We start from the raw sequence: 43,728 nt of genomic DNA, 5'->3' as shown, positions 1-43,728 counted from the left end.
CTTAACGGCTTCGATGAACCAGAAATCCTCCGTTGCTCAAACCCCAAATCTGTCCGGTAGGCGCTGACGTCAGACAGGCGAACTCCAGATGGACATCATCCAGGTCCAGAATGTCTCCGATGGCTTGGGATGTTGGCGTTTCGGTTTCTGTCGAAGGCAGCTTTGTTGATGCCTCTGTGTCTCGCTGCTTTCGATGAACACTATAAGCCGCAAATCCCAGTATTGCTGCGCCGAGGATGAATGGCAGAAAAGGGAGGCCGGGCACCAGCGCGAACAGAACCATAAGCACCGCGACGGTAGACAATGCTGCCGGGTGGCGGCCAAGTTGAGAAAAGATGGCGTTGTCTGTGGCCCCTTGCGTACCGCCCCGTGCCAGCAGCAGGGCAGAAGCAATAGAAATGATAACTGCAGGGATTTGGGACACCAACCCGTCGCCGACAGTCAGAATCGCATAGGTTTCGAACGCCGAGGCCACGGGCATTCCATGCACGACAACGCCCATGACCAGGCCCATAACGAGGTTTAGCAGTGTAATCAGAAGCCCGGCGACGGCGTCTCCCTTCACGAATTTCGACGCACCGTCGAGAGAGCCAAAGAATGTCGTCTCCTGCTGTTCCAGCTCTCGCCGTTCCTTGGCCTGCTGATGATCGATTGCCCCTGCGGACATGTCGCTGTCGATCGCAAGTTGTTTGCCCGGCATTCCGTCAAGGGCAAAGCGTGCGCCTACTTCGGCCATGCGGGCAGCGCCTTTGGTGATGACCATGAAATTCACGATCAGCAGAACGCCAAACACCACCAGGCCAAGAAAAATGCTGCCGCCCATGACGAAACTGGCAAAACCTTCGATCACGTCTCCTGCCGCATTCGGGCCGGTGTGCCCCTGCCCGATAATCAGTTTCGTCGACGATACATTCAACGACAGGCGCAACATCAGAGACGCCAACAGAATCGTCGGGAAAGACGAAAAATCCAGTGGGCGCTCAATGAACAATGTCAGGGTAAAGATCAGGATCGCCAGCGCAAAGGAGGTAGCCAGTCCCACGTCCAGAACCCAGGCTGGCATGGGCAGGATCATCATGACGATCACCGTCATCAGCGCAATCGCCAGCAGGACAGTTGGTGAAAACAGGGACCGGATGTCGATCTTGGGCACGCGAAACTCCTAATTGAAGGCGATAAACGCGGTTGCGGTGCCTGCGGTTGGCACCAGAGACCCCAGCGCCCCGGTGTGGGGCGTAGCGGTCTGCATCGGGATCAAGGGGAGACCGGCCCCGGTGAACGGATCGCGGGGCGTGGCCGCAACCCGGGTTTGGGACGTGCCTTCGAGCTGTGCCAGCACCGTTTGAAATCGCCCTTTGTAAGCTTCGGCAAGGGATGTCGTGCGGGAATGATATGCCCCCGCGGCCGCGGGCCACGATCCAAGCTCGGCATGCAGGTCATTCAGGAACCGGGCGGCGTAGGTTGCGTTCTCATCGGGATCGAACATCGCGTCTATCGAACGGAAGGCTTTCCCGTGCCAGCGATAATTGATCTGAAAACAGCCCACATCAAAGCTACGCTTGCCTGTTTTGAAGATTTTGAACACGTAGGCCTTGGCTTCGACCTCGGACTTGAACCAGTACCCCTGACCGTTGACATTGATCGTCCAGGGCCAGGGCTGCAATCGGTCGTCCAGTGCGCGCCCGGTTTCAACGCGCGAGATGGCGCGCAGCACGTCCAAGGGCACGCCTTCGGACAGAGCGGCGCGGCGCGCGGCCTGATCGCACAGGTCACCGGCTTTGGCATCTGGCATGGCAAATCCTGCCTGCGCCAAAAGCACATGCAACAACATGAGAACAAGCGGGATCTTTTGATTTGGCATTTTGCCGGTCCGGGATTCTGATCTATCCCGGCCAAGCTAGCCAACGATCGGTTTACAGAGAGTTATCGCCGTTTCAGTTTCGGTCGATCCTGCGCCCGAACACGACACTGGTATTGGTGCGCAGGACACCGGGAATCTTCGCCAGGTCGTCGACCAGAATGTCCAGATCTTCCAGCCTGGGCGCCTCTGCCGACAGCATAAGGTCGAATTCTCCGTTGATCGAAAGGCATAGTTTGACCTCCGGGTAGGCCTCGAGCCGCCTGATGATCCGGGTGGTTTCCTTCTGCTGTACCTCGAGCATGACGATGACCTGCACTTTCGGTGTGTCTTCCGTGGACCCGAGACGCACGGAATACCCTTCGATCAGGCCGCGCTGTTCCATCCGGTTGATTCGCTCGTGCACGGTTGTCCGGGCGACACCCAGCGTGGTCGCAATCTGCGTGGTCGAGGCGCGTGCATTGGCCTGCAAGGCGGCGATGATGCGACGGTCAAGCTGGTCCATTGGGGCTCCGGTTCGTGGTCATTCCGGGTTTAGATCAGATAGAAGCCCTTGCTCAAGGTTCGCGTGGGATGCGCGGGTGCAGATCGTCGATGATGATTGGATGCGCGTGTGGGCCTGACCCGGCCAGATGCGGGTGATCAGGCGGCAGGTCGGGGTGATCGTGGGTGATCGGCTCTTGATCGAGGCGCGGCCAAAGGCTGATTGCACCGACGACGCCCGCCACAGACAGCGTCGCCATGCTGCTGAGTGTCACGGTCGGACCAAACACGGTCATCAGCCACCCCGCCAGCGGGTAAAGAACCAGCCAGCAACCATGCGACAGGGTAAACTGCGCGGCGAAGACGGCAGGGCGATCCTCGGGATGGGCCGACCGGGTCAAAAGGCGGCCCGAAGGTGTAAGTGTGGTGGAGTATCCAAAACCGGTAAGTGCCCACAACACGGTCAGCAGACCGAGCGACATGGGAACAGTTGCGGCCAGCATCGCGGCGACGGCCATGGAGCCTGTGGCAAAAACGGCGCCTGCGACCATAACCCGACGGTCCTCGATCCGATCCAGAAGGCGGGGCAAGGTAAAGGCCGCCAGCATTGATCCGCCTCCGAACCCGGCCAGGGCAATGGCCACGGCGCTTTCCGAGAGGCCCAGATTGGCGCGCACGATGACCACGGTATTGACGATCACCATCGAACTCAGCGCGGCCGCGCTCCAGCTGAGAGCAAGCAGCCCGCGCAACCGGGGTGTTTTCAGATAGATACGAATGCCACGTGTGGTGCGGTCATAGATGCCGCGGGGTTTGCTTGGCTTGGGTGACGGGAGCACAACCGAGACAACCAGCATTGCCGATGCAACAAAACCCAGCGCAGTGCCCCAGAACAGGCTGTTGAAGCTGACCAACAGAAGCAATGCTGCGGCGAACACCGGGCTCAGCAGGCTTTCCATATCGTAAGCCAGACGCGACAGCGACAATGCACGGGTGTATTCTGCTTCGTCCGGCAGCACATCCGGAATCGTTGCCTGAAAGGCGGGTGTGAAGCCTGCCGAGGCCGATTGCAGCACGAAGATCAGCACATAGATCTGCCAGATTTCGGTTACGAACGGCAGGCATACTGCAACAGCTGCGCGGATCAGGTCCAGCACGACCAGCATCTTGCGCCGATCCAGACGCTCGGCAAATGCAGCAGCGAGAGGGGCAACGGTCACGTAAGCCACCATCTTGATCGTCAGTGCCGTGCCAAGGACAAGGCCCGCAGCATTCCCGGCCAGATCAAAGGCGAGCAACCCAAGGGCGACCGTGGCCAGCCCGGTTCCGGTCAGGGCGACGATCTGGGCCGCGAAAAGGTGGCGGTAGGTGCGGTTTCTCAGAATACTCAGCATGGCTCAGAGGTACTTTGTGATCGCTTTGAAATCTTCGATCCCGCTACCATCGTCGTCAGAGGACAGGCAGTGTTCGATATGATCATGAATCAAAACGCGTTTGGCATTGGTGACGGCCTTTTCAACAGCAAACAGCTGTTGTGCGACGTCCGAACAGGGAGCCTGCCCCTCTAGCATGGCAATGACCTTGGCCAGGTGCCCATGGGCCCGCTTCAGCCGGGCCGTGATCTGTGGATGTGACTGGTGGGCGTGATTTGACATGGCTTATCCATATCCCCCCGATGGGGATAAGGTCAAGGATTTGGCATTGAATGGCCCGCGACTTTTGGACGGCGTTGAGTTTGGGGACCAAACCGCCTATCTCGGAGGCGATATCGCACAAAGGAATAGTCGCGTGGCGAACCATTTGTACAAAAACGATCTGCCGGATGGGCTGGATCTGGGCCCGGTTGTGGCCATTGACTGTGAAACCATGGGGCTGAACCCGCATCGCGACCGCCTGTGCGTGATCCAGATGTCAGGTGGTGACGGAAACAGCCATATCATCCAGGTGGACAAGGGCCAGACCGAGGCCCCGAACCTGAGTGCCATGCTGGAAAACCCCGATGTCCTGAAGCTGTTCCATTTCGGGCGGTTCGACATCGCCGCGATGTATCACACCTTTGGCGCCTTGGCCGCACCGGTTTACTGCACCAAGATCGCCAGCCGGCTGGTGCGCACGTACACCGACCGGCACGGGTTGAAGAACCTGTGTCAGGAACTGATTGGCGTGGATATATCGAAACAACAGCAGATGAGCGATTGGGGCGCTGAAATCCTGACGGATGCGCAGCTGGACTATGCGGCCTCGGACGTTCTTTATCTGCACCGCCTGCGGGACGAGTTGAACAAGCGGCTGGCGCGCGAGGGCCGGACCGAGATGGCGCAGGCCTGTTTTGATTTCCTGCCGATGCGTGCGAAGCTGGACCTCGCCGGTTGGCCCGAAACGGATATCTTTGCACACTCATGACCGACACCGAAGCATTTCTGAAAACCGCCCGCCAGGTCGTCACCGATGAAGCCCGTGCGCTGGACGTTCTGGCCGACAGCCTTGACGAACATTTTGCCGAGGCCGTGCATCTGATCCTGAAAGCCACTGGGCGCATCATCATCAGTGGTATCGGAAAATCGGGCCATATCGGCCACAAGATTGCCGCCACTCTGGCCAGTACCGGAACGCCTGCCTATTTCGTGCACCCGGCCGAGGCCAGCCATGGCGATCTGGGGATGGTTTCCAAAGACGATGTGGTGCTGGCGATATCGAATTCCGGCGAAGCGCCTGAGCTGGCCAACCTGCTGGCCTTTACGCGCCGCTTTGGCATTCCGCTGATCGGGCTTTCCAGCAAGCCAGAAAGCACGTTGATGAAACAGGCGGATGTGCATTTGCTGATCCCATCAATGGGTGAGGCCTGCGGTTTTGGCATGGTACCTTCGATCTCTACGACGCTGACTCTTGCCATGGGCGATGCGCTGGCCATTGCGCTGATGAAGTATCGCGATTTCCGCCCCGAGGATTTCCGTGCCTTCCACCCCGGCGGCAAGTTGGGAGCGCGGCTGAGCACCGTGGGTGACCTGATGCATACCGGCAACGCCCTGCCTCTGGTCGCAGCGAACACCCCGATGAGCGATGCGCTGATCGAAATCAGCCAAAAGGGTTTCGGCGTGGCCGGTGTAACGGATGCGCAGGGGCAGTTGTCGGGTATCATTACTGACGGTGACTTGCGCCGGCACATGGACGGTCTTCTGGATAAAACGACCGAGCAGGTCATGACGGCCAGTCCGACCACCATAATACCGGGCGCATTGGCCGAAGAGGCGGTGGCGATCATGAATGATCGCAAAATCACATCTCTTTTCGTGGTTGACGAGGCTTCATCAGGTCAGCCCCTGGGCCTTCTGCATATCCACGACTGCCTGCGCGTCGGTCTGGGCTGAGGGAGACTGAAGTGGACAGGTATTCCCGCATGGTACAGTTCCTGAAGGTTCTGTTGCCGCTTGCGGCCATTCTGATGCTGTCCACCGTGTTCTTACTGTCCCGCAGCATCGAAACCAACGTGTCGGTGCCATTTGCTGAGAAAGACATTGACGAGCGGCTGGCGCAGCAGGTGGTCACTCAGCCGAAATATCGCGGGACAACCCGCAAAGGCGAAGATGTTCAGATCGAGGCCACCCAAGCAAAGCAGGGCAGCGAAGACGAAACCCCGACCGCATCCGAGTTTCGGGGACGTCTGGGGCTTCTCAGTGGCGGAACGATATTTCTGGACTCCAATTCAGGTTTGATCCGCCCAGATGAGGGCACGGCAACTTTCGTTGGCGATGTGGTAATTACAACCGCCGACGGTCTTAAAGTCACAACGGATCTGCTCAACACGTCGCTGGACGAAATCCGGGGCGACACTCCGGGGCGGGTAAATGGAACCGGGCCGATCGGCAACTTTTCCGCCGGACGCATGACCTTCGGGGCTGAAAAAAAGGGCGGACCGGTCCATATTGTTTTTACAGACGGTGTGAAGCTGGTATACGAGCCTGAAAAAGCAGAAAGATAACCTGTGTTCGATTTTCGATTTGTTCCTTTGTGCCTGGCTCTGGTTGCAGGTGCCGCTCCCGCAACTGCGCAAGAGGCGCAGGTGGCTTTTGGTTCTGCTAATGCCGACCCGAGCCTTCCGGTCGAGGTGACATCCGAAACATTGAACGTCAATCAGGAGGACGGGTCTGCCGAATTCCTCGGAAATGTCATCGTAGTTCAGGGCGAAATGCGGCTTACTGCCGAACGGGTTCTGGTGATTTATAACGAGGAACGCTCGGCCATTGAACGGATGGAAGCCACCGAGAATGTTGTTCTGGTCAGCCCGCCGGATGCTGCGGAGGGCGATTGGGCAGAATACACAATCGATTCCGGTGTGATCGTCATGAAGGGTAATGTCCTGCTGACGCAAGGCCCCAGCATCATCAGCGGCGACCAGATGAACGCCAATCTTACGACGGGCACAGCCACAATGACCGGACGCGTCAAAACGATCCTTCAACAGGGAAACAATTGATGGCGCGACCCAACCTGTCAGTGGCCGAAGGCAGTTCCGGGCTGCGAATTGAGAAGCTGCGGAAATCTTACCGGAAAAAAACGGTGATCCGCGACGTCTCGATGACGCTGAACCGGTCCGAAGTCGTTGCCCTGTTGGGACCCAACGGGTCGGGTAAAACCACAACATTTTATTCCGTGGCCGGGCTCGTTTTCCCTGAGGCCGGTAAAGTCACGATAGATGGCCAGAACGTTACGACTTTGCCGATGTACCGGCGCGCGCGGATGGGCATTGGTTATTTGCCGCAGGAGATGTCGATCTTTCGCGGCATGAGCGTCGAGGACAATATCGCTGCGGTACTGGACATCACTGTCCCTCATGCACACAGGCGGAAAGAACGGCTGGAAGAGCTGTTGTCGGATTTCTCGATTGAACACCTGCGCCGCGCGCCAGCCCTTGCCCTTTCCGGCGGTGAGCGTCGCCGCGTTGAGATTGCGCGGTGTTTGGCCGCAGACCCGAAATACCTTCTGCTGGATGAACCGTTTGCAGGCGTTGATCCGATCAGTGTCGGCGATATCCGGCATCTGGTTGCCGACCTGAAAAAACGAGGAATCGGTGTTCTGATCACCGACCATAACGTGCGGGAAACGCTGGAAATTGTCGACCGCGCCTACATTCTGCATGACGGGCAGGTTCTGATGTCCGGCACACCGGATGAAGTCGTCGAGAACGAAAATGTACGCCGGGTCTATCTGGGCGAAAACTTCCGTATTTCATAGGCTTGTGTTGGCCTGCGCCGGATGCATGACGGAAATCGCGTATATACACACCTGTTTTGATTGACTCTTCCGTCGTCTCTTGCCTCAATTGTCCCATGGCATTTACCCGGTTCCAGTCTGGAGATCGATGTCCCTTCGTTGAAGGGCTGGTTTTAAGGCAACCGCGGAAAGTGTCTCGACCCCCCACCCGATAAAAACAAGTTCGTCGCGTAACGTGACGTCAGAATGGGTGTGAATTGTGAAGGAGATCACATGCGTTACCAAATCAGCGGAAAACAGATCGACATCGGTGCGGCGCTGCAGACACACGTGCAGACCGAACTGGGCGAGGTTGTGGGCAAATATGCCCAGCGGCCTACGGATGCCAATGTCGTCTTTTCCCGTTCAGCGCATGAATATGTATGCGAAACAACAGTGCACCTGTCTACCGGGCTGACCGCCCAGGCCAAGGCGCACGCAACCGATATATATGCGGCTTTCGAGGCATGCTGCGACAAAATGGAAACACAACTGCGGCGCTACAAGCGTCGTTTGAAGGACCACCACAAGGATCGGTCCGAACCGGTTGAACTCTTTGGGGCGTCCTCTTATATCCTCGCCTCTGACGAATCGGACACGGCCGATGAACCCGAATCGCTGCAGCCCATGATTGTGGCTGAGATGGAAACAAAAATCCCATCTTTGAGCGTTGGTGAAGCCGTGATGCAAATGGAACTTGCCGGTGCCCCGGTGCTGGTGTTCAGAAATGAGAACAAGGATGGATTGAATGTCGTGTATCGTCGCGAAGACGGTAACATCGGCTGGATTGATCCTTGACAGGCAGGAATACGGCGCCGCACCCGCCGAGGCGGGTGCTGTGCCATGGAGCGTTATCATGGAGCTTTCGAGCATACTGAAGCCCGAAGCAGTACGTGTGTTGTCCGCCGCTTCCAGCAAGAAGCGGTTGTTTCAGGAAATCGGCGATGTCGCGGCCGCTAATCTGGGCCTCGATTCTCAGGCAGTCGTCGACTGTCTGCTTGAGCGGGAAAGCCTGGGCCCAACCGGCGTGGGGCATGGCGTGGCGCTTCCGCACGCGCGTTTGCCCGAGCTTGATTCGGTTTCGGGCGTATTCGTCATGCTGGAAAAGCCCATCGACTTCGGATCGGTGGATCGTCAACCCGTAGACATTGCCTTTGCACTGTTTGCACCGGAAGAGGCCGGGGTCGATCACCTCAAAGCGCTGGCCCTTGTGTCGCGCACGCTGAGGGACACGTCGGTGTGCACCAAGCTTCGGGCGAACCCTGATCCGGTCAAACTCTATGCGATCCTGACCGAAGCACAATCTATGCAAGCGGCATAAACTGCAAAAAAAAGACCCCCGAAAATCGGGGGCCAATTCATTGAATCCATATTCAGCATCAGCCGCCAGTACCCATTTCCAGCGTCCACCAGATTTTGCCGCCGTTTTCCTGATGCCAGGCGAACCCCATCTGAGTGGCCTTGGGGTCCATGATGACTGCACGCGGCCCGGGCTCCTGCATCCACGCGGCAAGGGTTTCCGTTTCGGTTTCATAGGTCTCGGAAATGGCTTCACCGAGGAACGTGCCGAAATAGCCGACCCGTGCAGCCCGATCAATCGGAGAGGACCCGTCCGACCCGAAGTGCCAGGGCCGGTTCTGCCGGGCCATGTCCTTGGAATGAGTCGCCGCAGCCGCGTTCAGCTGCGCGTTCAGCTGGACAGGCTGCAAACCTTGGGCCTGTCGCAGGGCATTGACCGAATCAACCATACGAAACTGCAGTTTTTCCGGGTTGCCGCGAATTTTATAAACCGTTGGCAGCGGGCGGCCGTCCGCACCAATGGTTGTGGTGCCGGTGTCTGTACATGCCGCTAGCGCGACAAAGCAAGTCAAGAGTAAAGAAACGATGCGCGTCATGATCGACCTGATTATTGTGTCAATACAGGGCATAGCGCGCCTGACAGTTCTGAGCAAACGCGCAATAGCCTAAACTTGCGTGATTCTGCCGGTTTGATTTGCGACTGAAGCATTCTGGCAATAGAATGTCATAGATTTCAGACCTCATCTAAACACAGGACCCGTTGTCATGGTCAAAAAGCGCATTCACTCGTCCACACGCAGAGGTTTTCTGGCAGGGGCTACCGCGACGCTGGCAACCCCGGCACTGGCGCAATACATCCCCGGTGATCCGCTGCGTCCCGCACCCGAGCCCGAGGCATCCGTGCGCCGGAACGTATCGGGTTTTCGGGCGCTGGATTGGCAGCCGTACTTTTCGAACACCAGAAACGGAGCCATTCTGGTCGATACGGTGTCGCGCGCGCTGCATTATTGGTCAGATGATCAATCCGTATACAAACTCTACCCGTCATCGGTTCCGCTGACCGAGGAAATGACCCGCCGCGGTCGCACCAGCGTTATTCGCAAGGTAGAAGGCCCCAGCTGGTCTCCGACGCCATCGATGAAAAAGCGAAACCCGGAATGGCCTGACCATATCCCTCCGGGTCCTGATAACCCGCTGGGAACACACGCTTTGTACCTGGGCTGGAAATACTACCGTATTCACGGAACGCACGATACGCGCAAAATCGGGCGACGGTCGTCGAATGGCTGTATTGGTCTGTTCAACGAAGACATTGCTGAGCTGTTCTCGATGACGAAGGTCGGCACGCAAGTGTTGCTAATTTGACGACATTTTCGTGTGGGAACCTGCTTACCGGTCAAGTTGCAATTGCATTCCAGCGCCAATGCTGATTAGAAAAAACCACGAGGTAAGTCTTAGATGTGCGGTTCCGGGCATTGGAACTGCGCAAATTCTGGAGGTTAATATGAAGAAACTCGTTCTCGCTGCTGCACTGACTGCTGCTGCTTCGACCGCTTATGCAGGTAACCTGGAAGAGCCGGTTGTTGAAGCACCTGTTGTTGTAGAAGAAACTCAGGGTTCGTCGCAGGGCATCCTGCTGCCGCTGATCCTGCTGGTCGTTGTTGCTGCTGCTGTTGCTGCAAGCTAATTCGACGCGGAATTCACGAAGAAGGCGGTGGAGCAATCCACCGCCTTTTTTGTTTTCCCAAGGCTGTGCCGGTCAGTCCAGCCAGCCGCGCAAATTGTCTTCGATCACCGTGCCCAATGCAGCTATGTGCGCCGGGTCGTCGTTTAGGCATGGAATATAGGTGAAGGTTTCGCCGCCCGCTTCTTCGAAGCTTTCCTTGATCTCTTCGTTGATTTCTTCCAGCGTTTCGATGCAGTCGGCCGAGAATGCCGGTGCGATGACCGCTAAGTTCTTTTTGCCCTGCTTGGCCAAATCCGCCACATGATCCACTGTATAGGGTTTCAGCCATTCCTCGGGGCCGAATCGCGACTGGAACGTTGAAACCAGTTGATCGTCTGACCATCCCAGCCGTTCCTTCAGCAGCCGTGTCGTCTTGGCGCACTGGCAATGATAGGGGTCACCCTGTTGCAGATACCGTTCCGGCATCCCGTGATACGAGCAGACCAGAATATCGGGTTTTGTCTCCGCCGCTGCATAAGCACGTTCAACTGATTGCGCCAAGGCGTCGATATAGGCGGGTTGGTCGAAATAGGCGGGTACGGTTCGCGAGGCGGGCTGCCAGGCCTCATCCATCAGTGCACGAAAGAACTGGTCATTGGCGGTGGCCGTGGTTGCGCCCGCGTATTGTGGGTAAAGCGGGAAGAACAGAATACGGTCACAGCCCGCGGCAACCATCTCGCGCACTTTGGACTTTGTTGACGGGTTGCCGTAGCGCATGCAGAAATCGACCATCACCTGATCGCCATAACGATTCTGCATCGCGTCGCGCAGCTTGGCAGTCTGGTCCTTGGTGATCGTCATCAGCGGGCTTTCGCCTTTTTCGTGATTCCAGATCGATTTATAGGCTTCACCCGAACTGAACGGCCGTTTGCTGAGGATGATCCCCTGAAGAATCGGTTGCCATTTCCACTTCGGATAGTCGATGACCCGCTGATCCGACAGGAACTCGTTCAGATAGCGGCGCATGGGCCAGTAGGTGTAATCATCCGGCGTTCCCAGATTGGCCAGCAAAATGCCAACGCGGCCCATCTTGACCTTCGGGTGGTCGGCAGGGGCATGAGCGGGGCGAGTGGCATCAAACATGTGGGCATTCCTGAGTTAACGTGTTCCGACCTGAGATAAAGGGATTTGGTTGCGCGTCAATCCGGCAGTTTGCCCTCTTCCGTGCGCAAGACATCTGCAAGACGCATTTGGGCTGACCCCGGGCGCAGCGGCTTTGGTTGGCTGTCATCGGGGGACCAACCGATCAGGCAAATCAGTTCGAACGTAGCGGCAAGGCGGCCTGTTCCCGTCGAAAAGTGATCCGAATAGATGCGTTGCGCGGCTTCAAACACTCTGCGTTGGGTCGGGCATTTCAACCGAGTCGTCAAAGCGTTGGTCTCGCCCATGTCCCGCAGATCGTGCATCAGGTGCCGGACATCGCGGTATTCCGCCGTCAGCGGTACGGCATCGGCCACTGGCAATGCCAGACCGGCCCGTTGCAGCAATCCACCGAGATCGCGCAGCTCGGCCATAGGGGCGACGCGGGGGCTGAGCCCGCCCGTGACCTCGATTTCGGCCTGACCCAGCGCGGCGCGCAATTCGTGAAGGGTCTCTCCCCCAAGGCATACGACAAGCACCGGCCCGTCTGGCTTCAAAGCCCTTTTGCATTGGATCAGCTGGCCGACCGGATCATTGGCGCAGTGCAGCGCCATCGCATGAATCGCCAGGTCATGAGCACCGGGTTGCAGTGCCAGCACATCGTCATCCGCGACAATGGCGGCATCAGGAAAAACGTCCGCCCAAAGCTGTGGGAAAGGGGTTACAACCGCAGGAGCCGTAAAGGTTTTGTTAACCATGGAGAGCCGATCCTGCACCTCATCAATGGCGGCGCGATGCAAGAACAAGGCGTCGTCCTTCGCGCGGGCGCGATGATTCAGAATGGCGTTGCGGTCGAAAAGAGAGGGTGCGGTGGACTCGGAAAGTTTCATAGGTCGCAAGTATCGCATTGCGCAGCGGATTCAAACTGCCCTTGCATTGATCTATCCGCCGCGTTGCATGGGCTGTGGAGAGTTGACCGAATCCGATTTTGGCCTGTGTGGGGCGTGTTGGCGGGATACGCCGTTCATCGGTGGTACGATTTGTGAAAGCTGTGGTGTGCCCGTGATCGGGAGCGCGGACAGGTTTCGGACGGAGTGCGACGATTGCCTGAAAGCCCCACCGCCTTGGAAAGCGGGCCGCGCTGCGTTGCTGTATGATGGGAAGGCGCGGTCACTTGTCTTGGCTTTGAAACACGGCGACAGGACCGAGTTGGCGCGTCCGGCTGCACGTTGGCTGGCACAGGCCGGACGCGAGCTGTTGCGGCCGGAGATGGTGATTGCTCCGGTGCCGTTGCATTGGTCGCGCCTGCTGAAACGGCGTTACAACCAGTCTGCACTGTTGGCACGAAACCTGGGGCGTGAAACCGGGTTGGAGTGCGTACCGGATCTGCTGGTGCGCAAACGTCGGACCCCGGTGCTGGACGGGAAGACTGCGCAGGAGAGGGGCGAAGCCCTGGAGGGCGCAATTGGCGTCCACCCAAGGCGCGCACTGCATTTGAAGGGGCGCGATATCCTGTTGGTGGATGACGTGATGACATCCGGCGCGACGCTGGCGGCGTGCACGCGTGCGTGTCAGGTCGCAGGGGCAAATCATATTTTCGTGTTGGCACTGGCGCGCGTTGCCAAGGATGCCTAATTCGCCCAAGATTGCACGAAACCCTAGGGGAACGGAAAATGAAGTCGGTAGAAATCTATACCTCGCCGCTCTGTGGCTATTGCCATGCAGCCAAACGCCTGCTGAAGCAGAAAGGCGTTGAGTTCAAGGAGGTTGACGTTCTGATGCACCCCAAGCGCAAACCTGAGATGATCCAGCGTGCCGGTGGTAAACGCACCGTGCCTCAGATTTTTATCGGGATACAGCATGTAGGCGGCTGCGACGACCTTTATGAACTGGAGCGGCAAGGCAAGCTTGACCGTTTGCTTGCGGCCTGATGAAGACCGCGCTGCTGCAAATCACCTCGTCGGATGATCCGGTCGAAAATCTGGACATGGTGCGCGCCATGGCGGCCGACGCGGCAGGGCAGGGTGCGCGCTTTATCCTGACGCCAGAGGTCACGAATTGCGTGTCAAACAGTACGACGCGGCAAAACGAGGTTCTTCAACACGAAGAAGACGACATCACCTTGGTCGGCCTGCGGGATCAGGCCGCCCAACTGGGCGTTTGGGTGTTGATCGGATCACTGGGCATCAAAACTCATGACGCCGACGGGCGTTTTGCCAACCGCTCTTTCATGATCGATCCGCAAGGTCAGATCGTGGCGCGTTACGACAAGATCCATATGTTCGACGTGCAGGTCACGGAAACCGAGACGTTCCGCGAATCAAAGAACTACCGCCCCGGCAAAAAGGCGGTCATAGCCGAAACCGACTTTGGCAAGGTGGGTCTGACCATCTGTTACGACATCCGGTTTGCATACCTGCACGCGGATTTGGCACAGGCAGGCGCACGGGTTTTGACTGTGCCGGCGGCGTTTTCACCGGTAACGGGCGCCGCACATTGGGAATCGCTATTGCGGGCACGGGCGATAGAGACGGGCTGTTGGGTCTTGGCTCCGGCACAAACGGGGGAACACCCGACGACGCGTGGAAAGACACGTTTTACCCATGGGCACAGCATGGTTGTGGACCCTTGGGGAAAGGTGCTGATCGACGCAGGGACAGATCCAGGCATTCACATTTTCGATTTGGATGATAGTTCTGTGACTGAGGCGCGCCGTCGCGTGCCGTCGTTGACACACACCCGGTCTTTCACTGGACCCTGACAGAACTGAACAATGACAGAAGACACCAATGCCCTTGCGGTCACGCTGTTCAGCGAGATCCTGACCGCAGACCAGTTGTTGCGTAACCGGCTCAGCCGGGTGCTGCCCAAGGGTATGGAAATTTCGCATTTCTCGGTGCTGAATCATCTGGTTTTTGTCGGCGACGAGCGTAGCCCCGCGCAACTGGCCAGCACATTCCACGTGACCCGAGGCGCGATGACCAACACCTTGGCCAAGTTGGAATGGGCCGGATACATTCACATCCGCCCCGACTGGGACGATGCCCGACGCAAGATGGTCGCGATCAGCCCCGCCGGTCGCCGCGCGCGGGATCAGGCGATTTCGTCAATCGCGCCGCTGATCAACCGCGTGGTCGGAGAGCTGGGGCTGGAGCGGGTCCGCAGCGCCCTGCCAGTGCTGCGGGATTTGCGGTTGCAGTTGGAGGGGGAGTAGGGATCAGCGAACCGTTGTCCCAAGGTGGATCCAGGACTGGTGTGGTCGGGCGCTGGCAGGCTTGATGCTCATGCAATGTGCCGCGGACTAAACGGCCACTTCATTCTAAGAGCATTCTATCCAGAAGCTGCCGTAAATCACGGGGATCCAAAGCTGGAAAATCACCCAACCAAATTCCGGCCGAAGCCGCCGGCGCGAAAAGAAGACAAGATTCAATTCCTTCTTTGCCCTCATATTGCCCACCATGAACAAGCCATACCAAATACTCTCCTTTTTCTTCTTCATTCGTGGAGAATATTCTCCCTACATTGCATCCTTCGTCAGAGAGTTCGTGTTTGGAAAATGGTTCTGTCGTCTCCTCCGTCAGTTCTATTTCGACTGGTTTCACAAACTTGCCATCCGAAACTATCTCGGGGTCAATAAAGACGAAAAAATACAACGCCCTTACCAGATCATAGCTGTTCGAGTTCGAACCCAAGTAACGATCTGCTATTTCCTGAGTCGCCTCAGAAACCTTAGGATCGCTTACATAGCCATACAGCGGAACGCCTTCATGTTCGTACACGAACACGCCCGCATTCTCTTCTGCTGCGGCTAGTGTGTTATCGAACAAGGTAGCAGCGGAAATTGCCGCACCAAAAAATACCGCGCGCCACGGCGCGTAACTTAAAGATCGAATCAAAAAACCTACCTCACCCTGGCTTCACACTGGCCGTCACGTAGTTCACGCTCAGATCGCGGTCCGAGATGGACCAGTTCCGCAGGATCGGGTTGAACACGAATCCCTTGCGGTCCACCGGGTCCAGCCCGGCCTGACGCAGTAGGTCGAGCAGTTCATCCGGGGTGATGAACTTGTTCCACTCATGCGTGCCGCGCGGCAGCCAGCGCATGACAACCTCGGCCCCGAAAATTGCCATCGCATAGGATTTCGGGTTGCGGTTGATGGTAGAACAAATCTCCAAACCGCCGGGCTTAAGCAACTGTTGTGTCGCGGTCAGATAGGACAGAGGATCAGCCACGTGTTCGACCACTTCCATGTTCAGTACCACATCGAATTGCTCGCCCGCAGCGGCCATGTCCTCGGCCGTGGTGTGGCGGTAATCGATCTCCAGCCCCGATTGCTCGGCATGGATGCGGGCCACGGGCAGGTTGCCCTCGGCGGCGTCGGCGCCCACCACCGTAGCACCGAGTCGCGCCATGGGTTCGCTCAGCAGCCCGCCGCCGCAGCCGATATCCAGCAGGCGCAGGCCTTCGAACGGCGTCGGCGACTTTAGGTCGCGATTGAATTCACCAGCGATCTGCTGCGTGATATAATCCAGCCGGCACGGATTAAGCATGTGCAATGGTTTGAATTTCCCGTGCGGGTCCCACCATTCAGCCGCCATCGCCTCGAATTTTGCGATCTCGGACGGGTCCACCGTGTTCGGATGCGCTTGCATTCCTGTCTCCGTGTGCTCTTTTACGCTTAAGGACTATATAGGGCCATAATGGACAAGTACCCGGACCAAAAGCGCGCAGTTCAATATCTGTACCCGCCGATCGATCCTTTCGATCAGCGGATGGTCGATATGGGCGATGGGCACCGTATTTATGTGGAACAATGCGGCAATCCTGATGGCATACCCGTCGTGATCCTGCACGGGGGTCCGGGGGGTGGCTGCAGCCCAGCCATGCGGCGGTATTTTGATCCGCAGGCGTACAGGGTGATTCTGTTCGATCAGCGCGGATGTGGAAGATCGCGCCCCACAGCCTCGGTCGAAGACAATACAACGTGGCATCTGGTGGCCGATATAGAGCGGCTGCGCAAACTGTTCGAGATCGAAGAATGGATTGTATTTGGTGGCAGCTGGGGTGCGACTCTGGCGCTGATCTATGCCCAGACTCATCCCGACCGGGTCAGCCGGTTGGTCTTACGCGGCGTATTTCTGGCGACTCAGGCCGAGCTTGACTGGTTCTATGGCGGCGGCGCCGGGCGGTTCTGGCCCGAGCAATGGCAGAAGTTCACCTCACTGCTGCCAGAAGTCGAGCTTGAGGACACCATTGCCGCCTATAACAAACGTCTGTTTTCGGGAGACCGTGCGACAGAAGTCCTGTACGCGCGGGCCTGGTCGCATTGGGAGAATGCGCTGGCTTCGATCCACACCAACGGGTCAGTTGGAGAAAGTCCCGGCGAATACGCGCGCACCTTTGCGCGGCTCGAGAATCACTATTTCACCAACAAGGCGTTTCTGGAAACGGATGGGCAGATTCTGGATCAGATGGATCGAATTGCGCACATTCCCGGCCACATCGTGCAAGGGCGCTATGACATGATCTGCCCGCCCCAGGCCGCGTGGTCGCTGGCCGAACGCTGGCCGAATGCCGAGCTGAAGATGGTTCGTCAGGCGGGGCACGCATTGTCAGAACCGGGCATCAGTGCAGAGCTGGTACGGATCATGGATCGTGTGGCGGAGGGTATCGCATGACCCGGATTGACCGCCGCGCTCTCTTTGCCTCTGGTGCCGCGGCTGCATTGCTGGCAGCGACAGGTGCATCCCTTGCGGATACGCCCAAAAAAGGTGGTACATTGCGTCTGGCCGTTCCGCGCGATGACAGCCTTGAACGCGTCGCGCGTGGCGCCGTGTTCGATACGCTGACCGAGATCGCCCCGGATGGTACATTGCGTGGTGAGCTTGCGACAGGCTGGCAAACCGACGCCGACGCACGGGTCTGGAGCTTTGATCTGCGTGATGACGCGGTCTTCCATGATGGCGAGCCTTTGCATGTTGTCGACGTCTTGGCCGTTTTGGCTGAAGTCGGAAGAACCGAAGCACTTGCCTCCAACCGCCTGCGGCTTGAGCTTGCCGAGGCAAACCCGGGGCTGCCTTTCATGCTGGCAGACAGCCACTTTGTTGTTACGCGCGCCGGTGAAACCGTAACACCGTTGCGCACTGCCAACGGCACCGGCTGCTATCGTGTCGAACGGGCTGAGGATGGTCGCCATTTCCTGGGGCGTCGTGTGGAGGGGCATTACAAAGATGGTGAGGCCGGATGGGCTGACGCGGTTGAGGTCATAGTGATTCCGGACTCTGCTGTACGGGCCGAGGCGCTGCGGGACGGGTATGTCGATATTGCCGCGCTCCCGGATCAGGCAGGAATTCGAGGCAAGCGCGGTGTCCGGTTCCACCCGTCCGAGGCTGACATGGCCCTTGCCGTATCAGGTGCTGTCGGGATGCCGCGGCAGATTGCCGGGAACGCCGTACTGGACGATGGCCGTATCGCCGAACGGTGGTGGATGATGTAAATCCGATCGCAATTCCCGCTGGGGGTTGCAGACTCGGACCATCCTGCGTATATGCAGTTTCAACAGCGGCGCGTTGGACTTCTGGTCCAAGGCTCCACCGGAAAATTCGACGGGCCGCGCGCCCGTTTTTTTGTGCCCGTTTGAAGGGTAGAGCACCAGATGACAAACGACTTGATAGCCAAAGCTGCCATCGACCGGCGACTGGCCGAGATCATCACCCCCGTGATCGAAGATCTGGGGTATGAGTTGGTTCGCATCCGACTGATGAGCGGCAAGCTGACCACACTGCAGATCATGGCCGACAAGCCCGATGGCGGAATCGAAGTGGATGATTGCGCTGAAATTTCCAACGCGGTCAGCGCCACGCTTGATGTCGAGGACCCGATTCTTGACGCCTATACGCTTGAGGTCTCCAGCCCCGGTATCGACCGCCCTCTCACCCGTCTCAAGGATTTTGAGAACTTTGAAGGGTATGAAGCCAAGATCGAGACCGCCGAACTGATTGATGGCCGCCGCCGTTTCAAGGGTGAACTGGCCGGGATCGAAGGGGAAGAGGTTCTGATCAACATCCCCGAGGGGGATGAGACAATCACCATCGGTCTGCAATTCGACTGGCTGAGCGATGCCAAGCTGGTCCTGACCGATGATCTGATCAAGGAAATGCTGCGCCAGCGCAAGGATGCCGGTGCCCTGAACGAAAACGCTTTCGACGAGATTGAGACCGAAGGGTCCGAAGAGGAGACGAACTGATGGCAATCACCTCAGCCAACCAGCTGGAGCTGCTGCAGACCGCCGAGGCCGTGGCCCGCGAAAAGATGATCGACCCCGGTCTGGTTGTCGAAGCGATGGAGGAATCGCTCGCCCGTGCCGCCAAGAGCCGCTACGGCGCCGAGATGGACATCCGCGTCAGCATCGACCGCAAAACAGGTAAGGCGACCTTCACCCGTGTTCGCACCGTGGTCGAGGATGAAGAGCTAGAGAACTACCAGGCCGAGATGACCGTCGAGCAGGCCAAGCAATACATGGAAGCGCCCCAAGTTGGCGATGTCTACGTCGAAGAAGTGCCTCCGGTTGAAATGGGCCGGATCGCGGCGCAATCGGCCAAGCAGGTCATCTTGCAAAAGGTTCGTGAGGCCGAGCGGGATCGTCAGTACGAAGAATTCAAGGATCGCGCAGGCACCATCATCAACGGTGCGGTCAAGCGCGAGGAGTTCGGCAATGTGATCGTTGATCTGGGCGGTGCCGAAGCCGTTCTGCGCCGCAATGACAAGATCGGTCGCGAAAGCTATCGCCCGAATGACCGTGTGCGCGCGTATATCAAGGAAGTGCGCCGCGAAGTACGTGGCCACCAGATCTTCCTGTCGCGCACTGCGCCGGAATTCATGGCCGAGCTGTTCAAGATGGAAGTACCGGAAATCTATGATGGCATTATCGAGGTGAAGGCCGTAGCCCGCGACCCCGGTTCGCGCGCCAAAATCGCCGTCATCTCGTATGACAACTCGATTGACCCTGTCGGGGCCTGCGTTGGTATGCGCGGCAGCCGCGTGCAGGCTGTTGTGAACGAGTTGCAGGGCGAGAAAATTGATATCATCCCATGGAACGAAGATCAGCCGACCTTCCTGGTGAACGCGCTGCAACCCGCCGAGGTGTCAAAGGTGGTTTTGGACGAAGAAGCCGGCAAGATCGAAGTTGTGGTTCCCGAAGAGCAGCTGAGCCTTGCCATTGGTCGCCGCGGCCAGAACGTGCGTCTAGCCAGCCAGCTGACCAATCTGGACATCGACATCATGACCGAAGCCGAAGAATCGGCGCGTCGTCAGAAAGAATTCGAAGCCCGTACCCAACTGTTCATGGAAACATTGGATCTGGACGAGTTCTTTGCTCAGTTGCTGGTTTCTGAAGGGTTCACCAACCTCGAAGAAGTGGCCTATGTCGAGATTGACGAACTGCTGGTCATCGACGGTGTTGACGAAGGCACCGCGCAGGAACTTCAAACACGTGCGCGTGAGTATCTGGAGGCACAGGCCAAGGCTGCACTGGATGCAGCGCGTGCACTAGGTGCCGAGGACAGCCTCATTGAATTCGAAGGTCTGACACCCCAGATGGTGGAGGCACTGGCCAAGGACGATGTGAAGACCCTGGAAGACTTTGCAACTTGTGCCGACTGGGAACTGGCCGGTGGCTGGACGACCGTCGATGGTGAACGCGTCAAGGATGACGGTGTACTGGAGCCTTTCGGTGTAACGCTGGAAGAAGCGCAAGACATGGTCATGACTGCGCGTATCCTGTTGGGTTGGGTTGATCCCGCAGAGCTGGAACAGGCGGAAGAAGACGTCGACGGCGACGCAACAGGCGAGGAGGTCGAGGCCTGATCTCAGGCTTCGGGTGGCGCGTATGAGTCGCGGTGGCGTCCATAAGGATCGGTCCGAGGGGCCCGAGCGTAAGTGCATCGCCACAGGCGAGGTTCAGCCCAAGTACGGGCTGATCCGCTTCGTGGCAGGGCCGGACGGTCAGGTTTTTCCGGATGTCGCGGGGAAACTGCCGGGACGAGGGGTCTATGTGGCGGCGGATCGTGCCGCTCTGGAAATGGCCATTGGCAAGAAACTGTTTGCGCGGGGGTTCAAGGCACAAGTGACCGTGCCCACGGACTTGACAGATGAGGTTGAAAAGCAGATCGCACGCCGTGTTGTTGAGCTGCTCAGCCTGGCGCGCAAGTCCGGTGATGCGGTTGCCGGGTACGAAAAGGTCAAGACGTGGCTGGACCGGGAAGAAGCACAGGTGCTGATTCAGGCCGCGGATGGATCGGGGCGCGGTAAGTCCAAGCTGAGTACGCCGCACTTCGGAAAATACATAGGTTGGCTAACCGCAGACGAATTAGGGCAGGCATTTGGGCGCCAAACGGTGATTCATGCTGCGTTGGCCTCTGGCGGACTCGCCAAACGTGTTGTAGAGGAAGCGCAGCGCCTGCGTGGCTTGCGCGAAACGGATGACGGCGGCAGGGGCCGCACGGAAGGGTAAATAGCTTTATGAGCGATAATGACGGCAAAAAGACATTGGGTCTTCGTGGCGGGACACGTCCCGGAAATGTGAAACAGAGTTTCAGCCACGGACGCACCAAGAATGTCGTGGTGGAAACCAAACGCAAACGCGTGGTGGTCCCCAAGCCGGGCGCAGCAAAGCCGGGTGGCGGTACTGCACCTTCGGGTGATCCGTCGCGTCGTCCCGCGGGAATTTCCGATGCGGAAATGGCCCGCCGGATGAAGGCGCTGCAGGCTGCTAAGGCCCGCGAGGTCGAAGAGGCCGCCGCCCGCGAGGCAGCTGAAAAAGCGCGCGAAGAAGAGCGCGCCCGCCGCCGTGCGGAACTTGAGGCCAAAGAACGCGAACAGCGCGAAGCTGAAGAGCGTGCGCGACAGAAGGCTGAGGATGAAGAGCGCAAGCGCAAAGAGGCGGAAGAAGCCGCCAAGCGCGCTGCTACGGCGCCTGCTCCGGAAGAGCCCAAAGTGGCCCGCAGCCCGGCGAGTAAACCTGCGCCTGCGGCCACACCGCGCAAACAGGATCGCGAACGTGAACAACGTGGTCGTGGCAAGGGTCGCGACGACAACCGCCGTTCGGGGAAGCTGACTCTGGGTCAGGCCACCGGTGGCGAAGGCAACCGGCACCGGTCGATGGCAGCGATGAAGCGCAAGCAGGAGCGTGCGCGTCAGAAAGCCATGGGCGGCACTGTCGAGCGGGAAAAGGTCATCCGTGACGTTCAGTTGCCCGAAGCTATTCTTGTTTCGGAACTGGCCAACCGTATGGCCGAGCGTGTGGCAGATGTGGTCAAATCGCTGATGAACATGGGCATGATGGTCACGCAGAACCAGACCATCGACGCCGACACTGCCGAGCTGATCATCGAAGAATTCGGCCACAAGGTTACCCGTGTCTCTGATTCGGATGTTGAAGACGTCATCAAGGAAGTCGAAGACAGCGAAGCAGATCTGCAGCCACGTCCGCCTGTCATTACCATCATGGGTCACGTTGACCACGGTAAGACTTCGTTGTTGGACGCAATCCGCGACGCGCGGGTTGTGGCGGGTGAAGCCGGTGGCATCACGCAGCATATCGGTGCCTATCAGGTAAAAACCGATGGCGGCACGACGCTGACCTTCCTGGATACGCCAGGTCACGCGGCCTTTACTTCGATGCGCTCACGCGGTGCTCAGGTAACGGATATCGTGGTTCTGGTTGTCGCCGCCGATGATGCGGTGATGCCTCAGACGATCGAAGCGATCAACCACGCTAAGGCGGCCGGAGTGCCGATGATCGTAGCGATCAACAAGGTCGACAAGCCGGATGCAAATCCGGACAAGGTACGCACCGATCTGTTGCAGCATGAAGTCATCGTCGAGAAAATGTCGGGTGAGGTTCAGGACGTCGAAGTGTCCGCTATCACCGGTCAGGGGCTGGACGAGCTGCTGGAAGCCATCGCGCTTCAAGCCGAGATCCTGGAGCTGAAAGCCAACCCCAACCGCGCCGCTCAGGGTGCAGTGATCGAGGCCCAATTGGATGTGGGTCGTGGTCCTGTGGCCACTGTTCTGGTTCAGAACGGCACGCTGCGCCAGGGCGATATCTTTGTCGTGGGCGAGCAATACGGTAAGGTCCGTGCGCTGATCAACGACAAGGGTGACCGCGTCCAGGAAGCGGGCCCGTCAGTTCCGGTTGAGGTTCTGGGTCTGAATGGCACGCCCGAAGCAGGCGACGTTCTGAACGTGACCGAGACCGAAGCACAGGCCCGAGAGATCGCTGAATACCGCGAGCAGGCTGCCAAGGACAAACGCGCCGCCGCTGGTGCTGCGACCACACTCGAACAGCTGATGCAGAAGGCCAAGGAAGACGAAAACGTCACCGAGCTGCCGATCCTGATGAAGGCAGACGTTCAGGGTTCCGCCGAGGCCATCGTTCAGGCGATGGAGAAGATCGGGAACGACGAGGTTCGCGTGCGTGTACTGCACTCGGGCGTGGGTGCCATCACCGAAACGGATGTCGGTCTGGCCGAAGCTTCGGGCGCTCCGATCTTTGGCTTCAACGTCCGTGCCAACGCCTCTGCCCGGAACACCGCAAACCAGAAGGGTGTCGAGATTCGCTATTACTCGGTGATCTACGATCTGGTCGACGACGTGAAAGCTGCCGCATCCGGCTTGCTGAGCGCTGAGATCCGCGAGAAGTTCATCGGTTATGCCGAGATTCGCGAAGTGTTCAAGGTTACTGGTGTCGGCAAGGTTGCTGGCTGTCTGGTGACCGAAGGCGTTGCGCGTCGCTCCGCAGGCGTCCGCCTGCTGCGCGACAACGTGGTTATTCACGAAGGCACGCTGAAGACGCTGAAGCGTTTCAAGGACGAAGTGGCCGAAGTTCAGTCTGGCCAGGAATGCGGTATGGCGTTCGAGAACTACGACGATATTCGCGAGGGCGATGTGATCGAGATTTTCGAGCGCGAAGAAGTTACCCGCACCTTGGATTGATCCGAAGCGGGATAGAAACAAGAAAACAGCGGCTCAGATTGGGCCGCTGTTTTCTTTTGTAGAATCAGTTATTTCGTGTCGGGTAAGAATGTACCGGAATGCATGATGATATCGAAGTGATGCATTCCCTGTTCCAGGGCAAAGCTGACCGAGTGCCCGGCCTTGCGCAGTCGTTCCGCATAGTCGCGGCTTTGACGAATGAATTCGCTCGTGTCCCGTTCCCCCACTGACACATGATAGCGGGGGCCTGGTGGGGGCAGGTTGCGGATCGGAGACAGATCGTTCACCTCGACCGGGGTCAGATGCAGCGGGTCATTCACAGACGTCATACTGATGGGTTCCAGATCGTAAACGCCGCTGATCAGAAGCACGTCACGCACGCGCAGCCCGGCGCGGGCCAATGCGCCGGCCGAGGTTGCCATGACCATGCTTGCCAGATGGGCACCGGCACTGTGCCCTGACAAGGTGATCCGTGTCGGATCGAATCCCAATGCCTCGGCCTTTGATGCAAGCCACAGAAGCGCGTCGCGGCATTCGTTGACCATTTGATCCAGCCGCGCATCCGGGGCGAGCGTGTAATTCAAGGTTGCGAAAGATTGTTCAGCTTCGATCAGCGCAGGGGCCATCATGGCTGATTCGCGTTGGCTGAGGTCCTGCCAATAGCCTCCGTGAATAAAGACATGCAACGCTGCGCCAGCCCCTTGCGCGGGAAAGAAATCCAGCACATGGGTCTGGCGGTCGCCATAAGTCAGGTTTTCTTGAACGGGGAGCTTGGTACGGGCCTGCGCACTGAGCGCTTGATAACTGGCAAGATAGGGGGCCAGGTCACCACCGATCATCGAACTGGGAGAGTACTCCCGCTCCAATTCGGCTTGTGAAAATCCACGATACAGCATGCCTCAGTCCTGTCCGCTGTACATCAGTTCCGTCCGCACATCGTAGAGGTCATGGAAGAACCGCAACTCAAGCGCTTTTCGCAAGAAAGCCACGCCGCTGGAACCTCCGGTACCGGGTTGCATTCCGATCACACGTTCAACTGCGGTGGCGTGGTCAAAGCGCCAGCGTTGAAACAGGCTTTCCACGTCCATGAGTTTTTCGGCCAGCGCATACAGATCCCAATACTTGTCCGTGTTGCGGAACACTTCGACCCAGATTCGAACCACTCGCGAATCGCCGGAATATGGTTCGGAGTAGTCCCGCTCGACCAAATCCCTTGGAACGTCGAACCCCTGTCGGGCCAGCATGTGCAACACTTCGTCATACAGGGACGGTTTGGTCAGGGCGGCGTTCAGCATCTCCATCACCTCAGGGTCATGCTCGTGCACTTTCAGGGTCGAGGCATCCTTGTTGCCCAGAATGAACTCGATCTGCCTGTACCCATAGCTTTGAAACCCGGAAGAATTGCCGAGGGCCTGCCGAAACGTCATATAGTCGGCCGGCGTCATGGTCAGCAGGGTTTCCCAGGCCGCAATCAATTGCCGTTGAATGGCCTTTATGCGGTCGAGGTTCTTCATGGCGGGTCCGAATTCATCTTCTTGCAGGAACCGGCGGACCTCGACCAGTTGGTGATGCATCAGTTTCAGCCACAGCTCACTAACCTGATGAATGATGATGAACAGCATCTCGTCAGGTTGTGCGGGGTCCTGAAAGGTCTTTTGCAGGTTCAGCAGCGTCTTCAGTTGCAGGAAGTCGCCATAGCTTTTGCGGTGCGTTTCAGCGAAATCAGTGACCAGGGTGCCTTCTACCCCCCGCTGCAACAGACGATCGTCTTTGTCCTCGCCCATCTCATGCCTCCCTTGTGCAAGTTCTGCACCTGTCTAGGGGCTGAGGTCGCAACTTTCCAGCGCGTTAGGTCCAGTCCAGAACAACCTTGCCGGACAGGCCTGATTTCATCGCGGAAAACCCTTTGGCGAATTCATCAACCGCAAAGCGGTGCGTGATCACGCGGGACACATCCAGACCGTTTTGCAGCATGGCGATCATCTTGTACCACGTCTCGAACATCTCACGCCCATAGACGCCCTTGATTGTGATCGCCTTGAAGACGATGCGCGACCAGTCGACCGGAGATTTGCCCGGTGGAATCCCCAGCAGTGCGATTTTTCCACCCATCACCAACGCTTCGACCATCTGGTCCAGGGCGGCTTGCGAGCCGGACATTTCAAGCCCGACATCGAACCCCTCTTTCATCCCAAGCTTGGCTATGACGTCCTGCAAATCCTCGGTGGATACATCGACGGTACGCACCGAAGGAACCACATGTTCCGCCAGTTTCAATCGGTCAGCGTTGATGTCGGTGATGACCACGTTGCGCGCACCCGCGTGACGAGCAACGGCAGCGGCCATGATGCCGATGGGGCCTGCACCCGTGATCAGAACATCCTCGCCCAGCAAATCAAAGCTGAGGGCAGTATGCACCGCGTTGCCCAGCGGATCGAGGATGGCTCCGATCTCATCCGGTATGTCGTCGGGCAAGGGAACCACGTTGAAAGCAGGCAGTTTCAGATACTCGGCAAATGCGCCCTGTTCGTTCACTCCAATGCCCCGAGTGCCCGGATCCAGATGAAACTTTCCCGCGCGGCTCTGGCGGCTGTCGGTGGTGATCAGATGGCCTTCGCCCGAGCACCGCTGGCCGATTTCAAGCCCTGTCACGTTGCGCCCGATCTCTACGATCTCTCCGGCAAACTCATGGCCAGTGATCATCGGAATTGGCACGGTGTGAGAGGCCCATTCGTCCCAGTTCCAGATATGGATGTCGGTGCCGCAGATGCCCGTCTTGTGGATACGGATCAGCACCTCATCCGGGCCGATTTCGGGGATCGGGGCCTGTACCATCCACAGCCCCTCTTCGGGTTTGGACTTTTCCAGTGCTTTCATTGTGTTGGGTCGCATACACTTACTCCCACAAATCGGTCGACAGGTATTTCAAGCCGCTGTCACACGTGACGATTGCGACACAGCCGCCTTCCTCGGGACCGCGAAGCAGTTCAATTGCCGCAGCAAGGTTCGCGCCTGCCGAGTAGCCAGCGAATATCCCCTCGGTGCGGGCCAGAAGCCGGGCACAATCCCGCGCGGCCTTTCCCGAAACCGCAAGGTGTCCGGCCAATTGGGTGGCCTTCAGATGCACCAGATCACCAATGGCGTAACCACCGCCCTGAATGGGGTGATCCGGGATCGAAACTGGTTCACCGGCCAATGCGCGTGCTCCTTCGGGTTCTATGGCATAACACCGTACGCCGTGCCGGTTCAGATACTCTGCCGCGCCAGCCAGTGTTCCACCGGATCCTGCAAAGTCGCAGAATGCCGTGACGGTGCCTTCGGATTGCGCCCATATCTCTGGTCCGGTCCCGGTTTCGTGGGCCTTGGGATTTCCCGAATGACCAAATTGATCCGCACGAAATGCGTCACGTTCAGCTGTGATGCGTTTTGCCTCGACATCGACCAGTTCAAGATCGGCGCCCGAGACTTCGCCGGGTTTGCTGCCCGGGGCCTGGGGCACGATGACAACTTCGGCCCCCAAGGCCCGCATCATACGTGCGCGTTCGACCGAGTTTCCGGCGCTCATGACCGCCACGAAAGGATGGCCCAGAATACCGCAAACAATGGCCAGCCCGGTGCCCATATTGCCCGAGGTCAGTTCGACCACCGTTTGCCCCGGTGACAAAGTACCGTCTGCGCGCGCCGTTTGGATGATGGACTTTGCCGCGCGGTCCTTTTTCGAAAATCCCGGCAGCAAGTAGTCAAGCTTGGCGATGATACGCCCGTTCAGCTTTTGCTGGGCACACACGCGCGACAGTTCAACCATGGGGGTGTCGTCGATCACATCAATGACCGATGGAAGGATCATTCGATGACCCCCAGTTCTTTGCCGACCTTGCCAAATGCGGACAGGGCGCGGTCCAGTTCATCCTTGGTCAGAGCCGCATTCATCTGCGTCCTGATCCGCGCTTGCCCGCGTGGGACGACCGGAAAGAAGAAACCCGAAACATAGACGCCTTCGTCGAACAGCCGTGAGGCCATGTCTTGAGCCAGCGTCGCCTCACCCAGCATCACCGGGATGATCGGGTGTTCCCCGGGCAGCAGGTCAAAACCAAGCTTTTCCAAGCCAGCGCGCCAGTACTTGGCGTTGCCGAACAGTTGCGCGCGCAGCATGTCGCCTTCTTCGACCAGACGGATCGCCTCCAATCCGGCAGCGACGATGGAGGGCGGCAGCGAGTTTGAGAACAGATAGGGCCGCGCCCGCTGCCGCAGCAGGTCGATCACTGGCTGCGGCCCGGCGATATAGCCGCCGATTGCCCCCCCCAGCGCCTTGCCCAAGGTTCCCGTCAGAATATCCACATCGACGCCGAAATGATCCGGTGTGCCGGCCCCGGTCGGCCCCATGAAACCGGTCGCGTGGCAATCGTCCACCATGACAATCGCATCGTATTTATCGGCCAGTTCCCGGATTTTCGGCAGGTTGGCCAGATAGCCGTCCATCGAGAACACGCCATCGGTGGCGATCATGATATGCCGCGCCCCGTCCTCACGCGCCTGTTTCAGCCAGGCTTCGAGGTCATTCATGTCGTTGTTCAGATAGCGATAGCGTTTGGCCTTGCACAGCCGCACGCCGTCGATGATCGAGGCGTGGTTCAGGCTGTCCGAAATGATGGCGTCTTCCGGTCCCAGAAGGGGTTCAAACAACCCGCCATTGGCGTCGAAACAGGCGGCAAAAAGGATGGAGTCGTCCTTGTTCAGGAAATTGGCAAGACGTTGTTCCAGTTCGCGGTGAATGTCTTGCGTACCACAGATGAACCGAACTGACGCCATGCCGAACCCTTTGGGCCCCATCGCTTGTGTCGCGGCCTCGATCAGCGCCGGGTGATCCGCCAGACCCAGATAGTTGTTGGCACAGAGGTTGATCACCTGCTTGCCGCCCACAGTGATCTCACCGCCCTGAGGCGAGGTGATCATTCGTTCGCGTTTGTAAAGACCCTCAGATTCGATCTGCGCAAGTGTGTCCGTGATATGGGACAGGAATGCATCTGCCATTGCGACCTCCGTTCATCTGAGTCGCACATCTAACATAGCGGATGAAATTCCCAAATAGGGGAAATTCAATATGAAGGAAAAATATCCGTGAAGGCGGAATTTTGCGGATGTCAGGCGTTCTTTACGATCAGGAATACCCGGGCCGGTCCTATGGCACAGATGGAATGCGCAATGTCGGCGGCATATCGGGCCGTGTCCCCCTGGTTCAACTCGGTCACTGCATTGCCTGAAGTGACTTTGACCGCGCCTTCCAGCACGGTGAGCTGTTCACGGGCACCGCGGGCGTGGGGTTGGCTGTTCAGGGCCCCGTCCTCGTCGAATTCGATATCATAGACTTCATGACCTCCGGCCTCTTCTGGCGGTGACAGGATGCGAATTCGGCAGTTCTGCCCCATATTGTCGATGCTGGGCACTTCGGGGTTTCTGAGCACCTCGATCTGGTCAGTGGCCTTTGTGCCCTCCAAGAGACCGGCGAAATCCACCTGCAACGCTCGCGTCAGGTTCCACAAGGTCGAGATCGTAGGGCTGCTTTCTCCGCGTTCGATCTGACTGACCATGGACCGGGACACGCCGCTGAGATTGGCGACCGCTTCCAGGGAAAGGCCCTTGGCCCGACGCGCCTCTTTCAAGCGGGCGGGCAGGAGGTTCAGGATATCGTCTGTGTCTTCCGTCATGACGGAATCCATGCGTGCTGCGCAATGCAATGTCAATTGCCGCCGTGACGGGACGTCTGGGGCGACAGTACCATTCTGCGCATGCATAATGCAGCGAAATTCAGGAGGAGTAACTCATGAGCGATATTGTTATTCTCGACGGTGCCCGCACCGCAATTGGCACCTTTGGTGGTGCGCTGGCTTCAACCGCGCCGATAGATCTGGCCACTGTCGCGACCGAAGCGGCGCTTGAGCGCTCGGGGGTTGCGGGGGCGCAAATCGGGCATGTGGTGTTCGGTCACGTGATCAATACTGAACCGCGTGACATGTATCTGTCGCGCGTCGCCGCGATGCAGGCGGGCATTCCCAACGGCACACCGGCCATGAACGTGAACCGCCTGTGCGGATCCGGCGCGCAGGCGATTGTGTCAGCCGTGCAGTCACTGATGCTGGGCGATGCTGACTTCGCGGTAGCGGGCGGAGCAGAGAGCATGTCACGAAGCCCCTATATCGTTCCGCAGGCGCGCTGGGGCGCGAAGATGGGCGACGTTACCTCGCTGGACATGATGCTGGGCGCGCTGAACTGCCCCTTTGGCACCGGACATATGGGGGTGACGGCCGAAAACGTGGCGGATGAGCATCAGATCAGCCGCGAACAGATGGATGCGTTCGCCATGGCCAGCCAGACACGAGCGGCTGCGGCGATCGAGGCTGGATACTTCGAAAGTCAGATCACACCGATACAGGTCAAGGTCAAACGGGACATGGTCGACTTTAAAGTCGACGAGCATCCAAAGGCGACGACCGCTGAAGCGCTGGCGGGGCTGCGCCCGGTGTTCAAGAAGGATGGGCGTGTGACGGCCGGCAATGCCTCGGGCATCAATGACGGTGCGGCGGCGATGGTGCTGGCGACAGCGGATGCGGCCGAAAAGGCTGGGTTGAAACCGAAGGCGCGTGTCATTGGGTATGCGCATGCAGGAGTGCGGCCGGAAGTCATGGGCATTGGCCCTGTTCCGGCAGTGCAAAACCTGTTGAAGAAGACGGGCTTGTCAGCAGAAAACTTCGACGTGATTGAAAGCAATGAAGCCTTCGCCGCGCAGGCTCTGGCCGTGAATCAGGAACTTGGATTGGACGCGAACAAGGTGAACCCCAACGGCGGTGCGATTGCAATGGGTCATCCGGTGGGCGCCACGGGTGCGATCATCACGCTGAAAGCGCTGTATGAGTTGGAACGTACCGGAGGGTCCAAAGGGCTGATCACGATGTGCATCGGGGGTGGTCAGGGGATTGCCATCGCCATCGAACGGCTCTGATCCGCAAGTGGCCCGAGGGGCTGTCTGCCCCCCATCGCGCAAGGCGCGATTCCCCCCGAGGATATTTTTGGCCAGATGAAGCAGGCGGGTTGGTTTTAGTTGAGCGCGCTGATCAGCAATACCAGCGCTGCACCTGCCGCGGCTCCGATCGTGGCAGGCAAAACAATGGACCACAGGGTGGGCGTCTGCGGTTCGTCTTTCTGGGTTTGCGCGATCAGTGCGTTTTCGACCAGGGCCGGCAGACGCGGGCCGAAGCGGGCCAGAACCATCGCGGTTTTTCCCAAATCCCGCAGGGCCGCCCGGGGGCCGATGGATTGTTTGATGTAGTCTTCGACTACGGGGCGCGCAACTTCCCAGATGTTCATATGAGGATCGAGTGAGCGCGCGACGCCTTCGACGACAACCATGGTGCGTTGAAGCAGAATCAACTCGGTTCGTGTTTCCATCCCGAACCGTTCGGTTACTTCGAACAGATAGCTCAGCAACCGCCCCATGGAAATATGTGTGGCATCCATGCCGAAGATCGGCTCGCCCACGGCCCGCAGAGCGCGGGCGAACTCGTCCACGTCCTGATTGGCGGGAACATAGCCGGCTTCGAAATGCACCTCGGCTACGCGTTTGTAGTCACGGCGGATGAAGCCAAACAGGATTTCGGCATAGACCCGGCGTGTGTATTCATCGATATGACCCATGATGCCGTAATCATAGGCTATGATATCTCCGTTCGCGGCCACCTTCAGGTTGCCTTGGTGCATGTCGGCGTGAAAAAAGCCGTCGCGCAGAGCATGGAGAAGGAACAGGCGCAGGACACGCTCGGCCAGATCGTTGCGGTTATGACCTGCGGCATCCAGAGCATCATTGTCACCGAGCGCGACCCCGTCCGCCCAGCTGAGCGTCATGACGCGGCGCGCGGACAGCGACCACACAACGGGCGGCAGCCAGAAGCCGGCGTCGTCCTTGGTGTTGGCGGCATATTCCGAGGCGGCGGCGCTTTCCAGGCGCAGGTCCAGTTCGCCGCGCACCACGCCGTCGAAATGCTCGATCACTTCCATCGGGCGCAGACGGCGTGCGCCAGGCGCAAACAAATCGACGATGCGGGCAGCGAAATAGAACGCATCCACATCCTTGCGGAAGGCGCGTTCGATATTGGGACGCAGGACCTTGACCGCCACGTCTTCTCCGGTGCTGGTCAGCTTGGCCTTGTGGACCTGAGCGATCGAGGCGGCAGCGATGGGTTCGCTGAAATCGCTGAACATCTCTGAGATCGGTTGGCCCAGCTCTTTCTCGACCTCGGCCATGGCCTCGGCTTTGGAGAAAGGGGGCAGCTTGTCTTGCAGGACGCGCAGTTGCTCGGCCAGCTCATTTCCAACGACGTCGGGGCGGGTCGAAAGCACTTGCCCGAATTTAATATAGGCAGGACCCAGCGCGGTCAGTGCGCGCGTGGCGGGCGGCATGTCGGGGTCGCCTTTATAACCAAGCCACTGAAAGGGTTTGCCTAAAGTGTGAGCCAGAATGCGAACTGCACGCGGCGCTTCGAACGCATCCAGCACCACATTCATGGCACCCGTGCGCTCTAACGTGGCGCCTGTACGGATCAGGCGAATGATATTGTGGGGGCCGCGCATCTAGATTTTCCAGCCGGAGTGCAGCGCGGCGATACCCATGCTCAGGTTGCGGTATTTGGCGTTCTCGAAGCCTGCAGTGCGAACCATGTTCAGGAACGTCTCCTGATCGGGAAAATTTCGGATCGATTCGACCAGATACTGATAGCTGTCATAGTCATTGGCGATCAGTTTCCCCATGCGCGGGATGACGTTGAAGCTGTAGAGGTCATAGAGTTTCTGCAGCCCGTCATTGGGCAGCTGGCTGAATTCCAGAACCATCAGGCGGCCACCGGGTTTCAGCACACGGTAAGCCTCGTTCAGGGCTTCTTGCGGGCGGGTGACGTTCCGAATGCCGAACGAGATCGTGTAGACGTCAAAGGTGTTGTCCTCGAAGGGCAGGGCCATGGCGTCGCCCACGACCCAGTTCAGGCTGTCCGACATCTGATCAGCCTCGGCGCGCTGTCGGCCTTCAATGAGCATCGGCTCGGTCAGGTCCAGCACGGTGGCGTGGCCATGACCCGCGCGCTTGAGGAACCGGAATGAGATGTCTCCGGTGCCGCCCGCCACATCCAGCAGGCGTTGACCGGGGCGCGGGGCCAGCCAATCCATCATCGCGTCTTTCCAGACCCGGTGGATGCCCATCGACATGACATCGTTCATCACGTCATATTTCGAGGCAACCGAGTTGAAAACGCCCTGCACGCGCCCGGCCTTTTCGGCCTCGGGGACGGTTTCGAAACCGAAATGAGTGGTCTTGTCGCTGTTGTCGGACATTTGCCTTGCCGTTTGTCGAATTTCGCCTCTGTTATAGGGCCAAGAGAGGCGGGCACAATGCGGCCCTTTGAATTAGGAGCCCTGTAATGCCCGAATTACCTGAGGTCGAGACAGTAAGACGCGGCCTGAGTCCTGCGATGGAAGGGGTCGTGATCGAACGGGCTGATGTGAATCGCCCCGATCTGCGCTGGCCGTTCCCCGAACGTATGGCCGAACGGTTGACCGGGCAGCGGGTGGAGCGGCTGCGGCGGCGGTCGAAATACATCCTGGCGGATCTCAGCAGCGGTGAGACGTTGCTGATCCACCTGGGTATGTCGGGGCGGATGACGGTTTCGGGCGACCCGGTGGGGCAGTTCGTCCAAGACCATCCCGCCGTGCAAAAACATGACCATGTGGTCTTTCATATGGCCAATGGCGCGCGCATCACCTTCAACGATCCGCGCCGGTTTGGCGCGATGGACCTGTTGCAAACCGCCAACGCCGAAGATCACAAGCTGCTATCGGTTCTGGGGCCTGAACCCTTGGGCAACGATTTTCACGACCAACACCTGATCGATGCGTTCAAAGGCAAGAACACTCCTGTCAAATCCGCCCTGCTGGATCAGGGAATCGTTGCCGGTCTGGGCAATATCTATGTTTGTGAAGCTCTTTATCGCGGCCGAGTGTCGCCACGTCGCAAAGCCGGACAGATTTCTGCATCCCGCGTGGCGGCGCTTGTTCCGATCATCCGGCAGGTGTTGCAGGACGCCATAGAAGCCGGTGGGTCCTCGCTGCGGGATTTCCGCCAAGCCGATGGAGAACTTGGATATTTTCAGCACAAGTTTGATGTCTATGGCCGCGAGGGCGAGGCCTGCCGGACCGAAGGGTGCGGAGCGCCGATCAAGAGAATCACCCAGTCCGGTCGCTCATCCTTCTATTGTGCGCAATGCCAAAGATAGCTTGATCCAAGTTTTTCGCGTGGTAAGGAATCGTACCTGAACGGAACAACCGGAAGCTTTCTCCTCATGGCTTTTGAGACGATCATCGTCGAAATCGAAGACCACGTCGCACTTATAAAACTCAACCGACCGGATGCGCTGAACGCGTTGAACACCCAGTTGCTGGGTGAGCTCTGCACCGCGCTGGAAGATGCGGACAGCAATGACAAAGTGCGCTGCATCGTTATCACCGGCTCGGACAAGGCCTTTGCCGCCGGCGCGGACATCAAGGAGATGTCCGAGATGAGTTTTGTCGACGTCTACAACATCAACCTTTTTGCCGACGCAAATGATCGTGTGACCGCGATTCGCAAGCCGATCATTGCGGCCGTCGCAGGCTATGCGCTGGGCGGCGGATGTGAACTTGCCATGCTGTGCGATTTCATCATCGCGGCGGACACCGCGAAGTTTGGCCAGCCCGAGATCAATCTGGGCGTCATTGCCGGTCTGGGTGGAAGTCAGCGTCTGACGCGGTTTGTGGGTAAATCCAAATCGATGGACATGAACCTGACGGGGCGTTTCATGGATGCGGACGAAGCTGAACGCGCAGGTCTCGTGAGCAGGGTAGTGCCGGCCAAGAAGCTCATCGAAGAAGCTGTGAGCGCAGCGCAGAAAATTGCCGAGAAGTCTCAGCTGACCGCGATGGCCGCGAAAGAAGCGGTGAACCGCAGCTACGAGCTTCCGCTGAGCGAAGGTATGCTGTTCGAGCGTCGTGTCTTCCATTCGATGTTCGCAACCGAAGATCAGAAAGAGGGTATGGCCGCGTTCCTCGAAAAGCGCACGGCGCAATTCCGCGACAAGTAACGCGCTGGACCTCTATGGCGGGTGGGCTTGAGCCCGCCCCTTTTATCCGGCCATGGTGTGAAGAATCAACTTGGCAATCCCCCCAAACTTGGGTAAAGAACGCCGTTATACATGCGCGTGCGGCCCGCTTGGCCCGACTCACACTCGTGATTTCTGATCCGGTGCGGATATGTCCGTGGCGCGCAACCCTAGACAACCGTACCGAACAAAAGGTCAGAGACACATGGCTAATTCGCCTCAGGCAAAGAAACGCGCCCGTCAGAACGAAAAGCGTTTCGCAATCAACAAAGCACGTCGTTCGCGCATCCGCACCTATCTGCGGAGAGTCGAAGAAGCGATCGCATCCGGCGACAAGGACGCGGCGACCGCGGCCCTGCGTGCGGCTCAGCCCGAGCTGATGCGTGGCGTCACCAAAGGTGTCTTCCACAAAAACACTGCGGCCCGCAAAATGTCGCGTCTGTCCTCGCGAGTCAAAGCGCTGGGTTAAGCTTTCGTGTGACCCCGCGTCATGTCAGAAAAGCTGAACTATTCTGAAAGGCGTCGCACATTGCGACGCCTTTTTTCGTGTTGCCAGAAAACCGCGCCTTCACGAAACCGAGAGATTCTTTCGGCCAAAGACCCGAGTCAATATCAGAGTTTCGTTGCCGCGCCCCGCTTCGAATTGCTACCACTGATGTCAGCGATTCACTCGCTTGGGGGGACAGGCTGTTTACCCGATTGAACTGACGGGCATCAGAACGATCTGGGGACAATTGTCGACGACTGGCGCAAGCCAGGCTGCCGATCTGCCGTGGTTTCCGGGTTATACCCGGTGATCTCGGCCCTGTCTAAAAATTGAGATTGCGACGTGCAACCCGATTTTCGGGACGCTCTATTATTCTTGAGCGCCAGATATGGGGTTTACCGAGCACTCCGGGACAGTCCCGTCAAACCAATTGGTTTGACGACAGGATTCCTATTGCGTGTGAATACAATACCGGGAAACCGGCTTCGTCTGAATAAGGCTGACAGGCCAATAAGAATGGGATGCGTGAGGCGCTTAATGACACAAGAGAAATGGGGACTACTGCGTAACAAATTGCTGAAGGCCATCGGTCGGAACAACTATACGACCTGGATCGAGCCTTTGGAATTTAAAGAGCTTCAGGATGGCGTGGCGGTTTTCTCCGTGCCGACCAATTTTATGGGCAATTACGTCAGCCAGAATTTTGCGGACCTCATTCTGTACGAACTGAATACCGCAGGTGAAACTGTGCAGCGTCTGGATTTCCGCGTGGCAGCAAACTCGCCGATGCGCCCGAAGCCTGCAGCCAATGCAGCACCTGAGGCACAGCCTGCACCTGTCACCGCGCCGAACCAGGACACAGCGCAGGACGCCTTGGAATCGCTACAGGCCGCACCGCTGGATTCTCGTTTTACCTTTGACAGTTTTGTAGTCGGTAAGCCCAATGAACTGGCCCATGCAGCCGCGCGTCGGGTATCCGAGGGCGGGCCGGTGACCTTCAATCCGCTGGTTTTGTACGGCGGTGTGGGTCTGGGTAAGACCCACCTGATGCACGCCATTGCATGGGAGTTGAAAACCAAACACCCGGAACTGAACGTTCTTTACCTGTCGGCGGAACAGTTCATGTACCGGTTCGTGCAGGCCCTGCGCGAGCGTCGGATGATGGACTTCAAACACCTGTTCCGTTCGGTTGACGTATTGATGGTTGACGACGTGCAGTTCATCGCTGGCAAGGATTCCACTCAGGAAGAGTTTTTCCATACATTCAACGCGCTGGTAGATCAGAACAAGCAGATCATCATCTCGGCCGATCGCGCCCCGGGTGAGATCAAGGATCTGGAAGATCGGGTAAAATCCCGTCTGCAATGTGGTCTGGTGGTCGACCTGCACCCGACCGATTATGAACTGCGTCTGGGCATTCTGCAAAACAAGGTGCAGCAATACAGCTCATCCTATCCTGACCTGGCTATTGCCGACGGTGTTCTGGAGTTCCTGGCCCATCGTATCTCGACCAATGTGCGTGTGCTCGAAGGCGCGTTGACCCGTCTGTTTGCTTTCGCGTCACTGGTTGGCCGCGAGATCGACATGGAACTGACCCAGGATTGTCTGGCGGATGTATTGCGTGCCTCCGAGCGCAAGATCACCGTCGAAGAGATTCAGCGGAAGGTGTCTGAATACTACAACATTCGCCTCTCCGACATCATCGGCCCAAAGCGCCTGCGTTCTTACGCGCGTCCGCGTCAGGTGGCTATGTATCTGTGCAAACAGTTGACCAGCCGGTCCCTGCCCGAGATTGGCCGCCGTTTTGGCGGGCGCGATCACACGACGGTCATGCACGGCGTCAAGCGCATTGAAGAGCTGAAGCTGACCGATGGTCAGATCGCTGAAGATGTGGAAATGCTGCGCCGGTCGCTAGAAGCCTGATCCGCGCCTGCAATGCAAGAAACCGCCCCGGATCCTCGGGCCCGGGGCGGTTTCTTGTGCGCATTAATCCACGGTTGGATCAGAACTGATGCCTGTCGGGCACGCTGCCCTTGACGCTTGGGACATTCCGACCCAGAAATCCGTAAAAAATCCTTGTGCCTCAGGGTGGAACCGCTAACGTGCCAGTCCCGCCCATGTCGGTACGCAAGTCAGAGGAACTGAGGGTATGAAGATCAGCATCGAACGCGGCACCCTTCTTAAGGCCGTTTCACAGGCCCAATCCGTTGTGGAACGTCGCAATACCATTCCCATACTTGCCAATGTGCTGATCGAAGCTGAAGGCGATCAGGCGCTGTTTCGGGCGACCGATCTGGATATCGAAGTGGTCGACAAGGCCCCGGCACAGGTCGAAAAGGCAGGAGCCACGACAGTTGCGGCAACGACCCTGCATGAGATCGTGCGCAAACTGCCCGACGGTGCGTTGGTCACACTGACCGCGGACAGTGCAGCAGGACGTCTGACGGTTGAGGCCGGGCGGTCGAATTTCTCGCTGGCGACACTGCCGAAAGAGGATTTTCCGGTCATGGCGTCCTCGGAGTATCAATCGAATTTCACCGCATCTGCGGCCCTGCTGCGTCGGTTGTTCGACAAGTCGAAATTCGCAATTTCAACAGAAGAGACACGGTATTATCTGAACGGTGTCTACATGCACGTGTCCGACGGATCCGAAGGTGGTAAAGTGCTGCGCTGCGTGGCTACCGATGGTCACCGTCTCGCTCGGATCGATGCCGATCTGCCTGACGGTGCGACGGATATGCCAGGCGTTATTGTTCCCAGAAAAACCGTGGGCGAGCTTCGCAAGCTGCTGGATGACGATGAAATGGATATCGCCGTTTCGGTCAGTGAAACCAAGGTGCGCTTCGCCACGCCGGATATCACGCTGACCTCGAAGGTCATCGACGGCACCTTCCCCGACTATACGCGCGTTATTCCACAAGGGAACACCCGCAAGCTGGAAGTGGATGCTGCTGAATTTGCGCAGGCCGTGGACCGGGTGGCGACGGTGTCTTCCGAACGCTCGCGCGCGGTAAAGCTACAATTGGATGGCGACAGACTGGTTCTGTCGGTGAACGCACCGGATAGTGGCGCGGCCGAGGAAGAACTGGCCGTCGCGTACGGTGACGAAAGGTTGGAGATTGGGTTCAACGCAAAATATCTGCTGGAGATTGCGTCTCAGGTGGATCGAGAGAATGCGGTGTTCATGTTCAATTCAGCTGGCGATCCGACCCTGATGCGCGAAGGTAACGATCAGAGCGCAGTTTATGTTGTCATGCCGATGCGCGTCTGATCACGCGGACACGCGACGCCTCCGGTGGAGGTATTCTTGAACAGAAGAAGGGAGGGGTCATGGCACTGGCCCTGACCGAGCTTACGGTCTCGCATTTTCGGTCTCACAAGCTGGTGCGGTTGTCTCTGGACGGGCGGCCAGTGGCCATTCACGGACCGAACGGGGCGGGCAAGACCAATATTCTGGAAGCGGTATCCTTGTTTTCGCCCGGTCGAGGAATGCGGAGGGCGAGTGCAGCCGAGATGACGCGACGGCCCGAGGTGCTGGGCTGGAAACTGTCCGGGCTGTTGCAGTCGCAGGGGCAGAAATTCGAAATCGAAACCTGGTCTGAGGGCGGTGCAGCACGGCAGGTAAGGATTGATGGAAAGACCGCCTCCCAGATTGATCTGGGCAAACTTGCGCGGGTGGTTTGGCTGGTCCCATCCATGGACCGACTTTGGATTGAAGGGGCAGAAGGCCGGCGCCGGTTTCTTGATCGCATTGCGCTCAGCTTTGATCCGTCTCACGCAGAGGCCGCGCTGACCTACGAAAAAGCGATGCGCGAACGTAACCGTTTGCTGAAAGAGCAGGTGCGTGACGCGCATTGGTATGCCGCGCTTGAGGGCCAGTTGGCCGTGATGGGGCATCGCATCCACGCAGCGCGATTGGCTGCGTTGAGCCATCTGCGGGTGGCGCAGGATCAGGCGGAAACGGCTTTCCCGTCTGCCGAGTTGGAATTGGTGCAGACCGACGGCGCGATGCCCGAAACGGTTGAGGATTTGCGCGAGGCTTTGAATGAAAGCCGGTTCAGAGATTTGGCAGCGGGCCGGACTTTGGTCGGGCCGCATCGGTCGGATCTCTACGGCGTTTTTGCTGCCAAGGGCGTTCCGGCCAAGGATTGCTCGACCGGTGAGCAGAAGGCACTGTTGGTTTCTCTGATCCTGTCGAACGCACGTGCATTGGCCGAAATGGTGGGCGCACCACCGATTGTCTTGCTGGATGAGGTGGCCGCCCATCTGGATGCGGATCGGCGTTCAGCCCTGTATGACGAGATATGTGCGCTGGGCGCTCAGGCCTGGATGACGGGCACCGGGCCTGAACTGTTTGTGGAGTTGGGTGACCGGGCCCAGTCGCTGATCGTTACCGAAGGCGATGAGGGCTCGGTGGTCGTGACTTAGGCCGGTTCGTTGACTTTACGCTCCCACAGGAAGCCGCGCATGACTTCATCGACTGGCGTTTTGGCCATGTGGTTGACGTAGTTCGACATGGTTTTCTGCGCCAGACCCAGCACCACGTCCAGAACCGCGCGGTGCGAGTAGCCGGCATCAAAGAACGCCTGAAGCTGTTCCTCGGTCGGGTTGCCGCGGGTTTCCATCACATGCAGGGTGAAGGTGCGCAGTGCTTCGAGCTTGGCGGAAGGCAGTGAAGTTTCATTGCGCAGTGCCTCGGAGATTTCGTCTGATACCTTCATCATCTTTGCGATGCCGGTGTGCGCGGGCACGCAATAATGGCATTCGTTCGCCACGTTGATCGTCTGCCAGACAACGGTCTTTTCATCGTTGTCGAAATCGGTCTGCAAGAACAGGCTGTGCAGAACTTGATAGCCTTCAAGGTGCTGGGGGCTTTCTGCCATCACCTTATGCAGGCCCGGCAAACGGCCAAAGGCGGCCTGAGACTTTTCCAGCAGAGGTTTGGATGCTTCGGGTGCGGATTCGAGGTCATGAGACGGGAAATTGGCCATGTCGGAACTCCTGTTTCTGGCGCGATGGGTGGTATTTAGGGTTTCTTGAGTGATCACTCAAGTATATATTTGAGCGAACGTTCAAGAATTGGTGATGCCGATGCCCCGCAAACCCGCATATGATCGTGACGCGTTGATCGCGAAGGCCCGTGACATCTTCTGGCGCCAGGGCTGGGCTGGAACGTCGCTGAAGAACCTGGAACGGGAATTGAAGCTGAAACCCGGAAGCTTTTACGCGGCATTCGGGTCGAAGGATGCGCTCTATGCGTTGACGCTGCAAAGCTACACGCAAGAAGGTGTGGCGCGCCTGAAAGCCCTTGCCGAAAGATTGGGGCCGAAGGCAGCGCTTAAGGCGCAACCACGTTTGGTCATCGAAGCGGTCGAGAATCCAGCAAAGGCCTGCATGTTGGCAAAGACATATGCCGAGTTGCAGGCGAAGGATCATGCGCTTGCGGATCAGGCCGCGCGTCACATGGCGGAAATGAAAGCGTGTTTCGCCGACCTTTTCCGCAGCGCCCAGACTGCCGGTGAAATCCGGCCCCAACATGACCCGGATCGGCTGGCGGCGCGGTATCAGTCGGATATTCTGGGGCTTCGATTGTCGGCTGAACGCAAGGATGTCGATGCGCTGGAAATCGCGGCGGATATCGCTTCTGACATCGACCAGTTATGAGGTGGATTCGGATGCGCAGAAAACGACCCCAGCATACACAAAATATTGGGGGATCGCGTGACAATCCCCACCAGAAAACGTATAAGGTACCAAAATAATATAGGTACTGACTGAATGTCCGAAGACGCACAGGCTCCCCAAGAATACGGCGCAGATTCCATCAAAGTTCTCAAGGGTTTGGAGGCCGTTCGCAAACGCCCCGGCATGTATATCGGGGACACGGATGATGGCTCGGGTTTGCACCACATGGTGTATGAGGTTGTCGACAACGGGATTGACGAAGCCCTGGCGGGTCACGCCGACCATGTGACCGTGAAAATTCACGCGGATTCCAGCGTTTCGGTCAGTGACAACGGACGTGGGATTCCCGTGGATATTCACCCGGAAGAGGGCGTGTCGGCAGCCGAGGTTATCATGACCCAGCTGCATGCGGGCGGTAAGTTCGACAGCAATTCCTACAAAGTGTCTGGCGGTTTGCACGGTGTGGGTGTTTCGGTGGTAAACGCGCTGTCAGATTGGCTGGAGCTGCGCATCTGGCGCGCGGGCAAAGAGCACGTGGCGCGCTTTGAGGGTGGAGAAACAGTAGAGCACCTGAAGGTCGTAGGTGAGTGTGGCGATCGCACAGGGACCGAAGTTCGGTTTCTGGCGTCAACCAACACGTTTTCGAACCTCGAATACTCGTTCGAAACTCTGGAAAAGCGTCTGCGCGAACTCGCCTTCCTGAATTCGGGCGTGCGTATCATCCTGATCGATGAACGCCCGGCAGAACGGCTTGAAACCGAGTTGTTCTATGAAGGCGGCGTAAAGGAATTCGTCAAGTATCTCGACCGGTCCAAAACTCCCGCCATGCCCGAGCCGATCTATATCAAGGGTGAGCGCGACGATATCGGCGTCGAGATCGCAATGTGGTGGAATGACAGCTACCACGAGACGGTGTTGCCCTTTACCAACAACATCCCGCAGCGAGACGGTGGTGCCCACGTGGCTGGGTTCCGCGGCGCGCTGACCCGGACGATCAACAACTACGCGCAGTCCAGCGGGATTGCGAAGAGGGAAAAGGTCAGCTTTACGGGTGACGACGCGCGCGAAGGTCTGACCTGCGTGCTGTCGGTGAAAGTGCCGGACCCGAAATTCTCATCGCAGACCAAGGACAAGCTGGTTTCGTCCGAAGTCCGTCCGGCGGTCGAAGGTCTGATGAATGAAAAACTGGCCGAGTGGTTCGAAGAGAACCCCACAGAAGCCAAGAGCATCGTTGGCAAGATCATCGAGGCCGCGTTGGCCCGTGAGGCTGCGCGCAAGGCGCGCGAACTCACCCGGCGCAAGACCGCGATGGATGTGAACTATCTGGCTGGCAAGTTGAAAGACTGCTCCGAGAAGGACCCATCCAAGACCGAAGTCTTCCTGGTCGAGGGGGACTCGGCCGGCGGGTCTGCCCAAACCGGCCGGGACAGGCTGACCCAGGCGGTTCTGCCGCTGCGCGGGAAAATATTGAACGTCGAGCGCGCAAGGTTTGACCGGATGCTGTCGTCGCAAGAAATCGGCAACCTCGTCATGGCGCTGGGCACTGGTATTGGCCGCGATGAATTCAACATCGAAAAGCTGCGCTACCACAAGATCGTCATCATGACCGATGCGGATGTGGACGGCGCACATATCCGGACATTGCTGCTGACTTTCTTCTACCGTCAGATGCCGGAACTGATCGAGGGTGGATACCTCTACATCGCTCAGCCGCCACTCTATAAGGTCTCCCGTGGCAAGTCAGAGGTGTACCTGAAAGACCAGGCCGCTCTGGATGACTACTTGATCAATCAGGGCGTCGAGGGTGCGGTTCTGAAGCTCGGCTCGGGCGAAGAAATCATCGGACAGGACCTGACCCGCGTTGTCGACGAGGCGCGTCAGCTGAAACGTGTCCTCGATGCGTTTCCGACGCATTACCCGCGACACATTCTGGAACAGGCCGCCGTCGCAGGGGCCTTTGTGCCCGGCGCCGTTGATGCCGACCTTCAAGGCGTGGCTGACAAAGTCGCCGCTCGGCTGGACCTGATCGCTTTGGAATACGAACGCGGTTGGCAGGGTCGGATCACACAGGATCACGGCATCCGACTGGCCCGTATTCTCCGCGGTGTCGAAGAGGTTCGCACGCTGGACGGCCCGATGCTGCGTTCGGGCGAGGCGCGCAAGACCGGGAGTTTTACGCAGAGCCTGCAAGAAATCTATAATTCCCCGGCCACCTTGGTTCGTCGTGATCGCAGCCAGATGATCCACGGCCCACTGGACTTGTTGCGCGCCATTCTGGAAGAGGGTGAAAAAGGCTTGTCCCTGCAGCGCTATAAAGGCCTGGGTGAAATGAACCCTGATCAGTTGTGGGAAACCACACTGGATCCGGATGCGCGCACGCTGCTGCAAGTGCGCGTGGATGACATGGTTGAAGCCGATGATCTGTTCACAAAACTGATGGGTGACGTCGTGGAACCTCGTCGAGAGTTCATCCAGAAAAACGCTTTGAGTGTAGAAAATTTGGATTTCTGATCAGGTGTAGGTGCGCCCAAAGCTTTGCATTTCGCCTAAAGATTTGCATCTTTGGCCCAAAACATTGGGCGCAAAAGCCACGCACAGAATTTGGAATTCAAAGTGTCCGTCTTCAGAGTTTTTCGGAGAGCTGAGGCGTTTTCGTAACGGAGGCTCTGGTTCGATTTCTGTTTGAGTTTA

General features: G+C 58.1%; 46 protein-coding genes and 1 pseudogene. 28 read left to right on the top strand and 19 right to left on the bottom strand.

All coding sequences use genetic code 11. The features are described from left to right. Positions 1 to 76 precede the first annotated feature (76 nt). From AC2FLP_RS20225 to AC2FLP_RS20205, 5 genes and pseudogenes are all read right to left on the bottom strand, one after another. Positions 77 to 1,153, bottom strand: a pseudogene (locus AC2FLP_RS20225) (FHIPEP family type III secretion protein); the annotation flags it as partial. 9 nt (positions 1,154 to 1,162) lie between these two features. After that, complete coding sequence (locus AC2FLP_RS20220; protein WP_299900144.1) at positions 1,163 to 1,861, bottom strand: transglycosylase SLT domain-containing protein; 699 nt, start codon at positions 1,859 to 1,861, stop codon at positions 1,163 to 1,165. A 73-nt stretch (positions 1,862 to 1,934) separates the two neighbouring features. Further along, positions 1,935 to 2,363, bottom strand: a complete 429-nt coding sequence (locus tag AC2FLP_RS20215) for an Lrp/AsnC family transcriptional regulator (RefSeq protein ID WP_496675185.1) — start codon at positions 2,361 to 2,363, stop codon at positions 1,935 to 1,937. A 52-nt stretch (positions 2,364 to 2,415) separates the two neighbouring features. Beyond that, positions 2,416 to 3,735, bottom strand: a complete 1,320-nt coding sequence (locus tag AC2FLP_RS20210; protein ID WP_299900137.1) for an MFS transporter — start codon at positions 3,733 to 3,735, stop codon at positions 2,416 to 2,418. A 3-nt stretch (positions 3,736 to 3,738) separates the two neighbouring features. Next, complete coding sequence (locus AC2FLP_RS20205; RefSeq protein ID WP_117870976.1) at positions 3,739 to 3,996, bottom strand: metal-sensing transcriptional repressor; 258 nt, start codon at positions 3,994 to 3,996, stop codon at positions 3,739 to 3,741. 133 nt (positions 3,997 to 4,129) lie between these two features. Between AC2FLP_RS20205 and AC2FLP_RS20200 the strand changes: the two genes are divergently transcribed. From AC2FLP_RS20200 to ptsN, 7 genes are all read left to right on the top strand, one after another. Next, on the top strand, positions 4,130 to 4,744 hold the full coding sequence (locus tag AC2FLP_RS20200) for a ribonuclease D (RefSeq protein WP_299637139.1): 615 nt from the start codon (positions 4,130 to 4,132) through the stop codon (positions 4,742 to 4,744). Further along, positions 4,741 to 5,709: a KpsF/GutQ family sugar-phosphate isomerase gene (locus AC2FLP_RS20195; protein WP_117870974.1), complete on the top strand. Its 969-nt coding sequence runs from the start codon at positions 4,741 to 4,743 to the stop codon at positions 5,707 to 5,709. Before AC2FLP_RS20200 ends, AC2FLP_RS20195 begins: the two co-directional genes overlap by 4 nt. Before the next feature lie 11 nt (positions 5,710 to 5,720). Further along, complete coding sequence (gene lptC / locus AC2FLP_RS20190) at positions 5,721 to 6,320, top strand: LPS export ABC transporter periplasmic protein LptC (RefSeq protein ID WP_117870972.1); 600 nt, start codon at positions 5,721 to 5,723, stop codon at positions 6,318 to 6,320. A 3-nt stretch (positions 6,321 to 6,323) separates the two neighbouring features. Beyond that, positions 6,324 to 6,815, top strand: a complete 492-nt coding sequence (locus tag AC2FLP_RS20185) for an LptA/OstA family protein (protein WP_371415282.1) — start codon at positions 6,324 to 6,326, stop codon at positions 6,813 to 6,815. Further along, on the top strand, positions 6,815 to 7,573 hold the full coding sequence (lptB, locus tag AC2FLP_RS20180) for an LPS export ABC transporter ATP-binding protein (RefSeq protein ID WP_496685903.1): 759 nt from the start codon (positions 6,815 to 6,817) through the stop codon (positions 7,571 to 7,573). Before AC2FLP_RS20185 ends, lptB begins: the two co-directional genes overlap by 1 nt. 252 nt (positions 7,574 to 7,825) lie before the next feature. Further along, positions 7,826 to 8,389 (top strand): ribosome hibernation-promoting factor, HPF/YfiA family, encoded by a 564-nt coding sequence (gene hpf, locus AC2FLP_RS20175; RefSeq protein WP_496685905.1) that lies wholly within the window; start codon positions 7,826 to 7,828, stop codon positions 8,387 to 8,389. 58 nt (positions 8,390 to 8,447) lie between these two features. Further along, a complete protein-coding gene (ptsN, locus tag AC2FLP_RS20170) occupies positions 8,448 to 8,912 on the top strand; it encodes a PTS IIA-like nitrogen regulatory protein PtsN (protein WP_117872900.1) in 465 nt (154 codons plus the stop codon). Between the two features lie 58 nt (positions 8,913 to 8,970). Here the strand turns inward: ptsN and dalA are convergent, their stop codons facing one another. After that, entirely contained in the window at positions 8,971 to 9,486 is a 516-nt protein-coding gene (gene dalA / locus AC2FLP_RS20165; RefSeq protein ID WP_117872899.1) for a divisome-associated lipoprotein DalA, read from the bottom strand. Positions 9,487 to 9,655: 169 nt separating this feature from the next. Here dalA and AC2FLP_RS20160 point away from each other — a divergent pair, with 169 nt between their 5' ends. Together AC2FLP_RS20160 and AC2FLP_RS20155 are read left to right on the top strand one after the other, a co-directional pair. Then, positions 9,656 to 10,255 carry a L,D-transpeptidase gene (locus AC2FLP_RS20160; protein ID WP_496685907.1) on the top strand — a complete coding sequence of 200 codons (600 nt, stop codon included), beginning with the start codon at positions 9,656 to 9,658 and terminating at the stop codon, positions 10,253 to 10,255. A 139-nt stretch (positions 10,256 to 10,394) separates the two neighbouring features. Further along, complete coding sequence (locus tag AC2FLP_RS20155; RefSeq protein ID WP_117870963.1) at positions 10,395 to 10,577, top strand: hypothetical protein; 183 nt, start codon at positions 10,395 to 10,397, stop codon at positions 10,575 to 10,577. A gap of 72 nt (positions 10,578 to 10,649) precedes the next feature. On the opposite strand, the gene hemH is transcribed toward AC2FLP_RS20155, so the two are convergent. Together hemH and AC2FLP_RS20145 are read right to left on the bottom strand one after the other, a co-directional pair. Continuing rightward, complete coding sequence (gene hemH, locus AC2FLP_RS20150) at positions 10,650 to 11,699, bottom strand: ferrochelatase (protein ID WP_496685909.1); 1,050 nt, start codon at positions 11,697 to 11,699, stop codon at positions 10,650 to 10,652. A 56-nt stretch (positions 11,700 to 11,755) separates the two neighbouring features. Then, a complete protein-coding gene (locus AC2FLP_RS20145; protein WP_299900119.1) occupies positions 11,756 to 12,586 on the bottom strand; it encodes a methyltransferase domain-containing protein in 831 nt (276 codons plus the stop codon). Here AC2FLP_RS20145 and AC2FLP_RS20140 point away from each other — a divergent pair. From AC2FLP_RS20140 to AC2FLP_RS20125, 4 genes are read left to right on the top strand one after another with little or no spacing between them, the layout of a single operon-like run. Continuing rightward, a complete protein-coding gene (locus tag AC2FLP_RS20140; protein WP_496685911.1) occupies positions 12,567 to 13,331 on the top strand; it encodes a double zinc ribbon domain-containing protein in 765 nt (254 codons plus the stop codon). The genes AC2FLP_RS20145 and AC2FLP_RS20140 overlap by 20 nt on opposite strands. 38 nt (positions 13,332 to 13,369) lie before the next feature. Then, positions 13,370 to 13,627, top strand: a complete 258-nt coding sequence (gene grxC, locus AC2FLP_RS20135) for a glutaredoxin 3 (RefSeq protein ID WP_117870955.1) — start codon at positions 13,370 to 13,372, stop codon at positions 13,625 to 13,627. Continuing rightward, positions 13,627 to 14,457 (top strand): carbon-nitrogen hydrolase family protein, encoded by an 831-nt coding sequence (locus tag AC2FLP_RS20130; RefSeq protein WP_299900113.1) that lies wholly within the window; start codon positions 13,627 to 13,629, stop codon positions 14,455 to 14,457. Before grxC ends, AC2FLP_RS20130 begins: the two co-directional genes overlap by 1 nt. 12 nt (positions 14,458 to 14,469) lie before the next feature. Further along, complete coding sequence (locus AC2FLP_RS20125) at positions 14,470 to 14,910, top strand: MarR family winged helix-turn-helix transcriptional regulator (RefSeq protein WP_117870951.1); 441 nt, start codon at positions 14,470 to 14,472, stop codon at positions 14,908 to 14,910. 100 nt (positions 14,911 to 15,010) lie between these two features. Here the strand turns inward: AC2FLP_RS20125 and AC2FLP_RS20120 are convergent, their stop codons facing one another. Continuing rightward, a complete protein-coding gene (locus AC2FLP_RS20120) occupies positions 15,011 to 15,592 on the bottom strand; it encodes a hypothetical protein (RefSeq protein ID WP_496685915.1) in 582 nt (193 codons plus the stop codon). 10 nt (positions 15,593 to 15,602) lie between these two features. Beyond that, complete coding sequence (gene ubiG, locus AC2FLP_RS20115; RefSeq protein ID WP_496685917.1) at positions 15,603 to 16,349, bottom strand: bifunctional 2-polyprenyl-6-hydroxyphenol methylase/3-demethylubiquinol 3-O-methyltransferase UbiG; 747 nt, start codon at positions 16,347 to 16,349, stop codon at positions 15,603 to 15,605. 48 nt (positions 16,350 to 16,397) lie between these two features. Between ubiG and pip the strand changes: the two genes are divergently transcribed. The 6 genes from pip (at position 16,398) to infB (ending at position 23,691) form a co-directional block, all read left to right on the top strand. Then, entirely contained in the window at positions 16,398 to 17,375 is a 978-nt protein-coding gene (pip, locus tag AC2FLP_RS20110) for a prolyl aminopeptidase (RefSeq protein WP_299900103.1), read from the top strand. Next, positions 17,372 to 18,193: an ABC transporter substrate-binding protein gene (locus AC2FLP_RS20105; RefSeq protein ID WP_117870943.1), complete on the top strand. Its 822-nt coding sequence runs from the start codon at positions 17,372 to 17,374 to the stop codon at positions 18,191 to 18,193. The genes pip and AC2FLP_RS20105 overlap by 4 nt, the downstream gene beginning before the upstream one ends. A gap of 159 nt (positions 18,194 to 18,352) precedes the next feature. After that, the gene (gene rimP, locus AC2FLP_RS20100; RefSeq protein ID WP_117870941.1) at positions 18,353 to 18,943 is read left to right on the top strand and encodes a ribosome maturation factor RimP; all 591 of its coding nucleotides are present in this window, start codon (positions 18,353 to 18,355) and stop codon (positions 18,941 to 18,943) included. Continuing rightward, positions 18,943 to 20,562 (top strand): transcription termination factor NusA, encoded by a 1,620-nt coding sequence (gene nusA, locus AC2FLP_RS20095; protein WP_117870939.1) that lies wholly within the window; start codon positions 18,943 to 18,945, stop codon positions 20,560 to 20,562. The genes rimP and nusA overlap by 1 nt, the downstream gene beginning before the upstream one ends. 22 nt (positions 20,563 to 20,584) lie before the next feature. Next, positions 20,585 to 21,208 carry an RNA-binding protein gene (locus AC2FLP_RS20090; protein ID WP_299900097.1) on the top strand — a complete coding sequence of 208 codons (624 nt, stop codon included), beginning with the start codon at positions 20,585 to 20,587 and terminating at the stop codon, positions 21,206 to 21,208. A gap of 8 nt (positions 21,209 to 21,216) precedes the next feature. Next, positions 21,217 to 23,691: a translation initiation factor IF-2 gene (infB, locus tag AC2FLP_RS20085; RefSeq protein WP_117870935.1), complete on the top strand. Its 2,475-nt coding sequence runs from the start codon at positions 21,217 to 21,219 to the stop codon at positions 23,689 to 23,691. 68 nt (positions 23,692 to 23,759) lie between these two features. Here the strand turns inward: infB and AC2FLP_RS20080 are convergent, their stop codons facing one another. The 6 genes from AC2FLP_RS20080 to AC2FLP_RS20055 all read right to left on the bottom strand — a co-directional run bounded on the left by AC2FLP_RS20080 (position 23,760) and on the right by AC2FLP_RS20055 (position 29,396). Then, on the bottom strand, positions 23,760 to 24,587 hold the full coding sequence (locus AC2FLP_RS20080) for an alpha/beta hydrolase (protein ID WP_299900094.1): 828 nt from the start codon (positions 24,585 to 24,587) through the stop codon (positions 23,760 to 23,762). A gap of 3 nt (positions 24,588 to 24,590) precedes the next feature. Continuing rightward, positions 24,591 to 25,475 (bottom strand): tryptophan 2,3-dioxygenase, encoded by an 885-nt coding sequence (locus tag AC2FLP_RS20075; protein ID WP_299900091.1) that lies wholly within the window; start codon positions 25,473 to 25,475, stop codon positions 24,591 to 24,593. Between the two features lie 64 nt (positions 25,476 to 25,539). Further along, entirely contained in the window at positions 25,540 to 26,568 is a 1,029-nt protein-coding gene (gene tdh / locus AC2FLP_RS20070; RefSeq protein ID WP_299900306.1) for an L-threonine 3-dehydrogenase, read from the bottom strand. A 19-nt stretch (positions 26,569 to 26,587) separates the two neighbouring features. Continuing rightward, a complete protein-coding gene (locus tag AC2FLP_RS20065) occupies positions 26,588 to 27,538 on the bottom strand; it encodes a PLP-dependent cysteine synthase family protein (protein WP_299900088.1) in 951 nt (316 codons plus the stop codon). Beyond that, complete coding sequence (locus AC2FLP_RS20060) at positions 27,535 to 28,722, bottom strand: glycine C-acetyltransferase (RefSeq protein WP_496685924.1); 1,188 nt, start codon at positions 28,720 to 28,722, stop codon at positions 27,535 to 27,537. The genes AC2FLP_RS20065 and AC2FLP_RS20060 overlap by 4 nt, the downstream gene beginning before the upstream one ends. A gap of 110 nt (positions 28,723 to 28,832) precedes the next feature. Continuing rightward, complete coding sequence (locus AC2FLP_RS20055; RefSeq protein WP_117872897.1) at positions 28,833 to 29,396, bottom strand: helix-turn-helix domain-containing protein; 564 nt, start codon at positions 29,394 to 29,396, stop codon at positions 28,833 to 28,835. 116 nt (positions 29,397 to 29,512) lie between these two features. On the opposite strand from AC2FLP_RS20055, the gene AC2FLP_RS20050 reads away from it, so the two are divergent. Next, positions 29,513 to 30,688, top strand: a complete 1,176-nt coding sequence (locus AC2FLP_RS20050) for an acetyl-CoA C-acyltransferase family protein (protein WP_496685927.1) — start codon at positions 29,513 to 29,515, stop codon at positions 30,686 to 30,688. 95 nt (positions 30,689 to 30,783) lie between these two features. Here AC2FLP_RS20050 and ubiB read toward each other — a convergent pair whose 3' ends face one another. Next, positions 30,784 to 32,313 carry a 2-polyprenylphenol 6-hydroxylase gene (ubiB, locus tag AC2FLP_RS20045; protein WP_117870923.1) on the bottom strand — a complete coding sequence of 510 codons (1,530 nt, stop codon included), beginning with the start codon at positions 32,311 to 32,313 and terminating at the stop codon, positions 30,784 to 30,786. Then, positions 32,314 to 33,066 carry a bifunctional demethylmenaquinone methyltransferase/2-methoxy-6-polyprenyl-1,4-benzoquinol methylase UbiE gene (gene ubiE, locus AC2FLP_RS20040; RefSeq protein WP_117870921.1) on the bottom strand — a complete coding sequence of 251 codons (753 nt, stop codon included), beginning with the start codon at positions 33,064 to 33,066 and terminating at the stop codon, positions 32,314 to 32,316. Positions 33,067 to 33,152: 86 nt separating this feature from the next. On the opposite strand from ubiE, the gene mutM reads away from it, so the two are divergent. The 6 genes from mutM to recF all read left to right on the top strand — a co-directional run bounded on the left by mutM (position 33,153) and on the right by recF (position 39,780). Next, positions 33,153 to 34,004, top strand: a complete 852-nt coding sequence (mutM, locus tag AC2FLP_RS20035) for a bifunctional DNA-formamidopyrimidine glycosylase/DNA-(apurinic or apyrimidinic site) lyase (RefSeq protein WP_299900076.1) — start codon at positions 33,153 to 33,155, stop codon at positions 34,002 to 34,004. A gap of 66 nt (positions 34,005 to 34,070) precedes the next feature. Further along, the gene (gene acuK, locus AC2FLP_RS20030; RefSeq protein WP_117870917.1) at positions 34,071 to 34,847 is read left to right on the top strand and encodes an acryloyl-CoA hydratase; all 777 of its coding nucleotides are present in this window, start codon (positions 34,071 to 34,073) and stop codon (positions 34,845 to 34,847) included. Between the two features lie 223 nt (positions 34,848 to 35,070). Continuing rightward, a complete protein-coding gene (rpsT, locus tag AC2FLP_RS20025) occupies positions 35,071 to 35,334 on the top strand; it encodes a 30S ribosomal protein S20 (RefSeq protein WP_117870915.1) in 264 nt (87 codons plus the stop codon). 555 nt (positions 35,335 to 35,889) lie between these two features. Beyond that, complete coding sequence (dnaA, locus tag AC2FLP_RS20020) at positions 35,890 to 37,275, top strand: chromosomal replication initiator protein DnaA (protein ID WP_299900071.1); 1,386 nt, start codon at positions 35,890 to 35,892, stop codon at positions 37,273 to 37,275. A gap of 226 nt (positions 37,276 to 37,501) precedes the next feature. Continuing rightward, positions 37,502 to 38,623 carry a DNA polymerase III subunit beta gene (gene dnaN / locus AC2FLP_RS20015; protein ID WP_117870911.1) on the top strand — a complete coding sequence of 374 codons (1,122 nt, stop codon included), beginning with the start codon at positions 37,502 to 37,504 and terminating at the stop codon, positions 38,621 to 38,623. 59 nt (positions 38,624 to 38,682) lie between these two features. Continuing rightward, positions 38,683 to 39,780 (top strand): DNA replication/repair protein RecF, encoded by a 1,098-nt coding sequence (gene recF / locus AC2FLP_RS20010; protein WP_496685935.1) that lies wholly within the window; start codon positions 38,683 to 38,685, stop codon positions 39,778 to 39,780. Here the strand turns inward: recF and AC2FLP_RS20005 are convergent. Beyond that, positions 39,777 to 40,343 (bottom strand): carboxymuconolactone decarboxylase family protein, encoded by a 567-nt coding sequence (locus tag AC2FLP_RS20005; RefSeq protein WP_117870907.1) that lies wholly within the window; start codon positions 40,341 to 40,343, stop codon positions 39,777 to 39,779. The genes recF and AC2FLP_RS20005 overlap by 4 nt on opposite strands. A gap of 100 nt (positions 40,344 to 40,443) precedes the next feature. Between AC2FLP_RS20005 and AC2FLP_RS20000 the strand changes: the two genes are divergently transcribed. After that, complete coding sequence (locus AC2FLP_RS20000) at positions 40,444 to 41,016, top strand: TetR/AcrR family transcriptional regulator (RefSeq protein WP_496685938.1); 573 nt, start codon at positions 40,444 to 40,446, stop codon at positions 41,014 to 41,016. A 114-nt stretch (positions 41,017 to 41,130) separates the two neighbouring features. After that, positions 41,131 to 43,548: a DNA topoisomerase (ATP-hydrolyzing) subunit B gene (gene gyrB / locus AC2FLP_RS19995; RefSeq protein WP_117870905.1), complete on the top strand. Its 2,418-nt coding sequence runs from the start codon at positions 41,131 to 41,133 to the stop codon at positions 43,546 to 43,548. The last annotated feature ends 180 nt before the right edge of the window (positions 43,549 to 43,728 follow it).

Source organism: Ruegeria sp. CDSA141 (assembly GCF_059612005.1).
The sequence above is the reverse complement of the archived record's forward strand: the minus strand, read 5'-3'. Positions and strand labels throughout refer to the sequence as shown.

Coding starts and splice junctions, on each gene's coding strand:
- AC2FLP_RS20105 (WP_117870943.1), top strand. CDS start 17,372: ATGACCCGGATTGACCGCCGCGCTCTCTTTGCCTCTGGTGCCGCGGCT.
- nusA (WP_117870939.1), top strand. CDS start 18,943: ATGGCAATCACCTCAGCCAACCAGCTGGAGCTGCTGCAGACCGCCGAG.
- AC2FLP_RS20090 (WP_299900097.1), top strand. CDS start 20,585: ATGAGTCGCGGTGGCGTCCATAAGGATCGGTCCGAGGGGCCCGAGCGT.
- AC2FLP_RS20205 (WP_117870976.1), bottom strand. CDS start 3,996: ATGTCAAATCACGCCCACCAGTCACATCCACAGATCACGGCCCGGCTG.
- AC2FLP_RS20075 (WP_299900091.1), bottom strand. CDS start 25,475: ATGGGCGAGGACAAAGACGATCGTCTGTTGCAGCGGGGGGTAGAAGGC.
- AC2FLP_RS20145 (WP_299900119.1), bottom strand. CDS start 12,586: ATGAAACTTTCCGAGTCCACCGCACCCTCTCTTTTCGACCGCAACGCC.
- ubiB (WP_117870923.1), bottom strand. CDS start 32,313: ATGCGCGGCCCCCACAATATCATTCGCCTGATCCGTACAGGCGCCACG.
- AC2FLP_RS20065 (WP_299900088.1), bottom strand. CDS start 27,538: ATGATCCTTCCATCGGTCATTGATGTGATCGACGACACCCCCATGGTT.
- grxC (WP_117870955.1), top strand. CDS start 13,370: ATGAAGTCGGTAGAAATCTATACCTCGCCGCTCTGTGGCTATTGCCAT.
- gyrB (WP_117870905.1), top strand. CDS start 41,131: ATGTCCGAAGACGCACAGGCTCCCCAAGAATACGGCGCAGATTCCATC.
- AC2FLP_RS20220 (WP_299900144.1), bottom strand. CDS start 1,861: ATGCCAAATCAAAAGATCCCGCTTGTTCTCATGTTGTTGCATGTGCTT.
- AC2FLP_RS20195 (WP_117870974.1), top strand. CDS start 4,741: ATGACCGACACCGAAGCATTTCTGAAAACCGCCCGCCAGGTCGTCACC.
- dalA (WP_117872899.1), bottom strand. CDS start 9,486: ATGACGCGCATCGTTTCTTTACTCTTGACTTGCTTTGTCGCGCTAGCG.
- AC2FLP_RS20210 (WP_299900137.1), bottom strand. CDS start 3,735: ATGCTGAGTATTCTGAGAAACCGCACCTACCGCCACCTTTTCGCGGCC.
- AC2FLP_RS20060 (WP_496685924.1), bottom strand. CDS start 28,722: ATGGCAGATGCATTCCTGTCCCATATCACGGACACACTTGCGCAGATC.
- dnaA (WP_299900071.1), top strand. CDS start 35,890: ATGACACAAGAGAAATGGGGACTACTGCGTAACAAATTGCTGAAGGCC.
- rimP (WP_117870941.1), top strand. CDS start 18,353: ATGACAAACGACTTGATAGCCAAAGCTGCCATCGACCGGCGACTGGCC.
- AC2FLP_RS20215 (WP_496675185.1), bottom strand. CDS start 2,363: ATGGACCAGCTTGACCGTCGCATCATCGCCGCCTTGCAGGCCAATGCA.
- AC2FLP_RS20125 (WP_117870951.1), top strand. CDS start 14,470: ATGACAGAAGACACCAATGCCCTTGCGGTCACGCTGTTCAGCGAGATC.
- ubiG (WP_496685917.1), bottom strand. CDS start 16,349: ATGCAAGCGCATCCGAACACGGTGGACCCGTCCGAGATCGCAAAATTC.
- AC2FLP_RS20080 (WP_299900094.1), bottom strand. CDS start 24,587: ATGCTGTATCGTGGATTTTCACAAGCCGAATTGGAGCGGGAGTACTCT.
- ubiE (WP_117870921.1), bottom strand. CDS start 33,066: ATGTCCGACAACAGCGACAAGACCACTCATTTCGGTTTCGAAACCGTC.
- AC2FLP_RS20005 (WP_117870907.1), bottom strand. CDS start 40,343: ATGGCCAATTTCCCGTCTCATGACCTCGAATCCGCACCCGAAGCATCC.
- AC2FLP_RS20155 (WP_117870963.1), top strand. CDS start 10,395: ATGAAGAAACTCGTTCTCGCTGCTGCACTGACTGCTGCTGCTTCGACC.
- recF (WP_496685935.1), top strand. CDS start 38,683: ATGGCACTGGCCCTGACCGAGCTTACGGTCTCGCATTTTCGGTCTCAC.
- lptB (WP_496685903.1), top strand. CDS start 6,815: ATGGCGCGACCCAACCTGTCAGTGGCCGAAGGCAGTTCCGGGCTGCGA.
- AC2FLP_RS20130 (WP_299900113.1), top strand. CDS start 13,627: ATGAAGACCGCGCTGCTGCAAATCACCTCGTCGGATGATCCGGTCGAA.
- dnaN (WP_117870911.1), top strand. CDS start 37,502: ATGAAGATCAGCATCGAACGCGGCACCCTTCTTAAGGCCGTTTCACAG.
- AC2FLP_RS20000 (WP_496685938.1), top strand. CDS start 40,444: ATGCCCCGCAAACCCGCATATGATCGTGACGCGTTGATCGCGAAGGCC.
- acuK (WP_117870917.1), top strand. CDS start 34,071: ATGGCTTTTGAGACGATCATCGTCGAAATCGAAGACCACGTCGCACTT.
- pip (WP_299900103.1), top strand. CDS start 16,398: ATGGACAAGTACCCGGACCAAAAGCGCGCAGTTCAATATCTGTACCCG.
- infB (WP_117870935.1), top strand. CDS start 21,217: ATGAGCGATAATGACGGCAAAAAGACATTGGGTCTTCGTGGCGGGACA.
- rpsT (WP_117870915.1), top strand. CDS start 35,071: ATGGCTAATTCGCCTCAGGCAAAGAAACGCGCCCGTCAGAACGAAAAG.
- ptsN (WP_117872900.1), top strand. CDS start 8,448: ATGGAGCTTTCGAGCATACTGAAGCCCGAAGCAGTACGTGTGTTGTCC.
- mutM (WP_299900076.1), top strand. CDS start 33,153: ATGCCCGAATTACCTGAGGTCGAGACAGTAAGACGCGGCCTGAGTCCT.
- hemH (WP_496685909.1), bottom strand. CDS start 11,699: ATGTTTGATGCCACTCGCCCCGCTCATGCCCCTGCCGACCACCCGAAG.
- tdh (WP_299900306.1), bottom strand. CDS start 26,568: ATGAAAGCACTGGAAAAGTCCAAACCCGAAGAGGGGCTGTGGATGGTA.
- hpf (WP_496685905.1), top strand. CDS start 7,826: ATGCGTTACCAAATCAGCGGAAAACAGATCGACATCGGTGCGGCGCTG.
- AC2FLP_RS20050 (WP_496685927.1), top strand. CDS start 29,513: ATGAGCGATATTGTTATTCTCGACGGTGCCCGCACCGCAATTGGCACC.
- AC2FLP_RS20055 (WP_117872897.1), bottom strand. CDS start 29,396: ATGACGGAAGACACAGACGATATCCTGAACCTCCTGCCCGCCCGCTTG.
- AC2FLP_RS20160 (WP_496685907.1), top strand. CDS start 9,656: ATGGTCAAAAAGCGCATTCACTCGTCCACACGCAGAGGTTTTCTGGCA.